The organism is Vibrio sp. Evd11, from assembly GCF_900382755.1.
GTDB classification, from domain to species: Bacteria; Pseudomonadota; Gammaproteobacteria; order Enterobacterales; family Vibrionaceae; genus Vibrio; species Vibrio lentus.
Genome location: NZ_OSDX01000001.1, coordinates 115,344 through 173,014, shown reverse-complemented (window position 1 = coordinate 173,014; position 57,671 = coordinate 115,344). Strand labels below are relative to the sequence as shown.

The following is a 57,671-nucleotide window of genomic DNA, read 5'->3' as shown; positions in this document are numbered from 1 at the left end:
CATACGGCCGAAACGTACTTTACCCCAGTCGCCTTGAAGACCTAAGAAAGTGTCACGAGCGCCTAGCGTAGAACCAGTACCGTCTTCACCTACGTAGCCAGATTCAATTTGCATGAAAACGTTCACGTTATCGAACATATCTTTGCTTGCGCGGAAACCGATACGTGATTCATTCTCGTAATCGTAACCGTTGCTATCTTCTTGATAAAATGCAGAGATTGCTGCCACACCGTATGCTTGCACATTAAAATCAGAGATAACACCTACTTGTGAACTCTCTGAACCTGTAGCCATTGCGCCTGTCGATAAAAGTGCAACCGTTGCACCTAATAGAGTACGTTTAAAAAATTTGTTTTCCATGGAATAAAACTCCTAAAAATGGATATAGCTGTTTGAATATTTCCCGCCTAAAGTTGGCCGCCGTAGAGAGAAATACCTTTTCTTGTTTGAGAACCCTAAACTCGAATTCTCTATTTCCTTTCTGGTTATACACATCGTGTGCATCCATGGCATTAAGACTAACTTCGCCCTCAAAAAGATCAATGAGAACTTAATTTTCATCTAAAAAAATATGAGTTGGTGCAAATTTATCAGGTACTTAGTGATCCAGATCGACAAATTGTAAAGATCACAACCAAAAAAATAAAAATAATAAATATCAACAATTTAAAAAATATCACCATTAAAAAAATAGAAGTGAATCGCATTTATGATGCAACTACAATGGTATTTTATTAATATTGAGCACCGTCACTGTCCTGACTTTAGAGTTCGTATAGGAACAAAATTCTCAACAATTATAAAGTCATCATTTTTATATCATATACAAAAAAGGCACTCCCTTGAAAGGAGTGCCTTTGAGCTTTTTTTACCTGTCTTTACTTACGAAATAAGTGCAATTAGATCTTCTTCGGTTCTTATTTCGATTCCTAAATCTTGTGCTTTAGTTAGTTTAGAACCTGCCGCTTCACCAGCAAATAAGATATCAGTTTTCTTCGATACGCTACCCGTCACTTTCGCACCTAATGCTTGTAACGCAGCTTTCGCTTCAGTGCGACCCAGTTGAGAAAGTGACCCGGTCAACACAACTACCTTACCTTCTAGTGGTAGCTCTTGGTCATCCGCAGCTTCTTCGATGACAGGCCAATTCACGCCAAGGTCTATCAACTGATCAACTACCGCTCTATTTTTCTCTTGTGAGAAAAAAGCAGTAATGTGACTAGCAACAATGTCACCAATATCAGACACTTCAACTAATTGTTCATGGGTTGCTGCTTGCACCAATTCCAACGTCTTAAAGTGCTGAGCTAAGTTCATCGCTGTCGCTTCACCTACTTCACGAATACCTAGTGAATATAAGAAACGCGCTAATGTCGTGTCTTTGGCTTTGTTCAGCGCACTCACCACGTTTTGTGCCGATTTAGGCCCCATTCGGTCAAGAACAGTAATCACGCCAGCACTGAGCTTAAACAAGTCAGCAGGCGTTTCTACCATTTCACGGTCGACAAGCTGCTCTATCACTTTCACGCCCAGTCCATCGACGTCTAGCGCCTTTCTAGACACAAAATGCTTAAGTGCTTCTTTACGCTGTGCCTGACACACCAAACCACCAGTACAACGCGCTACCGCCTCACCTTCGACACGTTCAACTGCAGAGTTACAGACTGGGCAAGCATCAGGGAATATAATGTCTTTTGCCGACTCAGGACGACGATCGAGTACCATAGCGACAATTTGTGGGATCACATCACCAGCTCGACGAATGATTACGCTGTCTCCGACTTTCACACCTAAACGAGCAATCTCATCAGCGTTGTGCAGCGTGGCATTACTTACCGTCACACCACCAACGAAGATAGGTTCAAGTTTAGCAACGGGCGTAATAGCGCCTGTACGGCCTACCTGAAACTCAACGTCATTGAGAAGGGTAATCTCTTCTTGAGCTGGAAACTTGTAAGCAATAGCCCAACGAGGTGCTCGTGCAACAAAGCCTAGAGTTTCTTGTGCGGCAATGTCATCAACCTTAATCACCACCCCATCAATTTCGTAAGCGAGAGCATCACGACGAGTCATGATATCTTGGTAATACGCCTTTACATCCTCAAGCGAGCTTAGCTGCTTAGTCTCAGGACACATAGGTAAACCCCAGCCTTTCAGCTGTAAGAAGCGTTGATAGTGGCTATTTGAAAGCTCAGCGCCCTCTACAACACCTACACTGTATGCGTAAAAAGCCAAGGGACGTTTAGCTGTAATACGAGAATCTAGCTGACGTAGGCTACCTGCGGCGGCATTACGTGGGTTCACAAAGACTTTCTCGCCTTTCTTCAACGCCAGTTCATTCAGTTTGTCGAAGCCCGCTTTTGGCATAAACACTTCGCCACGTACTTCGATACGCTCAGGCCAACCTTCACCTTGTAACTTAAGCGGAATTGAGCTGATCGTACGTACGTTTTCTGTGATGTTTTCGCCAGTCGCACCATCGCCACGAGTCGCAGCTTGAACTAAGGTGCCATTCACATAGAGCAAGCTCACAGCAAGGCCATCAAGCTTAGGCTCACAACAGAAAGTTTTAAGGTTCGCGGTTGGTGCTCTATCCGACATACGCTTATTAAACGCATCCAAGTCTTCGTCAGAGAATGCATTGTCGAGCGAAAGCATTGGGATTTCATGAGCCACTTGCGTAAACCCATCTAAAGGCTGTCCACCGACACGTTGGCTTGGCGAATCCACAGTCACAAGCTCAGGGTTCTCTTCTTCGATTTTTAGCAACTGTTGCATTAATCGATCGTATTCAACATCAGGAACCTCGGGGCTATCTTCTACGTAATAACGAACGGCATGATAGTGCAGAGTTTCTCTTAACTGCTCTAAGGTAACTTGAATCGATTCTTTCATATCATTCTCTGTCGTGATTGAAATATCAAAAAGGGCTCCCTTAGGAGCCCTTTTCTATAAATATAGATTATTTATAAGGCTAAACAAGACGGCTAGGCATTGGCTGCCGTCATAAAGTCTCTGATTTGTTTACGGTAGTCAGACAAGCGATTGGGTGTCATTAAGTTACGTGACTCGTCCAAAACGTTTCCGCCCATATCATCAGCAATTTTCTGAGCTGCACTTAGCATTACATTGAAGTTCTGATCAGCTTGACCATAACAAGGCAGCGTCATAAAGAACGAAATACCTTTCGTTGTAAAATCAGCAGGATCATCATGTTCTAGCGTTCCCGGCTGCATCATGTTCGCAATACTGAAAATAACTTTTGGCTCATCGCTAGATTGTGCAAAGCAATGGTAGATAGACATCTCACCATAAGTTAAGCCGTTGTTCTCCATGCTACGGAAAAGTTCAGTACCCACAAACGGGATCTCTCCAGCACAGTGAACATTGAGAACTATAACTTCTAGGCCGAGCTCTTCGTCTGGCTTAGCTTCTTCTGTAGGCGCGGTGCTTTGTGAAGCCACGACTTCTTTAGCAACGTCTACTGGAGCAACAAGCAGTTCACTTGGCGTCAGTGCTTTGTTAGGAGCTAGCGGCTCAGTAACGGTATCTGGAGCTTCTTCAAACGAACCATACTGTTCTTTAAAGCCAGCATGGTTTTCTTTTTGCTCGTCAGTCAATTCGAAATTTGGCACCTCTGCTTCAGTGGCCTCTTGTATGTCTTCAGGTTCACTCTCGATCTGAATGGGTTCTTCTTTAACGCTGAAGGAAGGAAGCTCATTCAATTCGATGTCGTCTTCGATAACTTCTTTCGTTTGTGGCGCTGTAAGTGGATCTGAGTCAATCAGCGGATCAATTTCAGATGGTGAGACTGCAAAATCCGGCTCTTTACGCTCTTTTCGGATTATCTCAAAATCGTCTTCTGGGGCGAATGAACGGTTTGGGATCGTTTCGGCTTCATTTAAGCTATCGTTATCAAGCTTACCAAGCGGCTTATCTCCAAACTTTGCTTTCCCTTCTTTTTTACTCGTCCATAGACCATGGAACAATAATGCGGCGATAGCTAATGCGCCAACAATAATGAGTACAAATCGCAATTCCTGCATTTTTCGCTCTCAGCTTTCTTAGTCAACTAGCTATAAACACGCTGTCACTAAGTTGGGTTAATTTGGCTAATCTCACTACTCTATCAAAAGTAGCCACTGTTTTAGAACAACTTAATACAATTAGTTCCTTACATGGTGTGATTTTCGCCACGCTTTTTTTCTTAATTTCGGTCTAGTACACTAGGGATGTTTGCTATTTAACCAAATTCACATGTGACCTAATTTAAATATGACTATTGAATCTGTTCCCCGCTCAGGCTTTGGCTATTTTATTTTCGGAATAAAAATCGCTTTGTCGCCGAGCATTCGTAAGTTTGTACTAATGCCACTTATTGCTAACGTGTTACTCGTTGGTGGTGCCTTGTTTTATATATTCTCCAACCTCAACACTTGGATTGAGGGCTGGATTGGTGCATTACCAAGCTTTTTATCGTGGTTGTCATACATTCTATGGCCACTACTTGTATTAACCGTCTTGGCCACGTTTTCGTATTTCTTTAGTACGCTCGCTAACTTCATTGCCGCGCCTTTCAATGGATTGCTCGCGGAAAAAGTAGAAGAGTTACTAAGTGGCCAAAAAGTGAATGACGATGGTTTGCTGGATGCACTCAAAGATACTCCACGTATTTTAGCGAGAGAATGGCGCAAGCTTGTCTACATTCTGCCAAAAGCGATAGGTTTATTCCTACTTTTGTTAATTCCAGCACTAGGACAAACTGTTGCACCGTTTTTATGGTTCATTTTCACAGCATGGATGTTAGCGATTCAGTACGCCGACTATCCATTTGATAACCATAAAATCAAATTTGATGATATGAGAAACAATTTGAAACAAAAACAAGGTAAGAGCTACAGCTTCGGCGCACTTGTTTCTGTTTTCACAACGATTCCAATTCTAAATCTGATCGTCATGCCCGTTGCTGTCTGCGGCGCTACTGCAATGTGGGTTGCTGAGTTTAAAGACCAAGCTCTGCGTTCTCGTCTATAAGACTAGTTATCTATTTAACAACGCCTATCTTTTTGAAGTTCCGAACACAATAAAGATAGGCGTGAATTCTGCTACATATCTATATGATATAACTTTTTAATCCTTTTACCTTTTTTTCAACTTGTTTAATCTAAATTCAAGCTAAACAAACATCGAAAGACACTAGACGGTAAAGTGATTGATATACTACGTTTAGTTCTGTCATTAAATGAAGGAATATCGCATGAGCAAGATCTACGAAGACAACACCCTAACGATAGGTAACACACCGCTAGTCCGCCTTAATAAAGTAAGCAAAGGTAACGTCCTAGCTAAGATCGAAGCTCGCAACCCAAGCTTTAGCGTTAAGTGTCGTATCGGTTCAAACATGATCTGGGAAGCAGAAAAAGCAGGAACTTTAAAACCAGGTATCGAGCTTGTTGAACCTACCAGTGGTAATACAGGTGTTGCTCTTGCATTCGTAGCAGCCGCTCGCGGTTACAAGCTAACACTAACGATGCCTGAGTCAATGAGCCTAGAGCGTCGTAAGTTGCTTAAAGCGCTAGGTGCAAACTTAGTACTGACTGAAGCACCAAAAGGCATGAACGGCGCGATAGCTAAAGCAGAAGAAATTGTTGCTTCAGACCCAGAAAAATATCTGCTACTTCAGCAATTCAACAACCCAGCTAACCCACAAATTCACGAGAAGACAACTGGCCCTGAAATTTGGGAAGCAACAGATGGCGAAATCGATGTATTTGTTGCTGGTGTAGGTACCGGCGGTACGCTTACTGGTACAAGCCGTTACATTAAAGGCGAGAAAGGCAAAGCAATCACTTCAGTAGCGGTTGAACCAGCAGAGTCTCCAGTGATTGCACAAGCGCTTGCTGGCGAAGAAATCAAACCAGCTCCGCACAAAATCCAAGGTATTGGTGCAGGTTTTATCCCTGGAAACCTAGATTTAGACCTTATCGACCGTGTAGAGCCAGTAACTTCTGAAGAAGCGATTGAGATGGCTCAACGCCTAATGAAAGAGGAAGGTATTCTAGCGGGCATCTCATCTGGCGCAGCGGTAGTAGCGGCGAACAGAATAGCGGAACTACCTGAATTTGCAGGAAAAACCATTGTTACCGTGCTACCAAGCTCTGGCGAACGTTACCTAAGTACAGCCCTATTTTCTGGTATCTTTACGGAAAAAGAGAACCAACAATAATATGTGGTCAAATCAATTTTTCGTCCAAAAAAGCCCCGTTTAGGGGCTTTTTTGTTGATCCTTGCCCCACCTTTGGTAATATCGGGTCTGTTTTATTTTTCGCTTCAAAATAAAAGAAGCAATAAACAAATTCTGAAAGTCATGAGTACTCACTAAAGATGACCATGGCTGGATAAAAATTTATAACCAGTCTAAGTTCTAACACGAACATGGCGTACTAGCCTCTAGCGCATTTGGGCTAAAGCAGTTAAGCTAATCTGGTTACAAACTTACAAAAAATAAATTAATTGGGGTATATAAAATGTACGAGAAGCAAGTAGAAATCACAGCAGAAAACGGCCTTCACACACGTCCAGCTGCACAGTTCGTTAAAGAAGCAAAATCTTTCGACGCTGACATCACAGTGACTTCTAACGGCAAAAGCGCTAGCGCTAAAAGCCTGTTCAAACTACAAACTTTAGGCTTAGTAAAAGGTACTAACGTTACTATTTCTGCTGAAGGCCCTCAAGCTCAGCAAGCAGTAGACCACCTAGTTGCTCTTATGGATCAACTACACTAATACGGTCTCCTTCTTTCAAAGCCATTTTGCACAGCAAAGTGGCTTTGTTCGAAATAGATAGCGATAAGCGCGACATTAGTCGACGACTTAAAGTCACACATTCTCCCGTTTACAGTTGAACAACTAAGGTAAGGCTATGATTTCAGGCATCCTAGCATCTCCTGGTATTGCTTTCGGTAAAGCACTACTACTTCAAGAAGATGAAATTGTCCTAAACACTCAATCTATCTCAGACGATCAAGTTGAAGCAGAAGTTCAGCGTTTTTTTGACGCTCGTAACAAATCTTCTCAACAACTTGAAGTTGTAAAGCAAAAAGCACTTGAAACTTTTGGCGAAGAAAAAGAAGCAATCTTTGAAGGCCATATCATGCTGCTTGAAGATGAAGAGCTAGAAGAAGAGATTTTAGCACTCATCAAGAAAGACAAAATGCACGCAGACAACGCGATCTACACAGTGATCGAAGAACAAGCTGTTGCACTAGAGTCACTTGATGATGAGTACCTAAAAGAACGTGCGACTGATATCCGTGATATCGGCACTCGCTTCGTTAAAAATGCACTAGGCATCAACATTGTATCTCTAGCAGACATCAATGAACAAGTTATCCTAGTTGCTTACGACCTAACGCCATCTGAAACTGCACAAATCAACCTAGACTACGTTCTTGGTTTCGCTTGTGACATCGGCGGTCGTACATCTCATACTTCAATCATGGCACGTTCACTTGAGCTTCCAGCTATCGTTGGTACTAACGATATCACTAAGCAAGTTAAGAACGGCGACATGCTTGTGCTAGACGCGATGAACAATAAGATCATCATCAACCCTTCTGACGCTGAATTAGCAGAAGCTAAGAAAATCAAATCTGATTTTGAAGCAGAAGCGGCTGAACTAGCAAAACTTAAAGACCTACCAGCTATCACGCTTGATAACCATCAAGTAGAAGTTTGCGGTAACATCGGTACAGTTAAAGACTGTGACGGTATTCTGCGCAACGGTGGCGAAGGTGTTGGTCTGTACCGTACTGAATTCCTATTCATGGACCGTACTGCACTTCCTACTGAAGAAGAGCAATACGTTGCTTACAAAGAAGTAGCTGAAGCAATGCACGGTGAGTCAGTGATTATCCGTACTATGGATATCGGTGGCGATAAAGATCTACCATACATGGATCTTCCACAAGAGATGAACCCGTTCCTAGGCTGGCGTGCAGTGCGTATCAGCTTGGATCGTCGTGAAATCTTACGTGACCAACTACGCGGCATTCTTCGTGCATCTGCACACGGTAAGCTACGTATCATGTTCCCAATGATCATTTCTATTGAAGAGATCCGTGAACTGAAAAAAGCAATCGAAGAGTACAAAGTTGAACTTCGCGCTGAAGGTCATGCATTCGATGAAGACATCGAAATTGGCGTAATGGTTGAGACTCCAGCAGCTGCTGCAATCGCACACCACCTTGCTAAAGAAGTGGCTTTCTTCTCTATCGGTACTAACGATCTAACGCAATACACGCTTGCGGTTGACCGTGGTAACGAGATGATTTCTCACCTTTACAACCCACTATCTCCAGCGGTTCTTCTTGTAATCAAGCAAGTAATCGATGCTTCTCATAAAGAAGGCAAATGGACAGGTATGTGTGGTGAGCTAGCAGGCGATGAGCGTGCAACTCTACTTCTTCTTGGTATGGGTCTAGATGAGTTCTCTATGAGCGGTATCTCTATCCCTAAAGTTAAGAAAGTAATCCGTAACTCTAACTTCGCAGAAGTTAAAGCTATGGCTGACGAAGCACTATCTCTACCTACAGCTGCAGAAATTGAAGCTTGCGTAGAAAAATTCATCGCTGAGAAAACTCAGTAATCACCAAGAGCTTAATAAAGTTAGACGGCTAAAAATAGTCGTCTAATTTGTTAGATTGGTATAGTATATTCTACAGAATAAAACTAAACGTTAGGAGCATGACACAATGGGTCTGTTTGACAAACTAAAAAAGCTTGTATCTGATGACAGCGCTGATGCTGGTGCAATCGAAATCATCGCACCTCTTTCTGGTGAGATCGTAAACATCGAAGACGTGCCAGATGTAGTTTTCGCTGAAAAAATCGTTGGTGACGGCATCGCTATCAAACCAGCTGGCGATAAAATGGTAGCTCCAGTTAACGGTACTATCGGTAAGATCTTCGAAACTAACCACGCATTCTCTATCGAGTCTGACGACGGTGTTGAGCTTTTCGTTCACTTCGGTATCGATACTGTTGAACTTAAAGGCGAAGGCTTCACTCGTGTTGCTGAAGAAGGTCAATCTGTTAAAGCTGGTGACACTATCATCACTTTCGACCTAGCGCTTCTAGAAGAGAAAGCGAAATCTACGCTTACTCCAGTTGTTATCTCTAACATGGACGAAATCAAGGAGCTGAATAAGCTTTCTGGTTCTGTAACTGTTGGCGAAACTCCAGTTCTTAAAGTAACTAAGTAATTTCGATTACTTATCTGCTTTAATTAAAACGCTACCTAAGGGTGGCGTTTTTTGTGCCTGCTATATTTGTTCAATGCCTCAGATAGGCATTACTGACTATCACACCGAAACCCTTCTCCTAGCTCCCTCAACCAATGACAACTACACTGACCGTTTATCCCCTACTATCCAACCTAGTTTTTTACTAAACGTTGTTAAGCGCTATTCAAGGCATTTCGCCTATACATCAAATTACACTTGTGAATTTTAACAAACGGAGATCTCTGATATCTCGTTCTACTCGATTCTGAGATGACGACCAACGACTTCGATTCAGGTAGGCAATGAGTCAAATACCTCTCTATAGCCGTCATTCCTTACAGCAAGGAACGAGCGTGATAGGGAATCTCGTTTTTACTCCTGCTCACCGACAGCGCACTTTTCCCAAATAACAGGCAATAAAAAACCCAGCCGAAGCTGGGTCTGTTTAGCGCTCATCTCTCACCACGAGCTAATTTGTGGAAGCCTAACGTTGACGCTTGTGATCAACAACGCTTAAAGTCAACGTGGCCTTTCAACCGATTAACCTAGTAGGCTAAGTGCCGAGTTCGGAGCTTGTTTTGCTTGAGCTAGAATCGAGCTTGAAGCTTGAGAAAGAATCTGAGATTTAGTCATCTGAGTCGTTTCTTTCGCGAAATCAGTATCTTTAATGCGGCTCTTAGATGCGTTAACGTTCTCGTTAATGTTGTCTAAGTTGCTGATAGCGTGGTCGAAACGGTTTTGGAAAGCACCCAGTTCAGCACGGTGGCTGTCTACGTACTTAAGTGCCGCATCGATGACTGCTACAGACTCTTGTGCGCCGCCAACTGATGTTACGTCGATAGTATCAACCGTTACGTCTTTGCCAGGTTGCATACCTAGTTCGCCAGCAAGGCTGCCAGAGAATGCTACTTCGCCTTCAACTTTGTTGTTACCAGTAAACATTTGTAGCTTACCGTCTTCAGTTACAGACGCTTTAACAGAGTCTTGTTGACCGTTGATGTACGTTGCTAGCTCTTCGATGTCGTCGCCCGCTTTCGCAGACACATCGATTTCTTGTGCTTGGCCGAAGTTATCAGTGAACGACATTTTTAGGTCGTTTGCGCCAGCTTGAACGTTCCAATCTTTATCTTTCGCGTTCTCAGTTTGGTAGCTCTTACCACCCATCTGAGCATTATCAGAGCGCATGTCTTTCAGTTGAAGCATTACCGCTTCACCGTTATCCGCACCGATTTGGAATGATTTAGTACCGTGAGTACCGTTAAGCAGCTTGTTGCCACCAAAAGACGTGGTTTCCGCAATACGGTTCAGTTCGTCGTTCAGTGCTGTTACTTCTTCTTGAATCGCTACACGCTCAGATTTTGAGTTTGAGCCGTTTGAAGATTGTAGAGACAAATCACGCATACGTTGCAGGATGTTGGTTGTCTCGTTCATTGCACCTTCAGCAGTTTGTGCAATAGAGATACCGTCGTTAGCGTTACGAACAGCAACATCAAGACCACGACTCTGAACGTTCAAACGGTTCGAGATTTGTAGGCCCGCAGCGTCATCTTTCGCGCTGTTGATTTTAGAGCCTGAAGCTAGGCGCTCCATTGATGTTTGTTGTGCGCTGTTTGCGTTGTTTAGGTAACGTTGTGCTGTCATCGCTGAAACGTTGGTATTTACATTCACTGCCATGGTGACTTCTCCAATTGATTTTCCGGTATAGCGGTTTCCGACGTCTCGGAAAACCAAGTAGTTATCTCTAAGTTACTATTAATAACGGCGTGAATGCTGAAACCTTTAGGAAAAAAACAACAAAATTAAAGAAATAGCGGTAAAGGAGAAGAAAGCGTGACTAGCAATAAAATTATCAAAAAAAGATGAGAAAAACGCTAAAGTTGTCGGGATGTCAGTCGAGCGAAAAGTTGTATTTTTATTAACCAAAGGGCTTTAGTTAAGCTGAAATACCTTTATAAGATTCGAAGTGATTTATTAACCCAACAAGGTTAAGGCAAGATTCGGCGCTTGCTTTGCTTGAGCCAGTATTGTGGTGCTCACTTGCTGCAATATTTGCTGCTTGAGCATTTGAGTGGTCTCTTTGGCGTAATCGGTATCTTTGATTCGGCTGTTGGATGTCGCCAGGTTCTCATGAACGTTTTCGAGATTATTTATTGCATGATCAAAGCGGTTTTGCATTGCACCGAGTTCGGAGCGATGACTATCCACGTACTTCATCGCGGTATCCAAAATAGAGACAGCACGCTGCGCGCCACCCACATCGGTCACATTGATGTCATCGACTGATTCGTAATAACCCGCCGACATCGAAAGCTCACTGGCTAACGAACCTGAGAAAGAGATCGTGCCTGCCGTGTCTTCGCCAGACATATAGATCTGAAGCTGCCCTTCATCATTGACGGAAGCCGAGACCAGATCCGTTTGACCATTAATATAAGTCGCCAACTCTTCGATATCATCGCCTGCTTTCGCGTTAATGGTGATCTCTTGAGGCTGACCAAAACGGTCGGTAAACGACATCGTCATATCATTCTGGTTGGATTTGACTTCCCACAAGTCACTTGCCATGCCATTGGCGACATAGCTAAATCCCCCCATGTTGATGTCATCGGTGCGCATGTTTTTCAAACCTACCTGCACCGCTTCACCAGAACTGCCACCGATTTGAAATGACGTGCTACCAAAACTACCGTTTAGGAGCTTTTTACCACCAAATGAGGTGGTTTCAGCAATTCGATTCAATTCATCATTTAAGGCGGTCACTTCTTCTTGAATCGCTGTCCTTTCAGACTGGCTATTCGAACCATTACTCGCTTGCAGCGACAAATCTCGCATGCGCTGCATGATATTGGTGGTTTCATTCATTGCCCCTTCTGCAGTCTGCATAATGGAGATTCCATCGTTAGCGTTTCGAACCGCGACATCAATGCCGCTCATCTGCGCTTCTAGTCGATTCGAAATTTGTAAGCCAGCCGCATCGTCTTTTGCACTATTAATACGACTCCCGGAAGCTAAGCGCTCCAAAGATTGGTTCAGCATATTGTTGGTATTCGACAGATTCCTCTGAGCCGCCAGCGCTGAGACATTTGTATTAACAGTTATAGCCATAGACCTTCACTTACAAAAAGATGAATAAAACTCACGATTGCTCTTATATCGACCAATTCATCTAAAGCTTTAATAAAAAAGGAGCCCAGAGGCTCCCTTTGTTTATTCTTTTTAGACGACTTACTTAATCGTTAATGCACTCAACATCTCAGTCGACGGTGCAAAGTAGTAAGCGCCTGTCACCGCTTTAGTAAAACGAAGCAGTTGGTCTGTTTTACCATCTGTCACGCCGTACATACTCTCTAGCATCGCATCAAAATTATGACGAACGTTACAGTAAGCAATGAACAATAGGCCGTGGTCGCCCGTTGCAGTGCCGTAAGGTAGGCTGTGACGAACAATTTTAAGGCCCTTGCCTTCTTCTTTGATATCCACACGACCAACGTGAGACGCCGCAGGAACATCATCTAGCTCGATTGAATCTGGCTTAGTACGGCCAACCACTTTCTCTTGTGCCGATACATTCAATCGGTTCCAAGCAGGTAGGTTATGCACAAAACGTTGCACCATCACATAACTACCACCAGCGAACTCACCTTCAGGCACAATCGCTACTTCAGCGCGCTGTGCGTCTTTCGGGTTTTCAGTGCCATCAACGAAATCGGTCATGTCACGAGAATCTAGGAAGCGGTAACCGTAGGTTTCATCCACTACTTCAACGTCCGCTGCTACTTCAGATAGCAATTTACGTAGGATGAAAAAGTGCAGATCGTGTCGATTTGAATGACAGTGAATCAGAACATCAGACAATGTGCTCGGTGCAGTGACATCACCCTCACCAAGCGCAGGGAAATCAATTAGATCAGAGGGAGCTGCTTGCTCGAACTTATCCCAAAACGCCTTTGAAAACGCAACCGACGCCGTTAAGTTCGCATCTGGTTGAGTTTGGTTGAGCTCTTCGATTAGCGAAGGAATTTTTTGAATTTCTGCTAATACGTTAGCAGTGTTAGCATTCACTTTTAATTGAACGTAAAGAGCGAAAGGCCCAGCTTCTGGCAAGATAGCACTTTGAACGTTAGGCTGCTCATTTGAGACATTAAGCATAGATTATTCCTTCCAGTTTTAGCTTCTAAGTATAATTGTGAATGGGACAAATGTTTTGATGAGAATCAGTCTTCGTGCTCAACCACTTTAAAGCAATCCCTCGCGGCATGACTATTGGTTAGAAAAAGCGCTAACCACAGGAGCAACAACAAGGTGATGCCATTTGACCAACGGAACCATCCGTTATCCAAATAGATTAAATAAAGTGTATGAGAGCCTTGTGCCAAGATAGCCATCATGGTGACCCAACGCCCCCAAGATACGACTTTATTGAGGCGCTTTCTCTCTGGTGTTCTGAGCCCAAACAACCACATCAGTAGCAAGCTAGGGACACTCAAAGCAATTCCGACATAAAACATCTGGTGATCTGGATAGATTATCTCGAGGATATCCGTACCCGACTCTCGGCTTGCGCCCGCAACAATGAAAACGACCAAAGCTTTCGCCAGAAACAGCCAACCTAACCATAATAAGATCGGGGCTTTCAAAAAGCCGTGTTTGTCGTATTGTTCTATGGAGTACCGCACAAATCTCACTTTCACTTATTTTCAAACCAACACTTTAACGCAAATCATTCATACTTAACTAGGTTTGCGTTATCTTATTGGTTAATCCGTTTTAATTATCGAACTCAGTATGAAAAAGAAAACTAATACACCGTCTGTTGAATCTCAACAAGAAGCACTGAAGATAGCCAAAGCGACGCAAAAGCCAGCTCAAACCAAAGAACAAACGAAGTTGATTGCTCAGGGTATCGAGAAAGGCATCGCACTTTACAAGAAACAGCAAAAAGAGCGCAGTCGACAAGCTGATAAAGCAAAGAAACGTGTCCAGAAAGAGAAGCAGACTCAACAAGCTAATCTAGACGAAGAGAACAATGTAGACACGAGTATTGAAACAACATCAAATCACGCCAGTAAATTGCCGTGGTTACTATTGATCGCAAGCTGGGTTGGTTTCGCGATTTATTTGATGAAGTAGCAGGGTTTACGTATGAAAAAGGAATTAGTCGCTTTCGCTATGACAGGCATGTTATTAGGGTGCACGACACCGACGACAGTCCCGCATAGCAAAGCTGACCAAGTACAAATGGATTATCACGGACTGATTGATATCAACAAGTGCGAGTACAAAGGGGAAGTCACCGGCAGCGAGGGTCACTGGTACAGCTACCTATTTTTCCCAAATGACACGCTGATTCAAGGCGCAATGAACGAGTTAAAATTCAACGCCATTGAATTAGGTGCAGACACCGTTATATTCACACTTCCCCAAGACTTTAGTACTTCCGTCACTATGCTTGGCACGGCCTATCTGTGTAAGAAAGAAAATTAATCAGTAAATCGGCATCTCGATATGCTTTGATTTTATGGCGCCCAAAAGAAAGCCAGCTTTCGCTGGCTTATGCACTAAATCCAAGGCTTGTTGCTATATCGCCTTTACGTTCGATAACCCATTGACTATCAAATGGCCCCCAGTCGGATAACTGGTAATAACCATCATTATGACGTCGCCCATCTTGAACAAACATAAGTTCGATACCGATCCCCGGTAACGCCTTGAGTACATCTTGAATAGTACGACGAGGCCAACCCGTTTTTTCGATGAGTTTAGGCACATTTGGCCTATCAAGGCTTTCCACTAACAATGCTAAATATAGCCGCCTTGCAAAAACAGGACTCAACTCCATTGACACCTCCTATATATGTGCAACTCAATTATTTCTTTTTTCGCTGACAACATGTTGAGGCTGATCAATAAGTCTCCAATAGTGACATTTTCTTACTGTTTTTTTTCACTCTATGAAATATTCCTCACTCTATTTTGTCTGAATTGCCGCTTCCTGATAGGATTCAACTCATAACAACGAAATAAAATCACCCAAAGGAAGAATAATGACTATCACTATGTTTGGCATTCCGAACTGCGACACCATCAAAAAAGCAAAGAAATGGTTAGAAGCTGAAGGTATTGAGTTCGAATTTCACGATTATCGTAAACAAGGCATCACTGAAGAATTAGTGACAAGCTTCTGTTCAGAACTTGGTTGGGAACTGGTGCTAAACAAACGTGGTACGACCTATCGCCAATTGACTCAAGAACAAAAAGACACGCTAACGGAAGAAAAAGCCGTGGCTCTGCTTGTTGAACAACCGGCAATGATCAAGCGCCCAATCTTGAAAGTGGATGGCAAGCTTCACATCGGCTTCAAAGCTGATCAATATGCCGCTATTTTTGCTTAAATAGCCGCATAAAATTAAACAACAAAAAGCGTTGAACCTCCCCTATTCAGCGCTCAACAATTAATGACTAGACGTTTTATTTAAACAAGGAATTCAAGGATGACAGATAGCCCAACTTTGGCTCTGGCAAAAGACCTCATTAGCCGTCAATCGGTAACCCCTGAAGATGCAGGTTGCCAAGACCTGATGATTGAACGCTTAAAAGCACTAGGCTTTGAAATCGAAGTGATGGTATTTGAAGATACGACGAACTTCTGGGCTCGCCGTGGTACAGAAGCGCCTCTCTTTGCTTTTGCTGGCCACACAGATGTTGTACCTGCAGGCCCAATTGAGCAGTGGAACACTAAACCATTCGAACCGACTATCGTAGATGGTTTCCTGCATGGTCGCGGCGCGGCGGATATGAAAGGTTCTCTAGCTTCAATGATCGTTGCGGTAGAACAGTTCATTGCAAAACACCCTGATCACACCGGCTCAATCGGTTTCCTTACCACGTCTGATGAAGAAGGCCCTTTCATCAACGGTACGGTACGTGTTGTTGAAGCACTGATGGCTCGTGGCGAGAACATCGACATGTGTATTGTGGGTGAACCATCAAGTACTGAGTACGTTGGTGATGTCGTGAAAAACGGCCGTCGTGGTTCTATCACTGGTGATCTAACAGTTAAAGGCACACAAGGTCATGTTGCTTACCCTCACCTAGCGAACAACCCGGTACACAGCTCTCTGCTTGCGATCAATGAACTGGCTACTACCGAGTGGGATAAAGGTAATGACTACTTCCCGCCGACCAGCTTCCAAATCCCAAATGTAAGTGCGGGCACTGGCGCATCAAACGTGATTCCTGGTGAATTTAATGTTCAGTTTAACCTTCGCTTTAGCACAGAGTTAAACAACGACATCATCGTTGAGAGAATCACAAATACACTCGACAAATACGATTTCGAATACGATTTGAAATGGACATTCAATGGCGACCCGTTCTTAACCGACGCTGGCTCACTGCTTGATGCTATTGTGGATGCCGTTGGCCACGTTAATGACGTAAAACCAGCACTACTGACTACAGGTGGTACATCTGACGGACGCTTTATTGCACGCATGAAAGGACAAGTCGTTGAACTAGGTCCGGTTAATGCGACCATTCACAAGGTTAACGAATGCGTGAAAGTGGCTGACTTAGAGAAGCTAACCGACATGTACGAAAGAACACTAGTGAACCTGTTTGCTAAATAGTTCTTTGATCAGCGATTGATAGCATCTAATTATTGAGAGACGCGTTATGACACCAGAGCAGCTTACCGGACAATCAGATTCTCATCTGGAACCTAGCCTGATTGGCACCAAGAGCTTCTTGGTCCACAGTGATGTCAAAGGTGACCTAAACAATCTGATTGAAGCTGCTCAACTCGCTGGTTTTAAAATGGAGATTGCCAGTGGCTTTCGCGACTATGAAAGGCAATCTCTGATTTGGAACCGTAAGTTTTCTGGTGAAGTACCGATATTAGACTCAGAAAGCCAGCCACTGGATGCTTCAACACTCAGTGAACAGCAAAAGTTGTCGGCGATCCTGAGGTGGTCTGCGCTTCCTGGAGCGAGTCGTCATCATTGGGGTTGTGACTTTGACGTCTTTGCTCGCAATCACTTACCTGAAGGCACGCAGCTACAGCTGGAACCATGGGAATACCTTACTGGCCACCAGCAAGCGTTTTACCAATGGCTTGTTGCCAATGCATCTCAATATGGGTTCTTCTTCCCTTACAGCCAAGACCTCGGCGGTGTGGCGATAGAACCTTGGCATATTAGCCACCGTAAAGTTTCACAGTTGTGTTTATCACAGTTATCTCCCACTTTACTTGGCAAGCAACTCCAATCTAAGCCAATATTAGGGTATGAGATAATTATGGAGCAGCTAGATGAGATCTATGCGCGCTTCGTGGCGAATATCAGTCATTAGGAGCGCTTATGTTGGAGTGGCTTACAAACCCTTGGGTTATCATCATCATCGTGGTTAGCGTTGTGGTGGGTAATATTGCTGCGCTCAAACAGACCGCTAATATGGATCTGACAGGTCGTAATAAAACAGAGAAAGACTTAGACAAGCTCAATCAATTGGATAAACAGAACCAAGAGAAAGCTCAAGAAGATAAGTCCACTGAGAACAAAGACACTTAACCTAATGCCTTTGATGCGCTCGCCCCAACAAGTCAGGTGCGCTGTTATCCCTAATTAGAAATTAGACAACACATAGATAAAACGCTGACGAACGAACATAAAAAAGAGGACACAATGTGTCCTCTTTTTTATTTATCAAAATCAGATCAGGGCTTATTCAGCTTTTGCTTCTTTCTTATCTTTGGTTTGGTCAGCAACGTGTGCCAATACCGGAACCATTGACTTAAGTAGCTCTTCTTCTACTGGCTTACCTGATGCATCCGTTACGTTAATAGACGTACGGTTACCAAGATCACCAAACAAGAAGGTGTAAGTACCTGGCGCTAGGTCAATAGGCTGTAGGCCAATTGTTTCCCAGAACTCATCATCAGGCGCTGCGTATTTCGCTTTCACGGTACCTTGAGACTGATTACGCTCTTCAAGCTCGAAGCCCATTTGAGGTAGCAGTTCAGGCAAACGTTGCCACAACACGTTGTAAGGCGTACGCGCGATAATCACAGGGAAACCACTGCGGTCAGCACCCATTGAAATAGGGATACGTTTCACTAACTCTTGCGCTTTCAGTGCAGCTTCAGCACGAAGGTTTTCATCATACTTAGCCATCACAAGGTTCGTTAGGAACGCGTTGTAACGCTCTTTATTGGTTGCCGATACAGGTTTCTCTTCAGAACCTTCACGCCAATCAATCAGGTTAATCTTGAAGCCATGACGATTGTTCGCTTGGAAACGAGAGATAGAATAACGGCTGCCAATCTCTACTTCTTCGTCTTCAGAAACCCAAGTTACCCAATCGGTCTCAATGTCGTTCTCTGATTGCTCACGAATGCCAATGCCACGCTGAGCAAGCATATCTACCGCTGTTTGCCACACTCGGTCTGCTTCTTCAGCACGAAGAAGCCATAGTGTCACTTCGCCGTTTTGACGCTCAGCACGAGCACCTGGGATCAGTTCAAGAACCTGTTGAGGCGGACGAATATCCACTTGACGACCTGTACCACCACTGAATTCACCGCTTGGGATATCAAAATTTGGGTAGAACTGAGGTTGAGCATCTTCAGGCAGTTGCCATTGTGAAAACTCAGGTGTTTCTAAGTATTCGAAATCATCTTTGGCTTGACGACGTTGAGTCGGGCTGCCAGAACATGCTGTAAGAACGAAAACAGCCAGTGACCCAATCACTAGCTGGTGAGAATACTTCATTTATACTCCTAAATGCCGAAGGTTCGCTTCGGCATCATTTCATACGTTTTAGTAAATGCACGCTTCAGTCATTGCTTGAGCAACAACAGGTTGAGCTGGCTTTGACAATTCAGTCAGTGGTAGACGTAAGCCACCTTCAGCAATCAGACCCAATTTGTGAACCGCCCATTTTACGGGAATAGGGTTAGACTCAACGAACAAGTTTTTATGAAGAGGCATCAAACGCTCATTGATCGCTTCTGCTTCTTCAAACTTACCTTCTTTCGCTAGTTTGAACATGGTTGCCATATCAGCAGCTGCAACATTATTGGTTACAGAGATAACACCATCACCACCACGCTTAACAAATTCTAGGCCTGTTAAGTCATCACCACTTAGTAAGATAAAGTCTTCGCCACAAAGTTCACGGTGAATTGCAATTCTGTCGAGATCACCCGTCGCATCTTTAAGTGCAACGATGTTTTCGATCTCAGCAAGGCGAGCAACCGTTTCTGGTAACAAGTCAACGGCAGTACGACCCGGAACATTGTATAGGATTTGTGGAACGTCACTAACTTCAGCAATCGCTTTATAGTGTTGGTACAAACCTTCTTGAGTTGGTTTGTTGTAGTAAGGCGTTACGCTCAGGCAACCAGCAATGCCAGAACCGTTCAACAAACGGCTGAATAACACTGACTCGTGAGTCGCATTTGCGCCTGTACCTGCAATAACAGGGATACGACCATCGGCAAATTCAACGATCTTATTGACGACTTTGACATGCTCTTCAATCGTGAGCGTAGAAGACTCACCTGTTGTGCCAACCGCAACCAGACCATCACTACCTGCAGCAACATGGTACTCAACCAACTTTTTAAGGCTGTCGAAATCCACTTCACCATCTGTATTAAATGGCGTAACTAGCGCAACGATACTTCCTGAAAACATGTCTATCTCCCTTAATTTATTCTTTTTGCATGTTACTGTAAGCCGATCAATAAACACAAGACATTAAAGTGGCTTACTGGCAACAACTGCATTAAATATTGTCGTATGTTTGAGGTAAAACGACTTCTAACGCCGTTCTATCTAAAATTTTGGTCATCTACGCTCAATCTAACGGATAGGGCTAAACTGGATGTCAGTAACAGGTAAGCTGTCGCAACGTGGCGCTATCTTGTTTTTTTAGCCTGCTCGACATTCCTACCATTTGCTGCGTATTGGAAGAAAAACGCCTCATAAAAGCCCCCCTCCTACACTTATTCCTTTTGTTAACTGTGCTAACATGCATGAATCAATGGAATATAAAGAGACGTGATTTTATGACTCAACATCTAGTAATCACAGCTGTGGGCACAGATCGCCCAGGTGTATGCAACCAAGTGGTTCATTTAGTCACCCAATCAGGCTGTAACATTATTGATAGCCGTATCGCTCTATTTGGCGAAGAATTTACGCTTATCATGCTACTGTCTGGAAAGGCAAACAACATCACCCGCGTTGAAACCACCCTGCCCTTACTTGGACAAGAGCACGACTTGATTACGATTATGAAGCGAACCTCAACTCATGATGTGATTGAGAACTCTTACACCGTAGAGGTGTTCGTTGAGTCAGACGACAAAATCGGCCTTACCGAGCAGTTCACTCAGTTCTTTGCAGACCGCAACATCGGACTCGACTCGCTGAGCGCACGAACCATCAATAAGTCGAAGGTTCAACTCGACAACGACCAATTCCATATCTCTATTACCGCTTCTGTGCAATCAGAATGTAATTTGATGCAGCTACAAGAAGAATTCGACGCGCTGTGTCTGAGTCTATCCGTACAAGGCTCGCTCAACTTTATTAAAAACAGTCTCTAAAAAGGAAATGTCATGAATACGCTAACGGCTGGTGTTCCAGCACCTGCTTTTTCTCTTCCAGATCAAGATGGCAATATCGTATCTCTTGGTGACTTTAAAGGTAAGAAAGTACTTTTCTACTTTTACCCAAAAGCAATGACTCCAGGTTGTATCGTACAAGCGGAAGGCCTGCGTGATATCAAAGCACAGCTTGATGACCTGAATGTGGTTGTTCTAGGTGTGAGTGTTGATCCAGTCAAACGCCTACCAAACTTCGTTGAGAAGAAGTCTCTGAACTTCACTCTATTATCAGATGAAGACCACAGCGTTGCTGAACAGTTTGGCGTTTGGGGTGAGAAAAAATTCATGGGTAAAATATACGATGGTCTGCACCGTATTAGCTTCCTAATCGATGAAGAAGGTCAGATTGAACACGTCTTCAACAAGTTCAAAACCAAGACTCACCACGAAGTGGTTTTAGATTACTTCAACCCAGAAGCTTAATCTCGACTTCAGTGAGTTGACTATCTACATTCGCACCTAGCGAATCTAAATACACGACTCACTAAGCCAAATACAAAAAGGCCGAATATCATGGATATTCGGCCTTTTTTACTTATTAAAATTGATAGCGCATTCAATTACGATTGATGCTCAGGGTCATCGTCAAGAGCATGACTCGGTAAGGCATTCCAAACCGCCTTCACTAAGGTCGCCAGCGGGATAGCAAAGAACACACCCCAGAACCCCCACAGCCCGCCAAACACCAATACCGCAACGATAATCGCGACTGGATGCAGGTTCACTGCTTCAGAGAACAAAACCGGAACCAACACGTTGCCATCTAGTGCTTGGATGATGCCATACGCAAGTAACAGCCAGTAAAATTGAGGCTCTAACCCCCACTGGAACAGGCCAACAATCGCTACTGGAACAGTCACAGCTGCCGCGCCGATATAAGGAATCAATACAGAGAAACCAACCGCGACCGCTAACAATACTGAATAACGAAGATCTAAAATCGCGAAGGTTACATAACTCACACCACCAACGATTAAAATCTCGAGAACCTTACCGCGAATGTAATTGGAGATTTGCTGGTTCATCTCTACCCATACTTTGGTCGCCAAACGACGATTTCGAGGAAGGACGCCGCTTGCCATCCTGATCATCTCTTCTTTATCTTTCAGTAAGAAGAAAATCAAAAGAGGGACAAGAATCAGGTAAACCGCCAGTGTCGCCAAGCTCACAAGAGATGCTAAAGAGCCTTTAACAACGCTTTCGCCAAAGCCTAGCGCTTTGTTCTTCGCGTTAGACATAACTGACTCAACAATCTGCAAGTTAGCCAGTTCAGGGTAACGCTCTGGAATCGTCGCGATGAACTTTTGTAGGCTGCCATACATGCTTGGAATATCATTGATTAGGTTGCCCACTTGCTCCCAAATGGTCGGTACCAAACCAAATATCGCCAATAGCATCACGCTAAAGAACATTAATATCACCAACATCACTGATGGTGTTCTTGGAACACCGAGTCTTTGGAGCTGGGTAACAGGCCACTCAAGTAAGTAAGCCAACACAATCGCTACCAATAATGGCGCAATAAGGTGACCAAAGAAGTAGATCGTAATAAAGCCGAATAGAATGATGGCAACCAAACTGACAGCATGGGGATCAGAGAAACGTCGTTTATACCAACGATTGACCATTTCAAGCATCTGACTGCAATTCCTTTTTAGTGACGAGGATATGATGGTAATTAGAGCAAACCTCAGCGATGACGCCATAGGCTTGCTTAGACAAAAAAGTAACAATATCTTTCATCGAGCTATTATCAGAGACATAAATTGACAATGACTGTCCTACTTCTAACTTTACACTGTGACGCTTGGCTAATAATAAAGCCATTGGACATCGCTCTTGGCGTAAATCTAGAATATTAGGTGTCATTCTTGGGCTCGATGCTTATTATAAGGGTCGTATTGTAATCTGTTTTTGAAAACGCGCCATCATTCATTCATCTTCCTTCATGATAGCGCACGCACTCGGCAAAGGTTACATCAGATAAAGAACCAATTTGCATTGCACTTGTCTTACTGTCAGAAGAAACGGAGTATTACTGACTAATATGTTTAAACGCGCTCGCTCAATTGCTTGCTTATGCATCGCAGCTACATTAAGCACCCCAACATTGGCAAATACCAATGGTTTGGAGCTACCGGATATCGGCACCGCTGCTGGCGGCACACTCACTATCGATCAAGAACTTATCTATGGTGATGCCTACATGCGCATCATCAGAAGCAGCCAGCCCATCGTCAACGATCCTGTTCTAAACCAATATATCGATACGCTCGGCCATCGCCTTGTCGCGAACGCGAATGATGTAAAGACCCCTTTCCAGTTCTTTATGATCCGTGACCGCAACATTAACGCCTTTGCATTCTTTGGTGGTTATGTTGCTTTGCACTCAGGTCTGTTCCTGCATGCACAATCTGAAAGTGAGTTAGCTTCAGTAATCGCGCACGAAATCGCGCACGTTACCCAACGTCACTTAGCACGTAGTATGGAAGATCAAGCTCGCCGTTCTCCAGCCACCATCGCAGCGCTAGCCGCCTCTGTATTATTGGCGATTGCTGCACCTGAAGCAGGTATCGCAGCCCTAACTGCTACAACTGCGGGTAACATGCAAAGCCAGATCAACTACACACGTAGTAATGAAAAAGAAGCCGACCGCTTTGGTATCAACACGCTCGCAAAAGCTGGGTTTGATGTGAATGCAATGCCACGTTTCTTTGGCCGCTTGGCTGATGAATACCGCTACGCAAGCACACCACCACCAATGCTACTGACTCACCCATTACCAGAAGATCGAATCACAGATTCTCGTGCCCGTGCTCGCAGCTATCCGCCACTTAAACTGGCTCCATCACTGGATTACCATCTGGCAAGAGCTCGCATTGTCGCGCGCTATGCGGGTATCAACAATGATGCGGCCTTGGACTGGTTTGCACGCCAACTAAAGAAAGCACCGAAAGCTATAGTGCCTTCATTAGAATATGGCCAAGCATTGGTTTATCTAGATACTAAAAAATTAGATAAAGCAGAGCCAATTCTAACCAAACTCATCAACAGCGATCCAACCAATCTGTTCTATTTAGATGCGATCTCAGATCTGCACATTGAACAGAAACAGCCCGAGATAGCGATTAAAGAACTTAAATCGGCACTGGTTCGCCAACCAAACAACCCGGTTCTGACCATTAACTACGCCAATGCGCTGATTGAAAATGAAGACCTACAGGAAGCCGTTCGCGTGCTGCAACGTTACACGCACGATAACCCGAACGACACCAATGGCTGGCACCTACTTTCAAAAGTAAATACGAGCTTAGGTAATAGCGACGAAGAATTGGCCGCTCGCGCAGAAATTTTGGCGCTGCAAGCTAACTGGAACAAAGCGATTCAGTACTACACGCAGGCCAGCCAAATTGCAGAACTCGGCAGTCTAAAACAAGCACGTTACGATGCTCGACTCGACCAGCTAATGATTCAGCGCGAGCGTTTCTTATCGCTGCAATAAGTTTGTTTCATTAGCCGTAATTCTTGGTAAAAGCATAGAAAGAAAGCTCAACATTACATAATAAAGAAGCTACTCAGGTGGCTTCAACTGAACAACTAAATCAAAAATAATAATGAGGAAGAACCATGTCTGTCGTGATTTATCATAACCCACGTTGCTCAAAGAGCCGTCAAACTCTCGAACTGCTTGAAGCGAACGGCGTACAGCCAGAGGTTATCAAATACCTAGACACACCTTTAACTATCGAGCAGCTTAAAGTGCTTTTCACTCAGCTTGGTTTTACCAGTGTGCGCGAGATGATGCGCACCAAAGAAGCAGATTACAAAGAAGCAAATCTTGGTGATGCATCGGTGACTGATGAAGATCTTTTCTCAGCAATGGCGGCAAACCCAAAACTGTTTGAACGCCCTGTTGTTGTTGCGAACAACAAAGCAAAAATTGGTCGTCCACCAGAGCAAGTATTAGAGATCCTGTAAGCCAATATGAGCATTAACATTCTTGTTCTCTACTACAGTCGCCACGGCAACACACAAGCGCTAGCAAGACAGATTGCACGAGGGGTTGAATCTATCCCGAACTGCGAAGCCATGCTGAGAACGGTGAACGACGTGTACACGGTAGAAGAGCAGCCTGATTCGCGTTATCAACCGACAGATCCTATTGCGACCTTGCAAGAGCTCCGTTCTTGCGATGGCTTAGCACTAGGTAGCCCAGTTTGGTTCGGCAACATGGCAGGGCCAATGAAGCACTTTTGGGATAGCACGACATCACTGTGGATCAATGGCGATCTCATCGATAAGCCAGCTTGTGTGTTTACTTCTTCTTCATCACTGCATGGTGGTCAAGAGACGACACAGCAAAGCATGATGCTGCCTCTACTTCATCATGGCATGTTAGTCGTGGGAATCCCCTACTCAGAACCTGCGCTGCACACCACTCAAACAGGTGGCACGCCTTACGGTGCAAGCAGTACTGGAGAGAGCGCTTCATTAAGTAAAGAAGAAATTGAGTTGGCACAGAACCTAGGCAAACGCTTAGCGCGCATCGCTATCAACCAGAAGGGAATCTCTCAATGATGTATATGCCAGAAACGGCTATGTCTCCCAAAACCAAGCTCTTTCGCTACCTAGCGTTAGCAGGTAATTTGCTGCTTTTATTTTGGGTGGTGGCTTGGCAGATGACGCTTTCACCGCACCCGCATCTTAGCAATGTCACACTTGCGATTGCTTGGGCTGTACCTCTGTTACTGCCATTACCGGGCATTCTAGCAGGCAAGCCTTATACGCACGCTTGGGCGAATTTCGTCTTAATGCTCTACTTCCTACACGCGTTAACGATTATGTATGTAGACGGTGGAGAGCGTTTGTTAGCGGCTGTAGAGCTACTCCTGACTAGCCTAGGCTTCGCAGGCAATATCTTATTTACCCGTTTTAGAGCCAAAGAGTTAGGTATTAAGCTTAAGCGCCTTTCTGAAGTAGAAAAGAAAGAGAAAGCTAAGTTCGAGCAATAATATTGCTTCGATGTTCTAGAGCTTATATGGCACCCAAGCAACAAAAAGCCCTGCGAGATAACTCTTGCAGGGCTTTTTTCATGATGTCATGTCAATCGATCATTCCAACGGACAGTTACGAACGAACCCATTCATATACTAGGCTTGGCTTAGCATGCACTGGTGCAGTTACCGTGAGTTCTTCCTCACCAGATTCGTCTAGCGTTACGTCAGAAGTCCTTGTTAGCTCAGCGTCCGTAGAGAGCTCGCTGCCTTTAATCACCTGAACGTTTGAGTCAGTCTCGCCACCCTCAGCATCAACAGCGTCTGTTGAATCATCGCCGACAGACATGGAGTTGTCTTGCGTTTCAAATTCAGGGCTCACTTCAGGTTCAATGTAAGACTCTTCAACCTTCGCGACTTGGCGAATGCTTTCAACTTCTTGCTCAAACTCTTGTTGAGTCGACAATAAATGAATTCGGAAAGTCACTTCGTTGTTTTGAATCTTAAGGATATCTAGGCTTGCAACTGAGTTTAAACGTTTAAGTGCACTCTCCAACTGGAAGAAGTCTTGCGCGTTATTCAGGCTAATAAACTGCGTTAAGATTGATTCCGAAGATTCACTCGCAACCGTTACTGCACTCTTACTCGCGTAGTAGTTACTGATTTGGTCAACAAGCTTCTTAGAAGTCGTCGCGCTGTTGCCCGATACTGAACCACTCACAGGCGATTTTGGTGCGCTCGTCAGTTGGTTTGGTTTTTGGTCATACAGAGTCCAGCGTAAGCCAGAAGATTGAGCTTTAATCACCAAAACAGCATCAACCGGGTAACGCTGACTCGCTTTACTGATTGGCGTAACAAAGCTACCCCAAAGATCAGAGGTCGCAATACCAGTAATATCGTCAAAATCACCGACTGGTAACGTCAGGGGTAAACCGCGCTCTTTTGCGTTGGCTTGTAAACCAGCAGCCAATTGTGAATTGGAGTGTTCCCACACAATATTCTTGTCGTAGTTCTGCTCTTCCACCAGCCAAACAAGAATATTTGAACGAGTGTCAGGCCAGTACGGCAACTGTGCTTGCGTCAATAGAGAACGGATTTGAGCGCCGTTAAAACGCATACGCAACGTTGATTGGTCATTGCTCTCGCCAAAGCTCATTTGAGACATGTACTGCGAACTCTTACGCATCGCCTTTTGAATCGTCTCATTCGAAGCGACATCAGTTTGGCCAGTCGCACGTATTAATACCTGCTCCATACCTGTATTTCTTGCCACTTGTTCTGGCTGTTTGTTTTCAGCGTTAATCGCAACTTCAGCACTAAAAATATCTACTTGAGTTAAGGCATAACTCGGAGAGGCTAATAGTCCCATCAACAACAATGCTATGTAGCGCATACTGATCCTAATATTCAAATCTTGTGCCTAGATGATAAGCAACTATGGATTGAGGGGCAAGGTCGATAGCGCCCACTGTGTTTAATAACCTTAAAATATCACCTGGCCATGATAAATCGCTCACTTATAAACTGAGTTTTTCGGGCGACGATGGATATAAAACATCACTAAGATAAATAAATTTGATCTATTTGGTGTGGCAATCGATTGCTAAGTGATAGAATCCCGCGAATTTTATTTTTCACTTTTCATATAACGACCATTTTTAAGGACATAACATGAAAAATGCTCTGCAAGGTGCGCAAATGCTGTTTGTAGCGTTTGGTGCGCTTGTACTGGTGCCACTACTAACAGGACTTGATCCCAACGTTGCACTATTTGGCGCAGGTATCGGTACCCTTTTATTCCAACTTATTACACGCCGTTCAGTGCCAATCTTCTTAGCATCTTCTTTTGCATTCATCGCCCCTATCATGTTTGGTATTCAAACTTGGGGCGTAGGTGCAACCATGGGCGGCCTAATGGCAGCCGGTGTTGTGTATGTATTAATGGGTGCCTTAATTAAGGTACGTGGTGTAGCCTTCATCCACAAACTGCTTCCACCCGTCGTGGTTGGCCCTGTAATCATGGTGATCGGTTTAGGTCTTGCGCCTGTTGCGGTAAACATGGCGTTAGGTAAAACAGGCGATGGTGCAGTTCAGCTTGTCGATGCAGATGCAGCACTGTGGATCTCTTCAATTTCACTGCTAGTAACGATTGTCATCAGTGTGTTCTCAAAAGGCTTCCTTAAGCTACTGCCTATCTTTGGTGGCATTGTCGCAGGTTACATCACAAGCTTAGTATACGGCGTCGTTGATTTTACCCCTGTCGCTCAAGCTGCTTGGTTAGCTCTACCTAACTTCACAGCGCCAGAATTCAACATCAACGCTATCTTCTTTATGGTGTTTGTTGCGATTGCCCCAGCCGTTGAACACGTTGGCGACATGCTTGCTATCTCTAACGTAACCGGCAAAGACTACCTTAAGAAGCCAGGTCTACACCGCACAATCACAGGTGACGGCGTGGCGACTATTGCAGCTTCTATGCTGGGCGCGCCACCAAACACAACCTACAGTGAAGTAACAGGTGCGGTAATGCTGACGAAAGCATTTAACCCAGTGATAATGACTTGGGCAGCAGTAACAGCGATTGTTCTAGCATTGGTTGGTAAGTTAGGTGCTCTACTTCAAACGATTCCAGTTCCTGTAATGGGCGGCATCATGATTCTACTGTTTGGTTCAATCGCAACAGTAGGCCTGAACACCCTAATTCAGAGCAAAGTTGACCTACACAAATCACGTAACCTTGTGATTGTCGGTATTACTCTAGTATTCGGTATTGGCGGCATGGCATTTGGCATCGGTGACTTTAGCCTTCAAGGCGTAAGCTTATGCGGTATCGTGGCGATTTTACTAAACCTAGTCCTTCCTGAAGAGCTAGGCGACAACACCGTTGTAGATAAAGCGCAAATAGACTAACTAAGTCGACAAACTGATACAGGCTTGTGGGCCTCAATAAAGAGCATCACAAGCTAGCAAGATCAAAAAAGGGAGAGCATCGAATGCTCTCCCTTTTTATTAATACGGCTAATTCAGCAGGTTAAGAAACGGTTTAGAGTAACTTAGGCTGAAACCGAATTACTTAGTACCGAAGATCTTATCACCAGCATCGCCAAGACCAGGTACAATGTAGCCCTTGTCGTTTAGCTTCTCATCGATTGCAGCCGTGTAAAGCTCAACGTCTGGGTGCGCTTTTTCTAGAGCTGCGATACCTTCAGGAGCCGCTACAAGCACAAGAATCTTAAAGTGCTTACAACCTTTCTCTTTCATCAGGTCAATCGTTGCGATCATAGAACCACCTGTCGCAAGCATTGGATCTACTACTAGAGCAATACGCTCGTCGATGTTAGATGCAAGCTTGTTGAAGTATGGTACTGGCTCAAGTGTTTCTTCGTCACGGTAGATACCAACAACGCTGATACGTGCACTTGGGATGTGCTCAAGAACGCCGTCCATCATGCCTAGACCAGCACGTAGGATTGGCACTACAGTTACTTTTTTACCTTTAATTTGGTCAACTTCAACTGGACCGTTCCAACCATTAATAGTTACACGCTCAGTTTCAAAGTCTGATGTCGCTTCGTATGTTAGAAGGCTACCCACTTCTGTCGCTAGCTCACGAAAACGCTTAGTGCTAATCTCACCTTCACGCATCAGGCCAATTTTATGTTTTACTAGCGGGTGTTTCACTTCAACAACTTTCATTTCCAACTCCGGCAATATTTAAACAAACCTGTAGATTATACACGAACTCTAAGGTTATTTCAGAATCTTTATTCTAATAAAAAAAACCGCGCAAACGTTTGCTCTTGGTAATCAAGCCCTGTTAGAATAGCGCCGTTTTCACATCCAACTTAAGTTCGAGGACTATCCCGTGAGTGGTAATACTTCTTCTCTAAGCTACAAAGACGCTGGTGTTGATATCGACGCAGGTAATGCACTAGTAGACCGTATTAAAGGTGCTGTTAAACGCACTCGTCGCCCTGAAGTAATGGGCGGTATTGGTGGCTTTGGCGCCCTATGTGAACTTCCAACGAAATACAAAGAGCCAGTGCTTGTTTCAGGTACTGATGGTGTTGGTACTAAACTTCGCCTTGCTTTGGATCTGAAAAAACACGACACCATTGGTATCGACCTAGTGGCAATGTGTGTGAACGACCTAATCGTTCAAGGTGGTGAGCCGCTATTCTTCCTAGACTACTACGCAACAGGTAAGCTAGATGTAGATACAGCAGCAGACGTTGTTTCTGGTATTGCTGAAGGCTGTGTTCAAGCTGGCTGTGCGCTAATCGGTGGTGAAACTGCTGAAATGCCGGGTATGTACGAAGGCGACGACTACGATGTAGCTGGCTTCTGTGTTGGTGTTGTGGAAAAAGCTGACATCATTGACGGTACTAAGGTAGCAGCAGGCGACGCACTTATCGCTGTTGGTTCAAGTGGTCCACACTCAAACGGTTACTCTTTAATTCGTAAAGTTCTAGAAGTTTCTGGTGCTGATAAGAGTGAAGAGCTAGAAGGTCGCACTATCGGTGAACACCTACTAGAACCGACTAAGATTTACATCAAGTCTGCACTTAAGATGATCGCAGAGCATGACATTCATGCTATCTCGCACATCACGGGTGGTGGTTTCTGGGAAAACATCCCACGCGTACTTCCTGAAGGTACTAAAGCCGTCATTGATGGCAAGAGCTGGGAATGGCCTGCTATCTTCAACTGGCTACAAGAGAAAGGTAACGTGGAGACATTTGAAATGTACCGCACTTTCAACTGTGGTGTAGGCCTAGTTGTTGCTCTACCTAAAGATCAAGCAGACGCTGCTGTTGAACTACTGAAAGCAGAAGGCGAAAACGCTTGGGTTATCGGTGAGATCGCAAACGCTGAAGCTGGCGAAGAGCAAGTAGAAATCAAATAAGTGATACGCTCACTTACTTAGTTAATCAATGAGGACCTAATGGTCCTCATTTTGCTATTTAGCCCGCAGAAAACCTTAGTTTATGTAGGTAAATTGTAAATACTTCAGTTAACCAATCGCATGACCCACTCTATGAAGAACAGCCATTCTATGAATAACAGTCACTCTAAGAAAAACATCGTCGTTTTAGTCTCAGGAAGCGGAAGTAACTTGCAGGCAATTTTAGATGCCTGTGATAGCCACACGATTGACGCCTCTGTTAAGGCCGTTTTCTCAAACAAAGCAGAGGCTTTTGGTCTAGAGAGAGCAAAGTCAGCAGGCGTTGACGCTCATTCGGTGAATCCAAAAGAATTTAATTCGCGTGAAGAATTTGATCATGAATTGATGGTTCAGATCGATGCTTACCAACCCGACCTGATTGTACTCGCTGGCTATATGCGCATTCTGAGTTCAGAGTTTGTTCGTCATTACGCGGGTAAAATGGTCAATATCCACCCTTCTCTGTTACCTAAGTATCCTGGGCTGCACACCCACCAGCGTGCTATTGATGCTCAGGACAAAGAGCATGGCACCAGCGTCCATTTTGTTACCGAAGAGCTCGATGGCGGTCCTGTAATCTTACAAGCTAAGGTGCCAGTATTTGAAGAGGATGATGCCGACATGCTAGCAAGCCGAGTGCTCACCCAAGAACACTGCATTTACCCTATGGTCTGCAAGTGGTTCGCGGAAGGTCGTTTATCAATGGCAAACGGACAAGCAATCTTAGACGGTAAACCATTAGGCAAGCACGGTTACGCAGAAGAGTAATTAGTTAAAACTAAACCAAATAAAAAAACAAAAAGGCCGCTTACTGATTCATTAGTTCAGTAAGCGGCCTTTCTTTTATGCGGTTCAAAATAGAACTATTAGGAATACTTAGCTCAATGGCTCAGTCGGTGCTTGGCTTGCAACCTTTTTAGGTGCGTAAGCAACATCTTCCAACGCTTTATGGTTATTACCGATCAGCTCACCAAAATGAAACAGGGCATATTCGCCTGGCTTCATTCTAAACCACTCTTCATTGCATGTTAGAGGCTGCGTTGCGACGACCGTAACCACATCATTTGGCGTGGTCTCTTCTTGGAAGTTTATCTCAACATCTTCATCAATCAGGCTAGCATTACCAAAAGGCGCACGTCTTGTTATCCAGTATAAGTGATTCGTACAGTAGGTCATGACGTACTCACCATCGCTGAGTAGCATGTTAAAGACACCTTTCTCACGCAGCTGGTCACAACACTCTGCAACAAAGCGAAACATGCCTTCCATGTCTTGTGGTGGTTCAGGGAAACGATCTTCTAATTGTTTCACTAACCAACAAAAAGAAAGTTCACTGTCCGTCTCACCGACAGGTCTGAAACGCCCACTAACTAGATCATCGTAATCCGTTAATTGGCCATTATGAGCGAAGGTCCAGTATCGTCCCCATAGCTCACGGGTAAATGGGTGAGTATTTTCTAGATTAACGCCACCACGATTGGCTTGACGGATATGACTGACAACAGCTTGGCTTTTAATTGGGTAGTTTTGAACTAACTCAGCAATCTTTGATTCACAGCTAGGGTTAGGATCTTTGAACGTTCGAAAGCCCTTCCCTTCATAAAAGGTGATTCCCCAACCATCACGATGTGGTCCGGTATTACCTCCACGCTGCATCAGGCCGGTGAAACTAAAACAAATATCAGTTGGCACATTCGCGCTCATACCGAGCAATTCACACATGGTTTAATCTACTCCCTTTTAAAACCAATGGAGCCTAAGCAGGGCTCCAAATGTCTGTAAAACTATTATTCCATTTCTTTTTCGACAAGCTGAATCACAATATGAATGATCTTAATGTGAATCTCTTGGATGCGGTCAGCGTAACCAAAATGCGGAACTCGGATTTCGATATCAGCACAACCTGCCATTTTACCGCCATCTTTACCCGTCAATGCAATCGTCTTCATTCCTTTAGCTTGAGCAGCTTCAATCGCTTTCAAAATATTGGCAGAGTTACCTGAAGTCGACAAACCAAACAACACATCGCCTTTACGACCCACGGCTTCTACATAACGAGAAAAGACATGATCGTAACCAAAATCGTTACTTACACAAGACAGGTGGCTAGGATCTGAAATCGCAATACCAGCGTAGCCTGGGCGATTTTCACGGTAACGGCCAGTTAGCTCTTCCGCGAAGTGCATCGCATCACAGTGTGAACCACCGTTACCACAAGAAAGCACTTTGCCTTCTTGTTTAAATGAGTCAGCAATCAATTTTGCCGCAGCTTCGATCTGAGCGATATTATGATCATCACTCAAAAACTTGTTAAGAACGTCAGCAGCTTCGTTCAATTCACTTTTGATTAGGTCTTGGTACATAAGGCTTATCTCTTATATTTTTTGACGCAACTTGAAGTGCGTGAAATGAGAACTGAGGGTTTTCCCCTCTTTATTACTGAGTTTACCCACAAACATGAAATAGTGTCGATACTTAAGCCAAAAGATTGCTACCAAAATTAATATCTCACTGCAGAACCGTCCAATTATTCACCACCAACCTCTCACAATTAGAATTTTAACTCTATTGAGATCACTTTTTACCCAATTTAGAGTTTTACAAATATTTAATATTTTGTTTACACTTAACTGGTTAGACCTCTTACCTAAAATCATAACGATAAGTGATCTCTGAAAAGGAAATCGATCATGAACATATTGCTCTCCCTACTTGCCATGACAACCATCTTTGGTGTCTGCCTTTACCATAGAGTTAGTCTGGTACGTGCTTTAATCGTATTAACCGGTTCAATGGTTGTACTGACATTGTTTGGCGGCGTAGCTGTCACTGGCTGGCTTTGTTACCTCTTGGCCGTTGCAATGCTTGCTGTACCTGCAATTCGTCAAACCATCATCAGCCAAAAAGCACTTTCTTTGTTTAAGAAAGTACTCCCTGCAATGTCACAGACAGAAAAAGAAGCATTGGAAGCGGGTACCGTATGGTGGGAAGCTGAGCTGTTCAAAGGCAAACCAGAATGGAAGAAACTTCAGGACATTGCTGACCCTAAGCTTTCTGAAGCTGAACAAGCCTTTTTAAACGGACCTGTAAATCAGGTTTGTGAAATGGTGAACGATTACCAGGTGACGCATGAGTTAGCGGATCTTCCACCAGAAGTATGGCAATTCCTAAAAGACCACAAGTTCTTTGCCATGATCATCAAAAAGAAATACGGCGGTTTAGAATTCTCAGCTTACGCTCAGTCTTTGGTTCTACAGAAGCTAACAGGTGTTTCGAGCGTATTATCATCGACAGTTGGCGTACCTAACTCACTAGGCCCTGGTGAGCTATTGCAGCACTACGGCACAGAAGATCAAAGAAACCATTACCTGCCACGCCTAGCTGAAGGTAAAGAGATCCCTTGTTTCGCACTGACCAGTCCAGAAGCAGGCTCAGACGCAGGCTCTATCCCAGATTATGGTGTGGTATGTAAGGGTGAATGGGAAGGTGAAGAAGTATTGGGCATGCGCCTAACTTGGAACAAGCGTTACATCACTCTCGCGCCTGTCGCGACTGTTTTGGGATTAGCCTTTAAACTTCGCGACCCGGATGGTCTGCTTGGCGATCAAAAAGACCTTGGTATCACCTGTGCGCTTATCCCAACTGATTTAAAAGGTGTTGAGATTGGCAATCGCCATTTCCCACTCAATGTTCCATTCCAAAACGGTCCAACTCAGGGCGACGACATCTTCGTACCAATCGATTTCATCATTGGTGGCCAGAAAATGGCAGGCCAAGGCTGGCGTATGCTGGTTGAATGTTTGTCGGTTGGTCGTGGTATCACGCTGCCTTCAAACTCAACGGGTGGTATCAAAACAGCCGCGCTTGCTACGGGTGCTTACGCTCGCATTCGTCGTCAGTTCAAACAACCAATTGGCCGTATGGAAGGGGTTGAAGAGCCACTAGCACGCCTAGCGGGTAATGCTTACGTGATGGATGCAGCGAGTAACCTAACCGTTGCAGGTATCGACCTTGGCGAAAAACCTTCAGTTATCTCTGCCATCGTTAAGTACCACTGTACTCACCGTGGCCAACGCAGCATCATCGATGCGATGGATATCGTCGGTGGTAAAGGCATTTGCTTAGGTCCATCAAACTTCTTAGCGCGTGGCTACCAAGGTTCGCCAATCGCGATTACCGTTGAAGGGGCAAACATCCTGACTCGTTCAATGATCATCTACGGTCAAGGCGCGATTCGTTGTCACCCTTATGTTCTAAACGAAATGGAAGCGGCTTATTCTGAAAGCAGCGATGCTCTTGATAAGTTTGATTCTGCGTTAGCTGGCCACGTTAGCTTTACACTCAGTAACCTCGTTCGCAGTTTGTGGTTTGGTTTAACCGACGGTCGTGGTTCTGATACGCCAACTCCAGTTAATAAAACTGACAAACAAACACAGCGCTACTACCAAAAATTGAACCGCTACAGCGCTAACCTAGCGCTACTGTCTGATATTTCAATGGCAGTACTAGGTGGTTCTTTGAAACGTAGAGAGCGTCTTTCTGCAAGACTGGGCGATATCCTGAGTCAACTCTACTTAGGGTCTGCAACACTTAAGCGTTTTGAAAGTGAAGGCAGCCACGCTGAGGATCTACCGCTAGTACATTGGGGTATGCAAGATAGCTTACGTCAAACTGAAGTCGCGATTGATGAGTTCCTAGCGAACTTCCCTAACCCGGTAATTGGACGCCTACTTCGTGTTGTACTGATGCCATTTGGTCGTATTCGTCGTGCACCCAATGACAAACTGGATAGCCAAGTAGCAAGCATACTACAGACACCAAGTGAAACTCGTTCACGTATTGGCCGCGGTCAATACTTAGAAGCAACGGAATACAACCCTGTTGGTAAAATAGAAAAAGCACTAGAAGTGATTCTTCAAGCAGAGCCTTTATTCGACAAAGTCTGCAAAGAGACGCATCAAAAACGCGCTTTCTTAAGACTCGATCTTGTTGCTCAATTAGGACTTGAGAAAGGTATTTTAAATGAGCAAGAAGCTGCGTTGCTTGTTAGCGCTGAAGAACACCGACTATACACAATTAACGTTGACGACTTCGCACCAGAGGAACTCACAGCAAAGTCACAATACCCAGGTCAATCGATTGATAACGTGGCCTAGCCAAAGTATCAGTATGTAACTAAGCAACTCAGTTGCGAAACCAGATACACGAGATAGACCAGAAGCAAAAACGGGACTCATAGAGTCCCGTTTTTTTATATCACAATAAAGTAGTCGTAATGTTACATCCATGAGCGACTTACATCGATGAGCTCATTACATCTATGAGCTAGAGCGAACGCTGAATGACCTTGCCAGCGGCTACTCCTGTTTTATTTAGGAGCTCTTAGTTGCATCTCAGGTTGAGCTTGCTTCTTCGCGGTCACTTTACGAATCACAAACCAGATCAATAAACCCAAGAGAATTGCGACAACATTACCGATAGCGATGATGATCATACTGCGTTGTCGGTCATCTTCGCGTTTCTGAAGAATCATCAACTCTGTCGCAATACGTTTTTTCTCAGCTAGCGCTTCTTCTTGAAGACGTCTTGACTCCGCTAAATCGATATCTTCAACAACGCTGTATGATTGTTCTGTAATTGGGAAGATCAGTGGACGTTGACTTGAAGCATCGGTGGCGTAAACCATCCCTGACCAACTATAAATCCCCAAATCACCATTGTAAGGCACCTCTAAAGGCACTTTCATCGCATCGACTTCAGCTTGCCCTTGCTTATACGTTACATACTCATCAGGGGCTTTGTGTTCAACATGAACGGCTAATGAGCTTGGGGCTATCATGCCCGGCTCACCTGATACGACTATCGTATGAGGCAGCCCTTCTTTGCGAGACTGAATAAATGTTGTGGTGAGCGGTGTTGGATAGACCAATACCTCTTGCTCTTGCGCTCGAAGAAACACACCATTGCCAGAAGTAATACGCGCACGGTATTTACCCGGCTCAATATCAATCGGTAACGACACAGTAAAAACGCCATCTCCGGCTTGCTCATCAAGACCACTGCCATCGTCGGCAAATTCGCCCATCACAACTGGAATTGGCCGCGCCTCTCTCACTAAAGACTCTTCATTTTCAACGAACTTAGTAAACGTAACTTTAAGCTTTACGCGATCTAAAAAATCGCGCAACACTAAAGGTTTGCCGTCTGATGTCAAACGAGCCGTAAATTTAATATTTTCGGTTTGATACAGTTTGTCTGGGAAGTCATTGGCATCTAAAACAAGGTGAGACAATAGCTTGATGTTGTTCTTAGGTGAGACCTTACCAACCGCTTGCCAAGGGCCCGGCATCGGTTTGTCGATAGATATGATGTCCATTGATGATTCTTCGTACCAACGGACATTATCGGCATTGCGCCAAGCGTAGTACTTCTTGCCATCAGGGCGAACCAAAACGACGGGTTTAGAGTTATCGGCTCGATAAATCACAAAGGTGACTTGTTCAATACTGGGATCAACACGAAAGCGATTGTCCAATAAACTCATTACGGATTCCGTTGCCGCATGCAAGCTAAAGCTTAACAGCAATAAGTAACCGGTAGCCAATACCCTTAACATACTTTCTCCCTACTGACGCCAGAGGCAGCTTCCGCTTTTCTCGACGAGATCTAAACGACTTTGATGCGCTTCTACTTCATCGGCCGTAGCTCGTAAAACCTTTAGGGATTTTCGACCACTTTCTGCTCTTCGGATACTTTCTGCACCACCATCTTGTTGGCCAGCGTTAAATTGCAGCGAAGTTTGTCCACCTGTCATCAATAAATAGACGTCAGCTAGAATCTCCGCATCGAGTAAAGCGCCGTGGAGAGTACGGTGTGAGTTATCAATACCATAACGATCACATAAGATATCTAGGTTGTTTCTTTTACCCGGGAATATCTTTTTCGCCATCGCCAAGGTATCGGTAACTTTGCAGTAGTCATCCGTTTTACCAATCGCAGGGTTAAGCTTCTCAAACTCATAGTCCATAAAACCCGTATCGAAGGGCGCATTGTGAGCCACCAGCTCAGCACCTTTGATAAAGTCGAGAAACTCTTTGTGAATATCTTGATACTCAGGCTTATCTACCAAGAACTCATCAGTAATACCGTGAACGCCAATCGCCTCTTCTTGAATGGCACGATCGGGTTTGATGTAGACGTGAAAATGACGCCCGGTCAATCTACGGTTGATGATCTCGACGGCACCGATTTCTACGATGCGATGACCCATATAGTGAGGACCACCTTCCGTATTCATACCGGTTGTTTCGGTATCGAGTACAATGATGCGTTTGTTTTCTGCGTTCGCCCCATTTTCTGATTTGGAGTTCGCTGCTGCGTCAACGCTTTGTTCTGGAGTGCTACTGGTATTCATAAGGATATCTGTGTCAGACTATGCCGATAATGTGCTTGAGGTAATAGTATCAAATCATGACGAAACAAGTTGAAATTTTCACTGATGGTTCTTGTTTAGGCAATCCAGGTCCCGGTGGCTATGGCATCGTACTTCGCTATAAAAAAGTCGAAAAGACACTCGCAGAAGGCTTCACACTGACGACCAACAATCGAATGGAAATGCTCGCCGCAGTCATTGCGCTTCAAGCACTCAAAGAACCCTGCTCTGTGATTCTGACAACAGACAGCCAATACGTACGTCAGGGCATCACCCAGTGGATCCATAACTGGAAAAAGCGTGATTGGAAAACAGCAGATAAGAAGCCAGTTAAGAACGCCGACCTTTGGCAAAGGCTAGATAAAGAGACCGCGCGTCATAGCGTTGATTGGCGTTGGGTAAAAGGACACGCAGGACACAGAGAGAACGAAATGTGTGATGACCTAGCGAGAACCGCTGCTGAGAACCCAACTCAAGAAGATACGGGCTACCAACCAAGCTAATTGATAATTTCTTAGCCTAATTAATAGATGAAAGCCGACGACTAGTCGGCTTTTTCTGTTTTTAGCGGATATGAAGCCTTGTTTGAATGCTGCGTGGGACGGCTATTGGTTCTAAAGCTTGCTCCAACCGGAGAAAAGCGTCGTTTAAGGTGCCAATGAGGCTTAATCGGTTTGAGCGGATAAGTACGCTTACGAGCAACAATAAAATATTGGCTTCCCGCAAAGGATGCACAGCCACCCAAGCTGTTCTCTAACCAAGTCCACATCGCCTGATATTTACTCATCGGAAACAACGCATAGGTATCGCAGTGAATCACTTCATAATTCAACACACCTAACCAATCTTTCACACGATTTGGCGTATACATACGACCACTCCAAGGCAAACTGTTCTTACGCCAAGGCAGTAAACTTGCGAGTCCGGTAATACTAAACGGATTAAAGCCAGTAATGATGATATAGCCATCATCCATCATCACTCGATCAACCTCTCTCAATAATCGGTGAGGGTCGTTGCTATAATCTAATTGATGACTGAGCACCACAACATCAAAGCTTTTCTCTAAAAAGGGTAAATTATAGCCATCCGCTATCACATTATGTAATGGGTTCTGGATATCTAGGTTTACTTGATGTTGAATGTTGCATGTGCAGCTAGAAATCTCACTACTGAGGCCGCCAAGCTTGAGCATATGGTAGCCAAATAGCTTTGGACACCACTCATCGAGTCGAGTTTGAATAGATTCTCTCAACCAGTCCCCATTGTGCAACTGTGCCCAAGTGTAAGGACATTCAAACTTTTTTCTGCTACGTGCTGGCTTCATCAATAATCTGTCTCACTTATTCTGTCTCACTAAAAGTGACTGGAGAACCAATAATGTTACATATCAAAAGCATACCTGCATTTAACGACAATTACATCTGGCTGATTCAAAATAGCGATCGCCGTTGTGCTGTCGTCGACCCTGGTGATGCTGCTCCAGTATTAGAGTACTTAGCACACCATGAGCTAACTTTAGATGCAATCTTGATTACACACCACCACCATGATCACATTGGTGGCGTTCCAGAGTTAGTCAGACAATTCCCAAGCGTAGACGTCGTTGGTCCTAGAAATGAGCCAATTCCAACCCTGACTCACCCAGTCGATGACGGTGACCAGTTGGAACTGTTTGGTGAGGTGTTCCTAGTGCTTGGGCTAAGTGGCCATACTGCGGGGCACATTGGTTATGTAGGTGATGCAAAACTATTTTGTGGTGATGTGCTGTTTTCAGCTGGCTGCGGCCGAATCATGGAAGGCACACCACAACAGATGTTTGATGCACTGAACAAGATCACGGCGCTCCCTCAAGAAACTGAAGTCTATTGTGCACACGAATACACTGCCGCCAATATCGCTTTCGCACTAGCTGTTGAGCCTGATAACCAACATTTGCAGCAATATCGCGACCAAGTGAACCGACTGCGTGCGCAAAATAAGTCGACCATCCCCACAAATTTGAGACAAGAGAAGTTCGTTAACCCTTTCTTGCGTTACACCGAGCCAAGTGTAATCAAATCAGTCTCTAACCGCACCGAAAACACCGATCCTCTGTCAGTGTTCACCGCTTTACGTACGTGGAAGAACGAATTTTAACAAATACAGACTTGTCACTCATAGGGGGTGGCAAGTATTATCATCGGCCGTTTATTAAAAAGGCTGTAACATGCGAGTTAAGTACAGCTGGGCTTTGGTACTACTACTTTCTGGTTGCCAATTAACTCAGTCAGAGAATCCAGACCAAGCTTCCGAGCAAACCAACACATCTCCTACTAAAGAAGTTTCTCAAGCGAACGTTTCATCAGAAGCGACCAAAGAAGAACCCAAAGTTGAAGCACCTGTCGTTACTCCACAAACACAACAAGATGTTTGGAAACGTATTGCGATGCAACTTGAAATGGAAGTACCAGACCAAAAGAAGGTCGATTACTACCGAACTTGGTATCTAAAGCACCCTAGTCATCTAAAGACCGTCTCACAACGTGCTGAACCCTTCCTTTATCTGATCACAACTAAGATTGAAGAAAAAGGCCTACCACTAGAATTGGCATTGTTGCCAGTTGTAGAAAGTTCTTTCGATGCGTTTGCCTACTCTCATGGCAGCGCTGCAGGTCTATGGCAATTTATTTCTGGCACAGGCAAAGATTACGGACTAGAACAGAACTTCTGGTACGACGGTCGTCGTGATGTCGCCGCTTCTACCGACGCTGCATTGGATTTCCTATCAGACCTCAACAGACGTTTCGATGGCGATTGGAACCATGCCATTGCTGCCTATAACAGTGGCGGTGGTCGTGTAAGCAGTGCTATCCGCAAGAACAAGAAGCTAGGTAAGCCAATCGACTTCTTCTCTTTGGATTTACCAAAAGAGACCAGCAGCTACGTACCTAAGCTACTTGCACTCGCTGACGTCATTGCCAACCAAGAAAAGTATGGCATCGACATTCCTGCAATCCCTAACAAGCCGGTATTGACACTGGTTAACCCAGACGAACAACTTGATCTGGCGATTGCGGCAAACTACGCAGGCATTCCGGTAAAAGAGCTGCAAGGCTACAACCCCGCTTATAACCAGTGGGCGACGGCGTCAGAAAAACATCAGCAATTATTACTTCCTCTAAGCTCTGTTGAGAAGTTCAACAAAGAAGTGGCCGCCAATAAAGGCAAAGGCATGAAGTTGGTGCGTTATAAAGTGCAATCTGGCGATAGCATCAGCGTGCTGGCGAGTAAATACAACACCACCAGCAAAGTGATTCGCTCTGCAAACGGGATGAGCAACAACAATATCCGTATTGGTCAGCACCTACTTATCCCAACCTCAACCAAAGACGACAAAACGTACGCACTAAGCGCTTCAAACCGCCTAGCAAGCACACAGTCGAAGAGTCGAGGTCAATATAAGCTAAGCCATACGGTAAGAAGTGGTGACAGCTTATGGACGATTGCACGCGCAAATAAGGTATCTCACCAATCATTGGCTAAGTGGAATGGCATGGGACCACGCGACACACTACGTATTGGTCAAGAACTGGTCATTTGGAAGAATGGTTCAGACGGCGCCATCATCCGCACTATCTTTTATAACGTAAGATCGGGTGACACAGTCAGCGGTATTGCATCAAAGTTCAAAGTAAAAAGTGCAGATGTTGTAAAATGGAACACTTTGCAGAACAAAAAATACCTACAGCCAGGACAGAAACTGAAGCTGTATGTTGATGTAACTAAGGTAAGTGTATGAACCCGTCAAGTAACCCACTCGTCATGCTGTTGGATATTTTCCGAGCACCAACAGCTTGTTTCTTAGCGCTTTATCAGCGAAGTGCTTGGGGATGGCAACCCTACGTCGTATTAATACTCAGTCCATTTTTATTTTGGGGTGCCTATTTTTCGAATGTAGATTTTGCATGGTTAAGCGCAGAGTTGTCACAGCAACTTGCTCAAACGAACCCAGATCAATTGGCGTTACTTGACAGCAATACCCTACTCGCAAGTGAAATCATCAGCGATGTGTTTGGCCGAACGTTAACCATCGCTCTGTTGGCGTTCTGGTTTAACCTAGCAACCAAACCAAGCCAACATCAGCACAGTTACTGGCGATGGTTTGCAGCTTCATCTGTTGTGATGTTCCCGGCTGTATTAGGGGATGTGGCAAGCTACGCAAGCCTTATACTCAAGCACGGACATGTGATGAACTACGCGGCCGACTTGAACAGCTTAAACGGCTTAATCAAGTTACCGCTCACCAGTGACTGGTCGCAGTTTGCTAGCTCATTACCACTGTTGCTGCCATGGTACATTGTGCTGGGTTATGCCGCAGTATTGACGTGGACTGAGTTTGAACGCGGGCAAGCGCTTGTGATTTCAGGCTTACCATGGGTTGGCTACTACCTAATCTGGGCACTCTACATTTTAATCTTTTAAGTTGAAGAGATAAGGCTAGCGAAAACTCTCTAGCCTATTTGCTCCGTTAGATTACCCAACGTAACCACCGTGCGAATGGTTAAGCTCCAATAGCTAATAACTATTTAGCCTTAAAGGTCACTTGCATAGGGTTATGATCAGAAGCGTCCGTAATGGGCGCTTTTGCTTTTTCTACCTCTAAGCCACGATAAAACACATGGTCCAGCACTAAGCCCGTAATAAATTGGGTGCGGTTATCTGGCTCAAAGGCAACTTCCGTCAAACCAACCTTCTCCAACGCATCTTTCAATACAGCAAAGCGAGCTTCACTCCAGCTATTAAAGTCCCCAGCAAAAATAACAGGCCCACGATACTGTTGCAGATTGTCAGTTAAGCTCTTGAGCTGAGCCTCGTAATCTTCCGTACCAAAGGTAAAGTTCACGGCATGGATATTAATGACCGCCAGTTCTTCACCATTACTCAGCTGATAACGAGACCAGAGTGCCGATTTGGGCAATTGAAGCCAAGGTTCTTCATAAGTATAAGCACAAGCTTCGATCGGTAGATGCGTCGCTAGGTTAAGTACGCCTGCACTTTGTTCAAAAGCTTCAAATGCATTCACTCGAGTACTTCCCCACTGGCCACTCGTCACCCATTGACGAAGCCCTTCTGTCATACTCGCCTCTTGCAGTAACACTAGATCGCTTCCTGCCGACAGCTTATTCAGTTCACTCTGCCAATTACTGCGGTTTTGCTTGTAAATATTCCACACGGTGAGACTCAATCCGTCAGATACATCAATCGCCTTCGGTTTCGAGTTTTGATAGCAGCTATAGATATCATTACTGGTATTTTGAGAGGAAGTGATCAGGTTAGGTTTATTCGGGATCACGAAGATAAGATGAAAACTAGCAACAGCAAGTATTATCAAAACTGCGATAACCATGATGGTTTTCTTAAACATACAGCACCCTACCAGAAATGAAAAAGGAGCGATAAACGCTCCTTTTAAGGTAATAGTTTTTTTATACGGCGTCTTCGTCTTCTTCGCCAGTACGAATACGTACCACACGTTCAACATCAGTAATGAAGATCTTACCGTCGCCGATTTTACCAGTTTGAGCCGTTTCGATAATGGTATCAACACATTGGTCAGCCACTTCGTCGGTCACAACAATTTCCAATTTCACTTTAGGTAAAAAGTCGACCATGTACTCTGCGCCGCGGTATAGCTCAGTATGACCTTTCTGGCGTCCAAAGCCTTTAACTTCAGATACTGTCATACCCGTAATGCCCACTTCTGCAAGTGCTTCACGTACATCATCAAGCTTGAATGGCTTAATAATGGCTTCAATCTTTTTCATGTTCATCCCTTAAACTGTACGAATAGGTCATTATCGGTTAGCTATAGTAAACATTCAATGAAAAAAGCCAGAGCTTTAAAGCTCTGGCTCGAAATTTATCGTCTTGTTTAATCAGCGCTTTGAGAGGGTTTTACTTAAGGCTTGCGTAGTAAGCGGCTAGATTTGCGATGTCTTCATCACTCAGCATAGAAGCTTGAGCCTGCATTACAGCGGCCAAACCACCATTACGCTGTTTTGTTTTGTACGCATTGATTGATGAAACGATGTACTGTTCGTTTTGTCCTTTCAGGTTTGGGTAACCCGGAATCATAGCGATACCATCAGCACCATGACACGCCGCACAGATCGCTGCTTTAGCTTGACCTGCAGCAACATCACCCGCCAGAGCGTTACCACTCAATAGTCCGAATCCAAGAACTAATCCTAGTGTAATTTTCTTCATTGCATATTCCATTAATTATTTTTATTAAAGTGACGTCGAATTGTGACACAAACTTTTTCTACTTGCTCCAAAGCGCTTCACAATCTTGACCTTCGTAGTTCTTATCTACGAATAATCCTAAAACAGCGATCACTCGATCGCCATCCATTAATATGGGTGTTCTGCGTCTTAACCAACTGGGTACTTGGTATTCCTGAAACAGCTTCTTGAGCTTTCTGCTATGCCCGCGCCCGACAGGATGAGCCGAGAGCCCTTCAGGGTTAAAAATGACTCGTAGTGATTCGCTTGTGTTCGACAAGCTAAAGCTTTGCGAATCACAGTTATGAGTAACAGAATCACTCGGTAATGAGTTGATGTGGATCTCACCTAAACCATCAGGCAATAATAAATTCTCATCAATCAAGATTTCACTTACCCAGTTCGACAAATCTTTGGTGTCTTGTACCAAATAGAGCTGATTATTAAAGCGCCTAATCTCAACATCATTCAACACCAGCTTAGGATTGGCATCTGCCTGAGCACAAGCCACTTCATCCCAAATAAGTTTTAGCTGCTTTTGGCTTGGCATCGATTGATTACAATGGCTGACCCACATTCTGATCAAACGTGCTCGTAACAAATCAGAATGCTGAGATAACGCCTCAATGCTTAAGCTCTGGCTATCTCCCAAAGCTTGCTGGAAGTGTGATTCAAGCAACTCATCGAGCAGTAACTCTTGCTCTGCGCAAAGCTGAGCACTGCGGCTTACCGACTCGCGAAAACTAGGCCAGCGCTCAGTCAGCGTTGGCGTTACTTGATGGCGAATGAAATTCCGGTCAAAACGCAGATTCTGATTACTCTCATCTTCGACCCAAGTTAAGCCCATATCGCGCGCAGATTCTTCTATATCCGCTCGAGTCACTGACAGCAAAGGCCTCACAATAAACGCTTCGCCAAACGACATCACTTTCGCCATTGAAGAGAGTCCTTTCGGACCACTACCACGTTTTAACGCCAGCAAGAAAGTCTCAAGTTGGTCGTCAATGTGTTGGCCTGTAACAAGCACATCGGCCTGTCTGATGTGCTGCTGAAAAGCTTGGTATCGAGCATCTCGAGCAAGCTTTTCAACGCTCTCACCACAGTTGATACCCAACGAGACCTTTTCTACTGCTAACGAAACCGACAAAGCATCACACCATGTTTGGCATTGTTCTACCCAGTGGTCGGCGTTTTCGCTTAGGCCATGATGAACATGTACCGCACGACACTCAATGCCATGCGTTTGCGCGTACTGCGCCGCTAACTCTAACAAAACTCGAGAATCAACACCGCCACTGAAAGCCACAACCAATCGACTAGGCTTGAGTGCGCTTTGATGAAGTACCGATGTGAAGGTTTCGATTAAGTGAGTCATGAGCGAGTGAACCATGAGAGTAGGTTTGAAGGGGGAATGTTCTAATAATAAAAAAGGGCTGGCACTGAGTCCAACCCTTTCATCATCTTGTTACTTTAAGCTGCCTCATTTCAAGGCACGCTTATCAGCAGTAACCGTAGCTCATTAGGCGTTGGTAACGACGCTCAAGAAGCGATTCGTTGTCAAACTGCTCTAACTCTTCTAGCTGTTTAACTAGCATGTCTTTCATGTTCTGAGCCGTTTGTACTGGATCGCGGTGCGCGCCACCTAGAGGCTCAGGAATGATTTCGTCGATAAGCTCTAGCTCTTTCAGGCGAGGAGCAACTAAGCCCATCGCTTCTGCAGCTTGTGGCGCTTTATCTGAATCACGCCACAAGATTGAAGCACAACCTTCTGGAGATATTACTGAGTACGTAGAGTACTGGAGCATGTTCACGTAGTCGCCAACACCAATCGCTAGTGCACCACCTGAACCGCCTTCACCCACAACGTTACAGATAACTGGCACAGATAGGCCAGCCATAACTTTAAGGTTCTTTGCGATAGCTTCAGATTGACCACGTTCTTCAGCACCAACACCAGGGTATGCACCCGCTGTGTCGATGAAAGTAATGATTGGCATGTTGAAACGCTCTGCCGTTTCCATTAAGCGAAGTGCCTTACGGTAACCTTCTGGCTTTGGCATACCAAAGTTACGAATCACTTTTTCTTTAGTCTCACGACCTTTCTGGTGACCAATAACCATAACAGGACGACCATTTAGACGAGCCATACCACCCACAATTGCTTTGTCGTCAGCGAAAGCGCGATCGCCCGCCATCTCTTCAAATTCTGTGAAGGCATGCTCCAGGTAATCTTTGGTGTACGGACGTTGCGGGTGACGAGCAAGTTGAGCTACTTGCCATGCACCTAGGTCACTAAAGATTTTCTGTTTAAGCTCTAAGCTTTTTTTCTCTAGTTGTTCAATTTCTTTGTCTAGATCTACCGCTGTGTCACCACCGTGACGTGAAACGTCACGTAGCGCTTCGATTTTTGCTTCAAGTTCAGCGATAGGCTTTTCAAATTCTAGAAAGTTCAGGCTCATCTATGAATCCTTGTTGATTCAGCTCCACAATCATGGAGCTAAATTTTAGTTAAATTCGAGTTCTACTTGGCTATTTCCAAGCAGCTGTTTTAATTCGTCTAGTAATGTATCACTTGGCGTCACACGCCATTCTGTGCCCAATGTTAACCGCGCTCTAGCGTCGGCACGCTGGTAGTATACATTGACTGGGACCGTTCCGGCTCTATAAGGTTCTAAGATTTGACTAAAGCGTTCAAAAAATTGACCATTAATTTGGGATTGGTCGATAGATATCGACACCCCACGAGCATATTTCTCACGGGCGCTTCCTAAGTCCATGACCTCGCGCGCGGACATTTTAAGCCCACCATTGAAATCATCAAAGCTGACCTGTCCAGAAACGACCACTATTTTATCTTTTTCGAGCAATTCAGCGTAGCGATCGAGCGCATCCGAGAACAACATCACTTCCATTCGCCCCGATCGGTCGTCGAGGGTCATCAAACCAATTCGAGTTCCGCGCTTCGTGGTCATTACCCTAGCAGCAATGACCAAACCTGCAATCGTTAAAGACTGATCACGACGCGTCGGCGTCGCATCTTTCAAGCGACAGCTGGTGTATTTCGCAAGTTCTTTAATGTAAGCATTCACCGGGTGACCCGTTAAATACAAACCTAACGTCTCACGCTCACCTTCAAGCCAAACCTTTTCAGGCCACTTCGGTACTTGGGTATACTTGTGTTCTACTTCTTCCGGAGCGTCGGTCAAAACACCAAACATATCCGATTGACCAAAAGCCTCAGCGTGGTGATGTTGGCTTGCCGCCTTAACCGCATCTTTCAATGAGGCCATCATCGCTGCTCGGTGAGGACCTAATCTATCTAAGGCGCCTGACAGAATCAACTTTTCGATAACACGCTTGTTCACTTTTTTCAGATCAAGTCGCGCACAGAAGTCGAACAAGTCTTTAAAGTAACCGCCTTTGTTACGCGCTTCGATAATGGCTTCAATTGGGCCTTCACCCACCCCTTTAATCGCACCGATGCCATAAACAATCGCGCCATCTTCATCCACATTAAAGCGGTATAAACCGGAGTTAATATCGGGCGGAAGAAGCTTGAGCTTCATACGGAAACATTCATCGACAAGGCCAATGACCTTCTCGGTGTTATCCATATCCGCGGTCATTACTGCCGCCATGAATTCCGCAGGGTAGTGCGTTTTGAGCCATAGCGTTTGATAAGAAACCAGTGCGTATGCAGCCGAGTGAGATTTGTTAAAGCCGTAGCCCGCAAACTTCTCTACCAAGTCAAAGATCTTCATGGACAGTTCGCCATCAACACCATTGGCTTCAGCACCTTCTTTGAAGGTACCACGCTGCTTTGCCATCTCTTCAGGCTTTTTCTTACCCATCGCACGACGCAGCATATCGGCTCCACCAAGCGTATAACCCGCAAGGATCTGAGCGATTTGCATTACCTGTTCTTGATACAGGATGATGCCGTAAGTCGGTTCTAGTGTTTCTTTTAACGATTCGTGTTGCCACGTTTCATCAGGGTAAGATACTGCCTCTCGTCCGTGTTTACGGTCGATAAAGTTATCTACCATGCCTGATTGCAGAGGGCCCGGACGGAACAAGGCCACCAATGCGATGATATCTTCAAAACAGTCGGGTTGCAGACGCTTGATCAGGTCTTTCATACCGCGTGATTCCAGTTGGAATACCGCCGTCGTTTCTGAATTCTGTAATAGGTTAAATGATGCTTGATCATCCAGAGGAATCGACTCGATACGAACCGGATCTTTCCCCTCTTTCGCTAAGCGAGGGTTTACTAGGCCTAGTGCCCAGTCAATGATCGTCAGTGTACGCAGCCCCAAGAAGTCAAACTTAACCAAGCCAGCAGTTTCTACGTCATTCTTATCGAATTGCGTTACTGGGAAGTTACCTTCCGCATCGGCATAGATAGGTGCAAAATCAGTAATCGTGGTCGGTGAGATTACAACACCACCTGCGTGTTTACCTGCGTTTCGCGTACAACCTTCTAGAATTCGACATTTATCAATCAGCTCACGAACTTCTTCATCACCATCATAGAGTTCAGGCAATGCAGGTTCAGCGAGGAATGCTTTCTCTAGCGTCATACCCGGATCAGGCGGAACCAGCTTAGATATTCGGTCAACAAAGCCAAATGGGTGGCCTAACACACGACCTACATCTCGAATTACCGCTTTTGCTGCCATGGTACCGAAGGTAATGATCTGAGAAACAGCATCACGACCGTACATCTCAGCTACGTGGTCAATAACTTGGTCACGTTTATCCATACAGAAATCGATATCGAAATCGGGCATAGATACACGTTCTGGGTTCAAGAAACGTTCGAACAGTAAGTCGTATTCAAGTGGGTCAAGATCGGTGATATCCAATGCGTAAGCCACCAAAGAACCGGCACCGGAACCACGACCAGGACCTACTGGCACGTCGTTATCTTTTGACCACTGGATGAACTCCATTACGATCAAGAAGTAACCTGGGAAACCCATGTTGTTGACAACTTCGAGCTCTATTTTTAGGCGGTCATCGTATTCAGGTCTGCGTTCAGCACGAACTTTCTCATCAGGAAATAGGAATGCTAAACGTCGCTCAAGGCCTTCTTCTGATTTCTTGATCAGGAAGTCTTCAATCGCTAAGCCTTCGGTCGGGAAGTTCGGCAAGAAGTATTCGCCCAATCGTACGGTTACATTACAACGCTTAGCAATTTCAACACTGTTTTCCAGAGCTTCGGGAATGTCTGAGAACAGCTCACACATCTCTTCTTCGCTACGTAGATACTGCTGTGGGCTGTAGTTTTTTGGTCGACGTGGATCAACCATGGTAAAGCCGTCGTGAATCGCCACACGGATTTCATGAGCGTCAAACAAGTCTTCAGAAATGAATACCACTTCGTTGGTCGCGACAACTGGCAGGTCTTCTTGCTCGGCGAGTTCCAGCGCAAAGTGCAGATAGGACTCTTCATCCGGACGTCCAGTACGGATCAGCTCCAGATAAAATCGGTCGGCAAAGTGTGTTTTGTAAAACTCGACACTACTTGCAACCAACTCTCGGTTGCCTTTCAGCAACGCCTTACCAATTTCACCTTCTTTCGCACCCGATAAAAGAATCAGGCCTTCGGCATGCTCAATCAGCCACTCTTTATCAATCACTGGCTGATGCTGTACGTGACCACGAAGGTAAGCTTTTGAAATCAATAACGTTAGGTTGTTATAACCCTTGTTACTCGTTGCAATAACGGTGAGTTTGGTCAATTCGTCGCCAAACTCAGGAGACTGCATCAGGAAGTCAGCACCAATAATTGGCTTAACCCCACACCCATGGGCTGTACCGTAGAATTTCACCAAACCACATAGGTTAGTAAAGTCGGTCAGTGCTAGAGCAGGCATACCCATCTCAGCAACTTTCTTAACCAGTGGTGGTACCTTTGATAGGCCATCCACCATAGAAAAGTCACTGTGTACGCGAAGGTGAACAAATTTTGGATCTGACATTATTTTTCCTGAGTTCTAGGCTTGAGCCTAGGATTACAACTGTGTGTATTCTATTTTTTTCTACTGCAAGTAGGCAACTTTATTCGATAGCCAGATCCAATCAACAGGAAGCCACTATCAATAGGAAGCCAGAGCAATATAAAGTTTAATCAATGCGCTCTAATCAATGCCAAGAACACGTTTTACTGGCTTAAAGCTTTTGCGGTAATGCTCAGTTACACCATGTTTTTCAATCGCTTCGAAATGCGCTTTGGTCGGGTAACCTTTATGTTGAGCAAAACCAAACTCTGGATGAAGTTTATCAAGTTCTTCCATCTCTTGGTCACGAACCACTTTAGCTATGATAGATGCCGCACTGATTTCAGCAACTCGCAAGTCCCCTTTCACAATCGCCAAACCATCCATCGGTAATTCTGGAACACGGTTACCGTCGATCAGAGCCATGTCTGGCTGAATGCTAAGCCCTGCAATGGCACGCTGCATCGCTACCATGGTTGCTTGTAAGATATTTAACTCATCAATTTCTTGTGGGGAACAACGACCCACCGACCATGCCAAGGCTTTCTCTTTAATTTCAGGAAGCAGCGCAAGGCGCTTTTTCTCAGACAGTTTTTTTGAGTCGTTTAAGCCTTCGATAGGGTTATTAGGATCGAGGATAACGGCCGCAGTCACGACATCACCGACTAGTGGACCACGACCCACTTCATCCACACCAGCAAACAACTGGTAACCTTGAGGGTATTCAAACGGAGGAAACTCTTTTTTCTCTTTTACTGCCATCATTATTCTCTTAGTGTTCTGTAAACAAGCGTTTTATGACTCAACAAATGGTCGGTTAATCAGTTTCAATACCGCGTTAGCCGCTTGTTTATCCGCGTCTTTACGGATCCAGTGATGCATTTCAGTAAAGCGTTCAATCAATGGCGCGTTGTCCGCTGAAAGCATCTTGTCGACCGATGGGAAAAGGTAATCTGGGTGACACTCTTCAAGAATGTGTTCTTTTACTATTTCTTCACCCGCTAGGATATTCGGTAACGAGACAAATTCTGTGATCGACAATTTCTTCACGATATAGCCAGTGAGCTTGTTGACCTTGTAGCCTACGACCATCGGACGCTTAAGCAACATACATTCAAGCGCAACGGTCCCAGAAGCTAATAGAACTGAGTCGGAAGCGGTAATCACGTTTCTCGCAGTATCTTCCACTAGTGTGAATTCCAACTCAGGTGCCGTCGCTTGCCATATCTCGATAAACTGTTTTTTACGCTGTTCATTAACCAACGCAACAACAAAGTTAATATCGGGATATTTCTGCTTAATACGCTGGCAGGTCTCGATAAATGGCTGAGCAATCAAACTCATTTCACCACCACGACTACCCGGCAATACCGCTAACCATTGCTTGTCTTGATCAAGACCTAAAAGCTCTCGAGCGTCTCGCTTACTCGGTTCCAAAGGAATCGAGTCTGCCAACGTGTGGCCAACGAACTCACAGGCAACGTTATATTTATCGTAGAACGCTTTTTCGAACGGTAGGAAAGCCAATACCAAGTCGGTTGCTTTATCGATTTTAAAGATACGCTTTGGACGCCAAGCCCATACTGAAGGACTCACGTAATGCACCGTTTTGATGCCAGCGTTCTTAAGATCTAACTCAAGTCTCAGGTTGAAGTCGGGCGCATCAATACCAACAAACACATCGGGTGGATTTTGAGTGAAATACTTCACCAGTTCCGCTTTCACTTTAAGTAAGCGAGGCAAACGTCCAAGTACTTCAACCAAGCCCATCACAGCAAGCTCTTCCATTTCGAAAAGAGACTCACAACCAAGGGCTTTCATTTTGGGGCCGCCAATACCGACGAATTCTGCATTTGGGTATTGTGATTTAATCGCTTTTATAAAGCCTTCACCCAGTGTGTCGCCAGAAAGTTCCCCAACAACGATACCCACACGCAGTGGTTCGTTCGAAACAAAATTCGAGGTGTTAGTTTGTGTATCTTGCTGTGCCATAGTTTTCCCTTCTCGCCTAAAGCAAAAAAGACCGCCTAATGAGTAGCGATCTTTTTGTTATACCAATCTGATTAAGTAATCATTGTCATACTTGCGCTGATTGGTACACAATCACATCAAGTATTAACGAATAATACCGCGCTCAGAGTTCTCTAGCATTTCTAGCATAGGAGTAACCGAAGTAAACTCTTTTGCCATTTCAACTAAAGCCGCTTTCGCTTCTTCAAGTGTTTTACCTGAACGGTATAACTCTTTGTACGCTTTCTGTAGTGCACGAATCTCTGGTTTCTCAAACCCGTTACGCTTCAAGCCAACAAGGTTCAAACCAAATGGCGCTGCGTGGTTACCTTGAGCAAGTACATAAGGGAGTACATCTTGAACAACCGCAGAACAACCGCCAATGTACGCATAAGCGCCAATTGAACAGAACGGGTGAATCGCAGACAGTGCCATTACGCCAGCGTAATCGCCAACCGTCACGTGACCGCCAAGGATAGCGTTGTTACCAATGTGAGTGTGGTTTCCAACGATTACATCATGCGCTACGTGAGCGTTTACACAAAGTAAGTTGTCGTCACCAATCACTGTAGTTGCTTTGTCTTGAGTCGTACCACGGTGGATTTGAACGGCTTCACGAATCACGTTGCGATCACCGATCACTACTGTTGTTGCTTCGCCGCCATACTTCTTGTCTTGGTTTTCTTCACCAATCACAGCGTGTGGGAAGATACGGTTTTCTTTACCAATGGTTGTGTGACCTTTAATCACAACGTGCGACATAATCTCTGTGTCGTCACCAATAGTCACAGTACCAGCAATGTAAGTGAAAGGCCCAACCGTCACGTTAGCACCGATAGTTACATCACCTTCGATTACTGCTGCCGGGTGAATTTTCGCTGTTTCATGAATCATATTAAAACTCTCTACGAGCACATTTAAGTTCAGCTGAACATACAACCACGCCGTCAACTTTAGCAACACCGTTAAACGATGCAATACCACGACGCTCTTTTAAGAACTCAACTTCGATAATCAGTTGGTCACCAGGTACCACTGGCTTACGGAATTTTGCTTTATCCACACTTGCAAAGTAGTAAAGCTCGTTACCAGAAGGGGCACCAAAAGATTTAAATGCAAGAAGACCTGTAGCTTGCGCCATTGCTTCTAAGATCAACACGCCTGGGAATACAGGAAGTTGAGGGAAGTGGCCAGTGAACTGAGGTTCGTTGACAGTGACATTCTTAATCGCAGTCAGTGTTTTTTCTTTTTCAAAGCTAGTCACACGATCAACCATTAAGAATGGGTAGCGATGAGGTAATAGTTCCTGAATTTCAGTAATGTTCATCGTTGTCTGTTCAGTAGTCAAAGTCGTATTCCTATGTATATTCTTTATTTAATTAGAAGGATTATAAACGAAAAAGACTCGCTGTACGCGAGCCTTTTATTAGAAATGCTGGAATTATGATTCCGCGCTCTTCTCGATAAGTTTTTCAACGGTTTTCAAACGCTTGTTCATTTCATCAATACGATGCACACGCGTTGCTGTTTTACGCCAATCTTTGTTTGGCTGTAAAGGAATACCCGAAGAGTACATGCCTTTCTCAGTGATGCTGCGCATTACCATCCCCATACCGGTGATTGTAACGCCGCCAACGATTTCAATATGACCATTAATCACACAACCGCCACCAATAATACAGTACCTACCTATCGTGGTACTGCCTGCGATGATAGTACCACCTGCAATAGCAGAACCATATCCGATGTGAACATTGTGAGCAATTTGAAGCTGGTTATCTAAGATAACGTTATCTTCAATGATTGTGTCATCTAATGCTCCACGGTCGATGGTTGTACACGCGCCAATTTCGACACGGTTACCAACGCGAACTGAACCGACTTGTGGGATCTTAACCCACTCACCTTTCTCGTTCGCATAACCAAAGCCATCAGAACCAATAACAGTGCTTGATTGAATCAAACACGCGTCGCCGATCACTACTTCATGGTAAACACTTACGTTAGCCCACAACTTAGAGCCTGTGCCAATACTTGCGTTTTTACCAATAAAACAACCAGCTCCGATGATCACATCATCACCAAGTACCACACCAGACTCAATCACAGCGTTCGCACCAATAGACACATTTTGTCCAATGGTTGCATCACCGGAGATTGAAGCTGAATCAGCAATAGCCGCTGCGGGTGCAGGAGTAGTATCAAGCGCTTGAGCAACTTTAGCAAAAGCAACGTAAGGGTCACTGACCACAATAACGTTGGTCTTACACAGTTCGCGTTCACTCTCTTTAACCATAATAGCGGATGCTTTACAGTCACCAAGATGCTTGCTGTACTTCACGTTCGAAAGGAACGTGATGTTACCTTCTTGCGCTTTATCCATAGGAGCAACTGCTGAAACGGTAACCGTACCGTCTCCATGTAGCTCTCCCCCAGTAATCGTTGCCAATTCGGCTAAAGTCAGATTCTTCATAAAACTTATTTCAGTGATTTAATTACTTGCTCAGAGATGTTGTATTCTGGCTTGCCATATTGCAGAGCTTGAATATCAACAATCATGTCGTAGCCTTCTTTCTCTGCAACTTTTGTTACAGCATCTTGAATCACTTTGAATAGCTTCTGCTTCTCTTGTGCTTCACGACGTTGGCTTGCTTTTTCTAGTGCTTGAGCTTTGATTTTGTACTTGCTGTCCAATTGACCAACTTCGATACGAAGTTTTTCAATTTCATCAGGACCTAGCAATTCGCCATCACGCTTAAGCTTTTCGATCTTGGTCTTAGCTTCAGCTTGGATGCTTTGAAGTTCAGCCGCTTTATCTTTGAACTCTTCCTGCATTTTTTGAAGAACAACTTCACGCTGAGGTAGAGCCTGGAATACTTGTGCAGTGTTTACATAACCCACTTTTTGCGCAGCTTCTGCAGCTGTTGCAAAGAAAGAAGAGCTAAGAACTACAAGGCCTAAACCTGCTGCTTTAATCATATTTTTCAAAATATTGTCCTTTAAATATTAGAAAGTTCTACCAATGGTAAATGTGAAGAATTCCTCATCATCACCTTCGTAAATTTTAACTGGTTTCGCTAGAGAGAAAACCAGTGGGCCCATCGGAGACATCCACTGAAGGGCTGCACCATAAGATGAACGGTAATTGGTTGGATCTGAGTAATCGTAGTAGTACTTACTACCATTGTCTGGGGCACCACGGTCTGTAAATTCGGTATCCCAAACACTTGCCATATCGAAGAAGACACTGGTACGAATCTGGCTGCGCGCTTCGTCAGAAGCAAACGGAGTTGGTACAATCAACTCTAAACTCGCCAAAGCGACTGCATTACCACCAACCGAATCGTCTGTTGCAGTATCATAAGTTGGATTGTTGCCTACACTATTTTCATATACCGCTTTAGGGCCCGCAGAGTTCGAACCAAAACCACGTAGCGTCGTAAAACCACCCGCGTAATAGTTCTCGTAGAATGGGAACAAGTTATCATTACCATCCGTTTGTCCATAACCGTTACCATAGCCTAATCGACCGCGCATCAATAGTGTAAATTCATGCTTTTTAGTCAACGGGATGTAATGTTTTACATCGTACTGCGCCTTAAAGTACTTAACGTCGGAGCCTGGTACCGTCATTTTATAGAAGGCACGTTGATGATTACCCTCGGTTGGGAAGAAACCACGATTAAGGTTGTTACGTGTCCAAGAGATATTGATATCGAAATCATCAGTTAGTATGTTTTCATCGCCAGCTTGATCGATACTCTCCGCAAACTGCTGAGCTTGTACATACGTAGGAACATTACCGATCTTGTTGTGCGTATAGCCAACACCAAATTCGATACGGTTCAGCTCATCCATAGGGAAGCCCCATGTTAAGCTAGTACCATAACTTTGGTTGGTATAGTCGACGATATCAGCTTCAGATGCTTCAAACTCGTTGTAGAAGATCTTACCGCCCAAACTTACACCATCAAGGTTCCAGTATGGGTCACGATAGTCCAAACTCACGTTCTTTTGGTAATCGTTCATCATGGCACTTACGCCAACACGGTTACCAGAACCAGCAAAGTTGTCTTGTTGTAGGCCAACTTGGAAGCTCACACCCGATTCAGTACCGTAGCCGACACCAAAGTTAATGCTACCTGAGTTTGCTTCTTTTACGTTGTAAACCAAATCGACTTGATCGTCACTACCAGGAACACGTACTGTTTGTACGTCAACCGTTTCGAAGAAACCTAACCGGTTAAGTCGGCTCTTACCAGTATCAATCGATCGAGAGTTAAGCCAGCTGCCTTCCATTTGACGCATTTCACGACGTAATACTTCATCTTTTGTCGAGTTATTGCCGGTGAATCGAATATCACGAACGTAGATACGGCTGCCCGCTTCTACATTAATAACCAATGACACTTCTTTAGTCTCATCGTCAAATTCAGGAATAGTACGCACTTGTGGGTACGCATAACCAGATTCACCAAGAATACGTTTTACACCCTCTTCTAGTGACGTCACAGAAGAGCCGTTGTACGTATCGCCGTCTTCAAATGGTACTAATGCTTCAAAATCAGCCTCACGGCCAATCAGCTCACCACGAAATGCGACATCTTTAACGGTGTAGGCTTCTCCTTCATCAATACCAAGCGTGATGTAAACGCCTTTCTTATCTGGAGAGATCGCTACTTGTGTAGAATCCACCTTAAATTTAAGGTAACCACGATCAAGATAGTACGATTTCAACGCCTCAATATCGCCAGCTAGCACTTGCTTCTGGTATTTTTCATCCGCAAGGAAATTCCACCATGCAACATCAACATTCAAGTTGAAACGGCTTAGTAGATCAGCGTCAGAGAAAACTTCATTACCGATAAAGTTGATTTGTTGAATCTTAGCGGATACGCCTTCAGTAAATACAAACTTAAGGTCAGAACGGTTACGTGGCAAAGGCGTTACAACCGCTTTTACTGTCGCGTTGTACTTACCAACACTGTAGTAAAAATCTTCAAGGCCTTTTTCTATGTTACTCAGCGTTGTGCGGTCAAGGGCTTCACCTTCACGAACACCAGATGC

General features: G+C 44.6%; 57 protein-coding genes and 1 pseudogene (2 of these 58 cut by a window edge). 25 read left to right on the top strand and 33 right to left on the bottom strand.

The genetic code is table 11. The features are described 5' to 3' along the window. From ED652_RS00795 to zipA, 4 genes and pseudogenes are all read right to left on the bottom strand, one after another. On the bottom strand, positions 1–360 hold the beginning of the coding sequence (locus ED652_RS00795; RefSeq protein ID WP_122053213.1) for a porin. The gene continues 657 nt to the left of window position 1, outside the view; the window shows 360 of its 1,017 coding nt (coding positions 1–360); its start codon is at positions 358–360; its stop codon lies off the left edge, out of view. Further along, positions 341–495: pseudogene (locus ED652_RS23915) on the bottom strand (DNA ligase). Before ED652_RS23915 ends, ED652_RS00795 begins: the two are co-directional and overlap by 20 nt. Before the next feature lie 387 nt (positions 496–882). Beyond that, positions 883–2,895 carry an NAD-dependent DNA ligase LigA gene (gene ligA, locus ED652_RS00785; RefSeq protein ID WP_122053212.1) on the bottom strand — a complete coding sequence of 671 codons (2,013 nt, stop codon included), beginning with the start codon at positions 2,893–2,895 and terminating at the stop codon, positions 883–885. Between the two features lie 92 nt (positions 2,896–2,987). Then, positions 2,988–4,046 (bottom strand): cell division protein ZipA, encoded by a 1,059-nt coding sequence (zipA, locus tag ED652_RS00780; RefSeq protein WP_122053211.1) that lies wholly within the window; start codon positions 4,044–4,046, stop codon positions 2,988–2,990. A 229-nt stretch (positions 4,047–4,275) separates the two neighbouring features. On the opposite strand from zipA, the gene cysZ reads away from it, so the two are divergent. From cysZ to crr, 5 genes are all read left to right on the top strand, one after another. Continuing rightward, complete coding sequence (cysZ, locus tag ED652_RS00775) at positions 4,276–5,034, top strand: sulfate transporter CysZ (protein WP_102544982.1); 759 nt, start codon at positions 4,276–4,278, stop codon at positions 5,032–5,034. Between the two features lie 223 nt (positions 5,035–5,257). Next, on the top strand, positions 5,258–6,226 hold the full coding sequence (gene cysK / locus ED652_RS00770) for a cysteine synthase A (protein WP_122053210.1): 969 nt from the start codon (positions 5,258–5,260) through the stop codon (positions 6,224–6,226). A 301-nt stretch (positions 6,227–6,527) separates the two neighbouring features. Next, positions 6,528–6,785 (top strand): HPr family phosphocarrier protein, encoded by a 258-nt coding sequence (locus ED652_RS00765; RefSeq protein ID WP_004734263.1) that lies wholly within the window; start codon positions 6,528–6,530, stop codon positions 6,783–6,785. Between the two features lie 136 nt (positions 6,786–6,921). Next, positions 6,922–8,646 carry a phosphoenolpyruvate-protein phosphotransferase PtsI gene (gene ptsI, locus ED652_RS00760; RefSeq protein ID WP_017079443.1) on the top strand — a complete coding sequence of 575 codons (1,725 nt, stop codon included), beginning with the start codon at positions 6,922–6,924 and terminating at the stop codon, positions 8,644–8,646. 106 nt (positions 8,647–8,752) lie between these two features. After that, positions 8,753–9,262 (top strand): PTS glucose transporter subunit IIA, encoded by a 510-nt coding sequence (crr, locus tag ED652_RS00755; RefSeq protein WP_004737851.1) that lies wholly within the window; start codon positions 8,753–8,755, stop codon positions 9,260–9,262. 561 nt (positions 9,263–9,823) lie between these two features. Here the strand turns inward: crr and ED652_RS00750 are convergent. The 4 genes from ED652_RS00750 to ED652_RS00735 all read right to left on the bottom strand — a co-directional run bounded on the left by ED652_RS00750 (position 9,824) and on the right by ED652_RS00735 (position 13,959). Beyond that, a complete protein-coding gene (locus ED652_RS00750; protein ID WP_004736189.1) occupies positions 9,824–10,957 on the bottom strand; it encodes a flagellin in 1,134 nt (377 codons plus the stop codon). 297 nt (positions 10,958–11,254) lie between these two features. Continuing rightward, entirely contained in the window at positions 11,255–12,388 is a 1,134-nt protein-coding gene (locus ED652_RS00745) for a flagellin (RefSeq protein WP_122053209.1), read from the bottom strand. 120 nt (positions 12,389–12,508) lie between these two features. Beyond that, the gene (locus tag ED652_RS00740; protein WP_102362157.1) at positions 12,509–13,432 is read right to left on the bottom strand and encodes a Dyp-type peroxidase; all 924 of its coding nucleotides are present in this window, start codon (positions 13,430–13,432) and stop codon (positions 12,509–12,511) included. A 65-nt stretch (positions 13,433–13,497) separates the two neighbouring features. Next, the gene (locus ED652_RS00735; RefSeq protein WP_076668339.1) at positions 13,498–13,959 is read right to left on the bottom strand and encodes a DUF2919 domain-containing protein; all 462 of its coding nucleotides are present in this window, start codon (positions 13,957–13,959) and stop codon (positions 13,498–13,500) included. Between the two features lie 109 nt (positions 13,960–14,068). On the opposite strand from ED652_RS00735, the gene ED652_RS00730 reads away from it, so the two are divergent. Both ED652_RS00730 and ED652_RS00725 read left to right on the top strand, forming a co-directional pair. Then, on the top strand, positions 14,069–14,413 hold the full coding sequence (locus ED652_RS00730; protein WP_017110359.1) for a DUF2956 domain-containing protein: 345 nt from the start codon (positions 14,069–14,071) through the stop codon (positions 14,411–14,413). A 12-nt stretch (positions 14,414–14,425) separates the two neighbouring features. After that, a complete protein-coding gene (locus tag ED652_RS00725) occupies positions 14,426–14,767 on the top strand; it encodes a DUF4156 domain-containing protein (RefSeq protein ID WP_076668337.1) in 342 nt (113 codons plus the stop codon). 67 nt (positions 14,768–14,834) lie between these two features. Here ED652_RS00725 and ED652_RS00720 read toward each other — a convergent pair whose 3' ends face one another. Next, positions 14,835–15,122, bottom strand: coding sequence for a helix-turn-helix domain-containing protein (locus tag ED652_RS00720; RefSeq protein WP_029223467.1), 288 nt, complete (start codon positions 15,120–15,122; stop codon positions 14,835–14,837). 205 nt (positions 15,123–15,327) lie between these two features. Here ED652_RS00720 and ED652_RS00715 point away from each other — a divergent pair, with 205 nt between their 5' ends. The 4 genes from ED652_RS00715 to ED652_RS00700 all read left to right on the top strand — a co-directional run bounded on the left by ED652_RS00715 (position 15,328) and on the right by ED652_RS00700 (position 17,850). Then, positions 15,328–15,675 carry an ArsC family reductase gene (locus ED652_RS00715; RefSeq protein ID WP_017110361.1) on the top strand — a complete coding sequence of 116 codons (348 nt, stop codon included), beginning with the start codon at positions 15,328–15,330 and terminating at the stop codon, positions 15,673–15,675. Between the two features lie 99 nt (positions 15,676–15,774). Beyond that, entirely contained in the window at positions 15,775–16,911 is a 1,137-nt protein-coding gene (gene dapE, locus ED652_RS00710) for a succinyl-diaminopimelate desuccinylase (RefSeq protein WP_122053208.1), read from the top strand. Between the two features lie 46 nt (positions 16,912–16,957). Further along, on the top strand, positions 16,958–17,632 hold the full coding sequence (locus ED652_RS00705; RefSeq protein ID WP_122053207.1) for a M15 family metallopeptidase: 675 nt from the start codon (positions 16,958–16,960) through the stop codon (positions 17,630–17,632). An 8-nt stretch (positions 17,633–17,640) separates the two neighbouring features. Then, a complete protein-coding gene (locus ED652_RS00700; protein WP_017107222.1) occupies positions 17,641–17,850 on the top strand; it encodes a DUF2897 family protein in 210 nt (69 codons plus the stop codon). A 153-nt stretch (positions 17,851–18,003) separates the two neighbouring features. Here the strand turns inward: ED652_RS00700 and bamC are convergent, their stop codons facing one another. Both bamC and dapA read right to left on the bottom strand, forming a co-directional pair. Further along, the gene (gene bamC, locus ED652_RS00695) at positions 18,004–19,050 is read right to left on the bottom strand and encodes an outer membrane protein assembly factor BamC (RefSeq protein WP_017107221.1); all 1,047 of its coding nucleotides are present in this window, start codon (positions 19,048–19,050) and stop codon (positions 18,004–18,006) included. A 48-nt stretch (positions 19,051–19,098) separates the two neighbouring features. Next, positions 19,099–19,977: a 4-hydroxy-tetrahydrodipicolinate synthase gene (gene dapA, locus ED652_RS00690; protein WP_029223468.1), complete on the bottom strand. Its 879-nt coding sequence runs from the start codon at positions 19,975–19,977 to the stop codon at positions 19,099–19,101. A 374-nt stretch (positions 19,978–20,351) separates the two neighbouring features. Here dapA and ED652_RS00685 point away from each other — a divergent pair, with 374 nt between their 5' ends. Next, positions 20,352–20,894 carry a glycine cleavage system protein R gene (locus ED652_RS00685; protein ID WP_017107219.1) on the top strand — a complete coding sequence of 181 codons (543 nt, stop codon included), beginning with the start codon at positions 20,352–20,354 and terminating at the stop codon, positions 20,892–20,894. A gap of 12 nt (positions 20,895–20,906) precedes the next feature. Further along, positions 20,907–21,377: a thioredoxin-dependent thiol peroxidase gene (gene bcp / locus ED652_RS00680; protein WP_017107218.1), complete on the top strand. Its 471-nt coding sequence runs from the start codon at positions 20,907–20,909 to the stop codon at positions 21,375–21,377. A 137-nt stretch (positions 21,378–21,514) separates the two neighbouring features. Here bcp and ED652_RS00675 read toward each other — a convergent pair whose 3' ends face one another. Both ED652_RS00675 and ED652_RS00670 read right to left on the bottom strand, forming a co-directional pair. Next, entirely contained in the window at positions 21,515–22,591 is a 1,077-nt protein-coding gene (locus ED652_RS00675; RefSeq protein WP_076668327.1) for an AI-2E family transporter, read from the bottom strand. Beyond that, positions 22,584–22,823, bottom strand: a complete 240-nt coding sequence (locus ED652_RS00670) for a sulfurtransferase TusA family protein (RefSeq protein WP_122053206.1) — start codon at positions 22,821–22,823, stop codon at positions 22,584–22,586. Before ED652_RS00670 ends, ED652_RS00675 begins: the two co-directional genes overlap by 8 nt. Before the next feature lie 178 nt (positions 22,824–23,001). On the opposite strand from ED652_RS00670, the gene ED652_RS00665 reads away from it, so the two are divergent. The 4 genes from ED652_RS00665 (at position 23,002) to ED652_RS00650 (ending at position 25,966) form a co-directional block, all read left to right on the top strand. Beyond that, positions 23,002–24,456, top strand: coding sequence for a M48 family metallopeptidase (locus tag ED652_RS00665; protein ID WP_122053205.1), 1,455 nt, complete (start codon positions 23,002–23,004; stop codon positions 24,454–24,456). A gap of 125 nt (positions 24,457–24,581) precedes the next feature. Further along, positions 24,582–24,932, top strand: a complete 351-nt coding sequence (gene arsC, locus ED652_RS00660; RefSeq protein ID WP_017107214.1) for an arsenate reductase (glutaredoxin) — start codon at positions 24,582–24,584, stop codon at positions 24,930–24,932. Between the two features lie 6 nt (positions 24,933–24,938). Continuing rightward, complete coding sequence (wrbA, locus tag ED652_RS00655) at positions 24,939–25,532, top strand: NAD(P)H:quinone oxidoreductase (protein ID WP_102297115.1); 594 nt, start codon at positions 24,939–24,941, stop codon at positions 25,530–25,532. After that, the gene (locus tag ED652_RS00650) at positions 25,529–25,966 is read left to right on the top strand and encodes a DUF2069 domain-containing protein (protein WP_017107212.1); all 438 of its coding nucleotides are present in this window, start codon (positions 25,529–25,531) and stop codon (positions 25,964–25,966) included. The genes wrbA and ED652_RS00650 overlap by 4 nt, the downstream gene beginning before the upstream one ends. A 115-nt stretch (positions 25,967–26,081) precedes the next feature. Here the strand turns inward: ED652_RS00650 and ED652_RS00645 are convergent, their stop codons facing one another. Beyond that, complete coding sequence (locus ED652_RS00645; protein WP_122053204.1) at positions 26,082–27,341, bottom strand: DUF2066 domain-containing protein; 1,260 nt, start codon at positions 27,339–27,341, stop codon at positions 26,082–26,084. A 278-nt stretch (positions 27,342–27,619) separates the two neighbouring features. Here ED652_RS00645 and ED652_RS00640 point away from each other — a divergent pair, with 278 nt between their 5' ends. Then, a complete protein-coding gene (locus tag ED652_RS00640) occupies positions 27,620–28,858 on the top strand; it encodes a uracil-xanthine permease family protein (protein ID WP_099165302.1) in 1,239 nt (412 codons plus the stop codon). A 159-nt stretch (positions 28,859–29,017) separates the two neighbouring features. On the opposite strand, the gene upp is transcribed toward ED652_RS00640, so the two are convergent. Beyond that, positions 29,018–29,644: a uracil phosphoribosyltransferase gene (gene upp / locus ED652_RS00635; protein ID WP_017060716.1), complete on the bottom strand. Its 627-nt coding sequence runs from the start codon at positions 29,642–29,644 to the stop codon at positions 29,018–29,020. A 169-nt stretch (positions 29,645–29,813) separates the two neighbouring features. Here upp and purM point away from each other — a divergent pair, with 169 nt between their 5' ends. Together purM and purN are read left to right on the top strand one after the other, a co-directional pair. Next, positions 29,814–30,854 carry a phosphoribosylformylglycinamidine cyclo-ligase gene (gene purM, locus ED652_RS00630; RefSeq protein ID WP_008222945.1) on the top strand — a complete coding sequence of 347 codons (1,041 nt, stop codon included), beginning with the start codon at positions 29,814–29,816 and terminating at the stop codon, positions 30,852–30,854. 120 nt (positions 30,855–30,974) lie between these two features. Then, the gene (purN, locus tag ED652_RS00625) at positions 30,975–31,661 is read left to right on the top strand and encodes a phosphoribosylglycinamide formyltransferase (protein WP_122053203.1); all 687 of its coding nucleotides are present in this window, start codon (positions 30,975–30,977) and stop codon (positions 31,659–31,661) included. 108 nt (positions 31,662–31,769) lie between these two features. On the opposite strand, the gene ED652_RS00620 is transcribed toward purN, so the two are convergent. Both ED652_RS00620 and lpcA read right to left on the bottom strand, forming a co-directional pair. Continuing rightward, positions 31,770–32,615: a class II glutamine amidotransferase gene (locus ED652_RS00620; RefSeq protein ID WP_017079424.1), complete on the bottom strand. Its 846-nt coding sequence runs from the start codon at positions 32,613–32,615 to the stop codon at positions 31,770–31,772. A gap of 65 nt (positions 32,616–32,680) precedes the next feature. After that, a complete protein-coding gene (lpcA, locus tag ED652_RS00615; protein WP_017063379.1) occupies positions 32,681–33,256 on the bottom strand; it encodes a D-sedoheptulose 7-phosphate isomerase in 576 nt (191 codons plus the stop codon). A 327-nt stretch (positions 33,257–33,583) separates the two neighbouring features. Between lpcA and fadE the strand changes: the two genes are divergently transcribed. Next, complete coding sequence (gene fadE / locus ED652_RS00605; RefSeq protein WP_122053202.1) at positions 33,584–36,049, top strand: acyl-CoA dehydrogenase FadE; 2,466 nt, start codon at positions 33,584–33,586, stop codon at positions 36,047–36,049. Positions 36,050–36,261: 212 nt separating this feature from the next. Here the strand turns inward: fadE and ED652_RS00600 are convergent, their stop codons facing one another. Both ED652_RS00600 and dnaQ read right to left on the bottom strand, forming a co-directional pair. Then, on the bottom strand, positions 36,262–37,509 hold the full coding sequence (locus ED652_RS00600; protein WP_122053201.1) for a TIGR03503 family protein: 1,248 nt from the start codon (positions 37,507–37,509) through the stop codon (positions 36,262–36,264). Between the two features lie 9 nt (positions 37,510–37,518). Further along, positions 37,519–38,307 (bottom strand): DNA polymerase III subunit epsilon, encoded by a 789-nt coding sequence (dnaQ, locus tag ED652_RS00595; RefSeq protein ID WP_170960633.1) that lies wholly within the window; start codon positions 38,305–38,307, stop codon positions 37,519–37,521. 56 nt (positions 38,308–38,363) lie between these two features. On the opposite strand from dnaQ, the gene rnhA reads away from it, so the two are divergent. After that, entirely contained in the window at positions 38,364–38,828 is a 465-nt protein-coding gene (rnhA, locus tag ED652_RS00590) for a ribonuclease HI (protein ID WP_017107203.1), read from the top strand. A gap of 41 nt (positions 38,829–38,869) precedes the next feature. Here rnhA and ED652_RS00585 read toward each other — a convergent pair whose 3' ends face one another. Continuing rightward, entirely contained in the window at positions 38,870–39,652 is a 783-nt protein-coding gene (locus ED652_RS00585; RefSeq protein WP_029225915.1) for a class I SAM-dependent methyltransferase, read from the bottom strand. A 53-nt stretch (positions 39,653–39,705) separates the two neighbouring features. Between ED652_RS00585 and gloB the strand changes: the two genes are divergently transcribed. The 3 genes from gloB to ED652_RS00570 all read left to right on the top strand — a co-directional run bounded on the left by gloB (position 39,706) and on the right by ED652_RS00570 (position 42,789). Further along, positions 39,706–40,464, top strand: a complete 759-nt coding sequence (gene gloB, locus ED652_RS00580) for a hydroxyacylglutathione hydrolase (RefSeq protein WP_017107201.1) — start codon at positions 39,706–39,708, stop codon at positions 40,462–40,464. A gap of 70 nt (positions 40,465–40,534) precedes the next feature. Further along, a complete protein-coding gene (locus ED652_RS00575) occupies positions 40,535–42,106 on the top strand; it encodes a LysM peptidoglycan-binding domain-containing protein (protein WP_122053200.1) in 1,572 nt (523 codons plus the stop codon). Further along, complete coding sequence (locus tag ED652_RS00570) at positions 42,103–42,789, top strand: YIP1 family protein (RefSeq protein WP_017110376.1); 687 nt, start codon at positions 42,103–42,105, stop codon at positions 42,787–42,789. Before ED652_RS00575 ends, ED652_RS00570 begins: the two co-directional genes overlap by 4 nt. Positions 42,790–42,889: 100 nt before the next feature. Here ED652_RS00570 and ED652_RS00565 read toward each other — a convergent pair whose 3' ends face one another. The 13 genes from ED652_RS00565 to bamA all read right to left on the bottom strand — a co-directional run. Next, positions 42,890–43,732: an endonuclease/exonuclease/phosphatase family protein gene (locus ED652_RS00565; protein WP_122053199.1), complete on the bottom strand. Its 843-nt coding sequence runs from the start codon at positions 43,730–43,732 to the stop codon at positions 42,890–42,892. A 61-nt stretch (positions 43,733–43,793) separates the two neighbouring features. Then, positions 43,794–44,132, bottom strand: a complete 339-nt coding sequence (glnB, locus tag ED652_RS00560; protein ID WP_004738609.1) for a nitrogen regulatory protein P-II — start codon at positions 44,130–44,132, stop codon at positions 43,794–43,796. Between the two features lie 130 nt (positions 44,133–44,262). After that, positions 44,263–44,574 (bottom strand): cytochrome c, encoded by a 312-nt coding sequence (locus ED652_RS00555; RefSeq protein ID WP_004734334.1) that lies wholly within the window; start codon positions 44,572–44,574, stop codon positions 44,263–44,265. A gap of 58 nt (positions 44,575–44,632) precedes the next feature. Continuing rightward, the gene (gene tilS / locus ED652_RS00550; protein WP_122053198.1) at positions 44,633–45,967 is read right to left on the bottom strand and encodes a tRNA lysidine(34) synthetase TilS; all 1,335 of its coding nucleotides are present in this window, start codon (positions 45,965–45,967) and stop codon (positions 44,633–44,635) included. Between the two features lie 124 nt (positions 45,968–46,091). After that, positions 46,092–47,051 carry an acetyl-CoA carboxylase carboxyl transferase subunit alpha gene (accA, locus tag ED652_RS00545; protein ID WP_122053197.1) on the bottom strand — a complete coding sequence of 320 codons (960 nt, stop codon included), beginning with the start codon at positions 47,049–47,051 and terminating at the stop codon, positions 46,092–46,094. A 45-nt stretch (positions 47,052–47,096) separates the two neighbouring features. After that, positions 47,097–50,576, bottom strand: a complete 3,480-nt coding sequence (gene dnaE / locus ED652_RS00540) for a DNA polymerase III subunit alpha (RefSeq protein ID WP_122053196.1) — start codon at positions 50,574–50,576, stop codon at positions 47,097–47,099. Positions 50,577–50,735: 159 nt separating this feature from the next. Then, positions 50,736–51,356 (bottom strand): ribonuclease HII, encoded by a 621-nt coding sequence (gene rnhB / locus ED652_RS00535; RefSeq protein ID WP_122053195.1) that lies wholly within the window; start codon positions 51,354–51,356, stop codon positions 50,736–50,738. Positions 51,357–51,389: 33 nt separating this feature from the next. Next, positions 51,390–52,586, bottom strand: a complete 1,197-nt coding sequence (gene lpxB, locus ED652_RS00530; protein ID WP_122053194.1) for a lipid-A-disaccharide synthase — start codon at positions 52,584–52,586, stop codon at positions 51,390–51,392. Positions 52,587–52,709: 123 nt separating this feature from the next. Further along, complete coding sequence (gene lpxA / locus ED652_RS00525; protein WP_017107191.1) at positions 52,710–53,498, bottom strand: acyl-ACP--UDP-N-acetylglucosamine O-acyltransferase; 789 nt, start codon at positions 53,496–53,498, stop codon at positions 52,710–52,712. A gap of 1 nt (position 53,499) precedes the next feature. Then, positions 53,500–53,952, bottom strand: a complete 453-nt coding sequence (gene fabZ, locus ED652_RS00520) for a 3-hydroxyacyl-ACP dehydratase FabZ (protein ID WP_076674214.1) — start codon at positions 53,950–53,952, stop codon at positions 53,500–53,502. A 93-nt stretch (positions 53,953–54,045) separates the two neighbouring features. Further along, positions 54,046–55,077: a UDP-3-O-(3-hydroxymyristoyl)glucosamine N-acyltransferase gene (gene lpxD, locus ED652_RS00515; RefSeq protein ID WP_122053193.1), complete on the bottom strand. Its 1,032-nt coding sequence runs from the start codon at positions 55,075–55,077 to the stop codon at positions 54,046–54,048. A 5-nt stretch (positions 55,078–55,082) separates the two neighbouring features. Next, entirely contained in the window at positions 55,083–55,583 is a 501-nt protein-coding gene (locus tag ED652_RS00510) for an OmpH family outer membrane protein (RefSeq protein ID WP_174214612.1), read from the bottom strand. Between the two features lie 27 nt (positions 55,584–55,610). Then, positions 55,611–57,671, bottom strand: the 3' portion of a protein-coding gene (gene bamA, locus ED652_RS00505) for an outer membrane protein assembly factor BamA (protein ID WP_122053191.1). It continues 345 nt past the right edge of the window; 2,061 of the gene's 2,406 nt are visible here — the last part of the coding sequence; its start codon lies beyond the right edge, outside the window; it ends in the stop codon at positions 55,611–55,613.

Coding starts and splice junctions, on each gene's coding strand:
- ligA (WP_122053212.1), bottom strand. CDS start 2,895: ATGAAAGAATCGATTCAAGTTACCTTAGAGCAGTTAAGAGAAACTCTG.
- zipA (WP_122053211.1), bottom strand. CDS start 4,046: ATGCAGGAATTGCGATTTGTACTCATTATTGTTGGCGCATTAGCTATC.
- cysZ (WP_102544982.1), top strand. CDS start 4,276: ATGACTATTGAATCTGTTCCCCGCTCAGGCTTTGGCTATTTTATTTTC.
- cysK (WP_122053210.1), top strand. CDS start 5,258: ATGAGCAAGATCTACGAAGACAACACCCTAACGATAGGTAACACACCG.
- ED652_RS00765 (WP_004734263.1), top strand. CDS start 6,528: ATGTACGAGAAGCAAGTAGAAATCACAGCAGAAAACGGCCTTCACACA.
- ptsI (WP_017079443.1), top strand. CDS start 6,922: ATGATTTCAGGCATCCTAGCATCTCCTGGTATTGCTTTCGGTAAAGCA.
- crr (WP_004737851.1), top strand. CDS start 8,753: ATGGGTCTGTTTGACAAACTAAAAAAGCTTGTATCTGATGACAGCGCT.
- ED652_RS00750 (WP_004736189.1), bottom strand. CDS start 10,957: ATGGCAGTGAATGTAAATACCAACGTTTCAGCGATGACAGCACAACGT.
- ED652_RS00745 (WP_122053209.1), bottom strand. CDS start 12,388: ATGGCTATAACTGTTAATACAAATGTCTCAGCGCTGGCGGCTCAGAGG.
- ED652_RS00740 (WP_102362157.1), bottom strand. CDS start 13,432: ATGCTTAATGTCTCAAATGAGCAGCCTAACGTTCAAAGTGCTATCTTG.
- ED652_RS00730 (WP_017110359.1), top strand. CDS start 14,069: ATGAAAAAGAAAACTAATACACCGTCTGTTGAATCTCAACAAGAAGCA.
- ED652_RS00725 (WP_076668337.1), top strand. CDS start 14,426: ATGAAAAAGGAATTAGTCGCTTTCGCTATGACAGGCATGTTATTAGGG.
- ED652_RS00720 (WP_029223467.1), bottom strand. CDS start 15,122: ATGGAGTTGAGTCCTGTTTTTGCAAGGCGGCTATATTTAGCATTGTTA.
- ED652_RS00715 (WP_017110361.1), top strand. CDS start 15,328: ATGACTATCACTATGTTTGGCATTCCGAACTGCGACACCATCAAAAAA.
- dapE (WP_122053208.1), top strand. CDS start 15,775: ATGACAGATAGCCCAACTTTGGCTCTGGCAAAAGACCTCATTAGCCGT.
- ED652_RS00705 (WP_122053207.1), top strand. CDS start 16,958: ATGACACCAGAGCAGCTTACCGGACAATCAGATTCTCATCTGGAACCT.
- ED652_RS00700 (WP_017107222.1), top strand. CDS start 17,641: ATGTTGGAGTGGCTTACAAACCCTTGGGTTATCATCATCATCGTGGTT.
- bamC (WP_017107221.1), bottom strand. CDS start 19,050: ATGAAGTATTCTCACCAGCTAGTGATTGGGTCACTGGCTGTTTTCGTT.
- dapA (WP_029223468.1), bottom strand. CDS start 19,977: ATGTTTTCAGGAAGTATCGTTGCGCTAGTTACGCCATTTAATACAGAT.
- ED652_RS00685 (WP_017107219.1), top strand. CDS start 20,352: ATGACTCAACATCTAGTAATCACAGCTGTGGGCACAGATCGCCCAGGT.
- bcp (WP_017107218.1), top strand. CDS start 20,907: ATGAATACGCTAACGGCTGGTGTTCCAGCACCTGCTTTTTCTCTTCCA.
- ED652_RS00675 (WP_076668327.1), bottom strand. CDS start 22,591: ATGCTTGAAATGGTCAATCGTTGGTATAAACGACGTTTCTCTGATCCC.
- ED652_RS00670 (WP_122053206.1), bottom strand. CDS start 22,823: ATGACACCTAATATTCTAGATTTACGCCAAGAGCGATGTCCAATGGCT.
- ED652_RS00665 (WP_122053205.1), top strand. CDS start 23,002: ATGTTTAAACGCGCTCGCTCAATTGCTTGCTTATGCATCGCAGCTACA.
- arsC (WP_017107214.1), top strand. CDS start 24,582: ATGTCTGTCGTGATTTATCATAACCCACGTTGCTCAAAGAGCCGTCAA.
- wrbA (WP_102297115.1), top strand. CDS start 24,939: ATGAGCATTAACATTCTTGTTCTCTACTACAGTCGCCACGGCAACACA.
- ED652_RS00650 (WP_017107212.1), top strand. CDS start 25,529: ATGATGTATATGCCAGAAACGGCTATGTCTCCCAAAACCAAGCTCTTT.
- ED652_RS00645 (WP_122053204.1), bottom strand. CDS start 27,341: ATGCGCTACATAGCATTGTTGTTGATGGGACTATTAGCCTCTCCGAGT.
- ED652_RS00640 (WP_099165302.1), top strand. CDS start 27,620: ATGAAAAATGCTCTGCAAGGTGCGCAAATGCTGTTTGTAGCGTTTGGT.
- upp (WP_017060716.1), bottom strand. CDS start 29,644: ATGAAAGTTGTTGAAGTGAAACACCCGCTAGTAAAACATAAAATTGGC.
- purN (WP_122053203.1), top strand. CDS start 30,975: ATGACCCACTCTATGAAGAACAGCCATTCTATGAATAACAGTCACTCT.
- ED652_RS00620 (WP_017079424.1), bottom strand. CDS start 32,615: ATGTGTGAATTGCTCGGTATGAGCGCGAATGTGCCAACTGATATTTGT.
- lpcA (WP_017063379.1), bottom strand. CDS start 33,256: ATGTACCAAGACCTAATCAAAAGTGAATTGAACGAAGCTGCTGACGTT.
- fadE (WP_122053202.1), top strand. CDS start 33,584: ATGAACATATTGCTCTCCCTACTTGCCATGACAACCATCTTTGGTGTC.
- ED652_RS00600 (WP_122053201.1), bottom strand. CDS start 37,509: ATGTTAAGGGTATTGGCTACCGGTTACTTATTGCTGTTAAGCTTTAGC.
- dnaQ (WP_170960633.1), bottom strand. CDS start 38,307: ATGAATACCAGTAGCACTCCAGAACAAAGCGTTGACGCAGCAGCGAAC.
- rnhA (WP_017107203.1), top strand. CDS start 38,364: ATGACGAAACAAGTTGAAATTTTCACTGATGGTTCTTGTTTAGGCAAT.
- ED652_RS00585 (WP_029225915.1), bottom strand. CDS start 39,652: ATGAAGCCAGCACGTAGCAGAAAAAAGTTTGAATGTCCTTACACTTGG.
- gloB (WP_017107201.1), top strand. CDS start 39,706: ATGTTACATATCAAAAGCATACCTGCATTTAACGACAATTACATCTGG.
- ED652_RS00575 (WP_122053200.1), top strand. CDS start 40,535: ATGCGAGTTAAGTACAGCTGGGCTTTGGTACTACTACTTTCTGGTTGC.
- ED652_RS00570 (WP_017110376.1), top strand. CDS start 42,103: ATGAACCCGTCAAGTAACCCACTCGTCATGCTGTTGGATATTTTCCGA.
- ED652_RS00565 (WP_122053199.1), bottom strand. CDS start 43,732: ATGTTTAAGAAAACCATCATGGTTATCGCAGTTTTGATAATACTTGCT.
- glnB (WP_004738609.1), bottom strand. CDS start 44,132: ATGAAAAAGATTGAAGCCATTATTAAGCCATTCAAGCTTGATGATGTA.
- ED652_RS00555 (WP_004734334.1), bottom strand. CDS start 44,574: ATGAAGAAAATTACACTAGGATTAGTTCTTGGATTCGGACTATTGAGT.
- tilS (WP_122053198.1), bottom strand. CDS start 45,967: ATGACTCACTTAATCGAAACCTTCACATCGGTACTTCATCAAAGCGCA.
- accA (WP_122053197.1), bottom strand. CDS start 47,051: ATGAGCCTGAACTTTCTAGAATTTGAAAAGCCTATCGCTGAACTTGAA.
- dnaE (WP_122053196.1), bottom strand. CDS start 50,576: ATGTCAGATCCAAAATTTGTTCACCTTCGCGTACACAGTGACTTTTCT.
- rnhB (WP_122053195.1), bottom strand. CDS start 51,356: ATGGCAGTAAAAGAGAAAAAAGAGTTTCCTCCGTTTGAATACCCTCAA.
- lpxB (WP_122053194.1), bottom strand. CDS start 52,586: ATGGCACAGCAAGATACACAAACTAACACCTCGAATTTTGTTTCGAAC.
- lpxA (WP_017107191.1), bottom strand. CDS start 53,498: ATGATTCATGAAACAGCGAAAATTCACCCGGCAGCAGTAATCGAAGGT.
- lpxD (WP_122053193.1), bottom strand. CDS start 55,077: ATGAAGAATCTGACTTTAGCCGAATTGGCAACGATTACTGGGGGAGAG.
- ED652_RS00510 (WP_174214612.1), bottom strand. CDS start 55,583: ATGATTAAAGCAGCAGGTTTAGGCCTTGTAGTTCTTAGCTCTTCTTTC.